At 39.8% G+C, this 57671-nt stretch carries 55 protein-coding genes (2 of these 55 running past the window's edge); 22 read left to right on the forward strand and 33 right to left on the reverse strand.

Annotated features, from left to right (window positions below; all coding sequences use genetic code 11):
• The 10 genes from SYJ56_RS02615 to SYJ56_RS02660 form a co-directional block, all read right to left on the reverse strand.
• Window positions 1–1035, reverse strand: partial view of a methyltransferase gene (locus SYJ56_RS02615; RefSeq protein ID WP_323832076.1) — the 5' portion only. The gene continues 6 nt to the left of window position 1, outside the view; the window shows 1035 of its 1041 coding nt (coding positions 1–1035); it begins with the start codon at window positions 1033–1035; the stop codon falls past the left edge of the window.
• A 130-nt stretch (window positions 1036–1165) separates the two neighbouring features.
• Window positions 1166–2026, reverse strand: a complete 861-nt coding sequence (locus SYJ56_RS02620; protein ID WP_323832077.1) for an SDR family oxidoreductase — start codon at window positions 2024–2026, stop codon at window positions 1166–1168.
• 843 nt (window positions 2027–2869) lie between these two features.
• Window positions 2870–3586: a hypothetical protein gene (locus tag SYJ56_RS02625; protein ID WP_323832078.1), complete on the reverse strand. Its 717-nt coding sequence runs from the start codon at window positions 3584–3586 to the stop codon at window positions 2870–2872.
• A gap of 35 nt (window positions 3587–3621) precedes the next feature.
• The gene (locus SYJ56_RS02630) at window positions 3622–3948 is read right to left on the reverse strand and encodes a hypothetical protein (RefSeq protein WP_323832079.1); all 327 of its coding nucleotides are present in this window, start codon (window positions 3946–3948) and stop codon (window positions 3622–3624) included.
• A 108-nt stretch (window positions 3949–4056) separates the two neighbouring features.
• On the reverse strand, window positions 4057–4518 hold the full coding sequence (gene tnpA / locus SYJ56_RS02635) for an IS200/IS605 family transposase (RefSeq protein ID WP_323832080.1): 462 nt from the start codon (window positions 4516–4518) through the stop codon (window positions 4057–4059).
• 226 nt (window positions 4519–4744) lie between these two features.
• Complete coding sequence (locus tag SYJ56_RS02640) at window positions 4745–5974, reverse strand: alpha/beta hydrolase-fold protein (protein ID WP_323832081.1); 1230 nt, start codon at window positions 5972–5974, stop codon at window positions 4745–4747.
• Window positions 5975–6044: 70 nt separating this feature from the next.
• Window positions 6045–6809: a hypothetical protein gene (locus tag SYJ56_RS02645; RefSeq protein ID WP_323832082.1), complete on the reverse strand. Its 765-nt coding sequence runs from the start codon at window positions 6807–6809 to the stop codon at window positions 6045–6047.
• A 2-nt stretch (window positions 6810–6811) separates the two neighbouring features.
• Window positions 6812–7135 carry a hypothetical protein gene (locus SYJ56_RS02650; protein ID WP_323832083.1) on the reverse strand — a complete coding sequence of 108 codons (324 nt, stop codon included), beginning with the start codon at window positions 7133–7135 and terminating at the stop codon, window positions 6812–6814.
• 227 nt (window positions 7136–7362) lie between these two features.
• Window positions 7363–8253, reverse strand: a complete 891-nt coding sequence (locus SYJ56_RS02655) for a dioxygenase family protein (protein WP_323832084.1) — start codon at window positions 8251–8253, stop codon at window positions 7363–7365.
• 648 nt (window positions 8254–8901) lie between these two features.
• On the reverse strand, window positions 8902–9489 hold the full coding sequence (locus SYJ56_RS02660) for a hypothetical protein (protein WP_323832085.1): 588 nt from the start codon (window positions 9487–9489) through the stop codon (window positions 8902–8904).
• A 156-nt stretch (window positions 9490–9645) separates the two neighbouring features.
• Between SYJ56_RS02660 and SYJ56_RS02665 the strand changes: the two genes are divergently transcribed.
• Window positions 9646–9852, forward strand: a complete 207-nt coding sequence (locus tag SYJ56_RS02665; RefSeq protein WP_323832086.1) for a hypothetical protein — start codon at window positions 9646–9648, stop codon at window positions 9850–9852.
• Between the two features lie 143 nt (window positions 9853–9995).
• Here the strand turns inward: SYJ56_RS02665 and SYJ56_RS02670 are convergent, their stop codons facing one another.
• The 3 genes from SYJ56_RS02670 to SYJ56_RS02680 form a co-directional block, all read right to left on the reverse strand.
• Entirely contained in the window at window positions 9996–10520 is a 525-nt protein-coding gene (locus SYJ56_RS02670; protein WP_323832087.1) for a nuclear transport factor 2 family protein, read from the reverse strand.
• Window positions 10521–10548: 28 nt separating this feature from the next.
• Window positions 10549–11475, reverse strand: coding sequence for an amidohydrolase family protein (locus SYJ56_RS02675; RefSeq protein ID WP_323832088.1), 927 nt, complete (start codon window positions 11473–11475; stop codon window positions 10549–10551).
• A 242-nt stretch (window positions 11476–11717) separates the two neighbouring features.
• Complete coding sequence (locus SYJ56_RS02680) at window positions 11718–12893, reverse strand: DmpA family aminopeptidase (RefSeq protein ID WP_323832089.1); 1176 nt, start codon at window positions 12891–12893, stop codon at window positions 11718–11720.
• A gap of 130 nt (window positions 12894–13023) precedes the next feature.
• Here SYJ56_RS02680 and SYJ56_RS02685 point away from each other — a divergent pair, with 130 nt between their 5' ends.
• Window positions 13024–13860 (forward strand): 3-keto-disaccharide hydrolase, encoded by an 837-nt coding sequence (locus tag SYJ56_RS02685; RefSeq protein WP_323832090.1) that lies wholly within the window; start codon window positions 13024–13026, stop codon window positions 13858–13860.
• Window positions 13861–13895: 35 nt separating this feature from the next.
• Here the strand turns inward: SYJ56_RS02685 and SYJ56_RS02690 are convergent, their stop codons facing one another.
• From SYJ56_RS02690 to SYJ56_RS02760, 15 genes are all read right to left on the reverse strand, one after another.
• Window positions 13896–14543 carry a hypothetical protein gene (locus SYJ56_RS02690; protein ID WP_323832091.1) on the reverse strand — a complete coding sequence of 216 codons (648 nt, stop codon included), beginning with the start codon at window positions 14541–14543 and terminating at the stop codon, window positions 13896–13898.
• Window positions 14544–14600: 57 nt separating this feature from the next.
• Window positions 14601–15329: a hypothetical protein gene (locus tag SYJ56_RS02695; RefSeq protein WP_323832092.1), complete on the reverse strand. Its 729-nt coding sequence runs from the start codon at window positions 15327–15329 to the stop codon at window positions 14601–14603.
• Window positions 15330–15346: 17 nt separating this feature from the next.
• Window positions 15347–16138 carry a hypothetical protein gene (locus SYJ56_RS02700; RefSeq protein WP_323832093.1) on the reverse strand — a complete coding sequence of 264 codons (792 nt, stop codon included), beginning with the start codon at window positions 16136–16138 and terminating at the stop codon, window positions 15347–15349.
• A gap of 44 nt (window positions 16139–16182) precedes the next feature.
• On the reverse strand, window positions 16183–17562 hold the full coding sequence (locus tag SYJ56_RS02705) for an APC family permease (protein WP_323832094.1): 1380 nt from the start codon (window positions 17560–17562) through the stop codon (window positions 16183–16185).
• Window positions 17562–18524, reverse strand: a complete 963-nt coding sequence (locus SYJ56_RS02710; protein ID WP_323832095.1) for a hypothetical protein — start codon at window positions 18522–18524, stop codon at window positions 17562–17564. The genes SYJ56_RS02705 and SYJ56_RS02710 overlap by 1 nt, the downstream gene beginning before the upstream one ends.
• Window positions 18525–18554: 30 nt before the next feature.
• Window positions 18555–19292, reverse strand: a complete 738-nt coding sequence (locus SYJ56_RS02715) for a DUF6090 family protein (RefSeq protein WP_323832096.1) — start codon at window positions 19290–19292, stop codon at window positions 18555–18557.
• Window positions 19293–19318: 26 nt separating this feature from the next.
• A complete protein-coding gene (locus tag SYJ56_RS02720) occupies window positions 19319–20044 on the reverse strand; it encodes a DUF6090 family protein (RefSeq protein ID WP_323832097.1) in 726 nt (241 codons plus the stop codon).
• 217 nt (window positions 20045–20261) lie between these two features.
• On the reverse strand, window positions 20262–20771 hold the full coding sequence (locus tag SYJ56_RS02725) for a YybH family protein (protein WP_323832098.1): 510 nt from the start codon (window positions 20769–20771) through the stop codon (window positions 20262–20264).
• 72 nt (window positions 20772–20843) lie between these two features.
• Window positions 20844–22298: an amidohydrolase family protein gene (locus SYJ56_RS02730; RefSeq protein WP_323832099.1), complete on the reverse strand. Its 1455-nt coding sequence runs from the start codon at window positions 22296–22298 to the stop codon at window positions 20844–20846.
• Window positions 22299–22670: 372 nt separating this feature from the next.
• On the reverse strand, window positions 22671–25514 hold the full coding sequence (locus SYJ56_RS02735) for a M16 family metallopeptidase (RefSeq protein WP_323832100.1): 2844 nt from the start codon (window positions 25512–25514) through the stop codon (window positions 22671–22673).
• A 122-nt stretch (window positions 25515–25636) separates the two neighbouring features.
• Complete coding sequence (locus tag SYJ56_RS02740; protein ID WP_323832101.1) at window positions 25637–25897, reverse strand: hypothetical protein; 261 nt, start codon at window positions 25895–25897, stop codon at window positions 25637–25639.
• Window positions 25898–25994: 97 nt separating this feature from the next.
• Window positions 25995–26333 carry a type II toxin-antitoxin system PemK/MazF family toxin gene (locus tag SYJ56_RS02745; protein WP_323832102.1) on the reverse strand — a complete coding sequence of 113 codons (339 nt, stop codon included), beginning with the start codon at window positions 26331–26333 and terminating at the stop codon, window positions 25995–25997.
• The gene (locus SYJ56_RS02750; RefSeq protein WP_323832103.1) at window positions 26330–26623 is read right to left on the reverse strand and encodes an AbrB/MazE/SpoVT family DNA-binding domain-containing protein; all 294 of its coding nucleotides are present in this window, start codon (window positions 26621–26623) and stop codon (window positions 26330–26332) included. The genes SYJ56_RS02745 and SYJ56_RS02750 overlap by 4 nt, the downstream gene beginning before the upstream one ends.
• A 99-nt stretch (window positions 26624–26722) precedes the next feature.
• Window positions 26723–27733 carry a phosphotriesterase family protein gene (locus tag SYJ56_RS02755; RefSeq protein WP_323832104.1) on the reverse strand — a complete coding sequence of 337 codons (1011 nt, stop codon included), beginning with the start codon at window positions 27731–27733 and terminating at the stop codon, window positions 26723–26725.
• Between the two features lie 9 nt (window positions 27734–27742).
• Window positions 27743–29767, reverse strand: a complete 2025-nt coding sequence (locus SYJ56_RS02760) for a M13 family metallopeptidase (protein ID WP_323832105.1) — start codon at window positions 29765–29767, stop codon at window positions 27743–27745.
• Window positions 29768–29955: 188 nt separating this feature from the next.
• Here SYJ56_RS02760 and SYJ56_RS02765 point away from each other — a divergent pair, with 188 nt between their 5' ends.
• Window positions 29956–30867, forward strand: a complete 912-nt coding sequence (locus tag SYJ56_RS02765; protein WP_323832106.1) for an oxidoreductase — start codon at window positions 29956–29958, stop codon at window positions 30865–30867.
• Between the two features lie 5 nt (window positions 30868–30872).
• Here the strand turns inward: SYJ56_RS02765 and SYJ56_RS02770 are convergent, their stop codons facing one another.
• From SYJ56_RS02770 to SYJ56_RS02780, 3 genes are all read right to left on the reverse strand, one after another.
• Window positions 30873–31730, reverse strand: a complete 858-nt coding sequence (locus tag SYJ56_RS02770; RefSeq protein ID WP_323832107.1) for a sugar phosphate isomerase/epimerase family protein — start codon at window positions 31728–31730, stop codon at window positions 30873–30875.
• A gap of 120 nt (window positions 31731–31850) precedes the next feature.
• Window positions 31851–33050, reverse strand: coding sequence for a ChbG/HpnK family deacetylase (locus SYJ56_RS02775; protein WP_323832108.1), 1200 nt, complete (start codon window positions 33048–33050; stop codon window positions 31851–31853).
• Complete coding sequence (locus SYJ56_RS02780; protein WP_323832109.1) at window positions 33050–34210, reverse strand: hypothetical protein; 1161 nt, start codon at window positions 34208–34210, stop codon at window positions 33050–33052. The genes SYJ56_RS02775 and SYJ56_RS02780 overlap by 1 nt, the downstream gene beginning before the upstream one ends.
• Before the next feature lie 284 nt (window positions 34211–34494).
• Between SYJ56_RS02780 and SYJ56_RS02785 the strand changes: the two genes are divergently transcribed.
• Window positions 34495–35619 carry a hypothetical protein gene (locus SYJ56_RS02785; RefSeq protein WP_323832110.1) on the forward strand — a complete coding sequence of 375 codons (1125 nt, stop codon included), beginning with the start codon at window positions 34495–34497 and terminating at the stop codon, window positions 35617–35619.
• On the forward strand, window positions 35619–36719 hold the full coding sequence (locus tag SYJ56_RS02790; protein ID WP_323832111.1) for an Ig-like domain-containing domain: 1101 nt from the start codon (window positions 35619–35621) through the stop codon (window positions 36717–36719). Before SYJ56_RS02785 ends, SYJ56_RS02790 begins: the two co-directional genes overlap by 1 nt.
• Before the next feature lie 106 nt (window positions 36720–36825).
• On the opposite strand, the gene SYJ56_RS02795 is transcribed toward SYJ56_RS02790, so the two are convergent.
• Window positions 36826–37302: a hypothetical protein gene (locus tag SYJ56_RS02795; protein ID WP_323832112.1), complete on the reverse strand. Its 477-nt coding sequence runs from the start codon at window positions 37300–37302 to the stop codon at window positions 36826–36828.
• Between the two features lie 161 nt (window positions 37303–37463).
• On the opposite strand from SYJ56_RS02795, the gene SYJ56_RS02800 reads away from it, so the two are divergent.
• From SYJ56_RS02800 to SYJ56_RS02850, 11 genes are all read left to right on the forward strand, one after another.
• Window positions 37464–38168, forward strand: coding sequence for a dioxygenase family protein (locus SYJ56_RS02800; protein WP_323832113.1), 705 nt, complete (start codon window positions 37464–37466; stop codon window positions 38166–38168).
• Between the two features lie 12 nt (window positions 38169–38180).
• Window positions 38181–38828, forward strand: coding sequence for a pirin family protein (locus SYJ56_RS02805; RefSeq protein ID WP_323832114.1), 648 nt, complete (start codon window positions 38181–38183; stop codon window positions 38826–38828).
• A gap of 38 nt (window positions 38829–38866) precedes the next feature.
• A complete protein-coding gene (locus SYJ56_RS02810; RefSeq protein WP_323832115.1) occupies window positions 38867–39910 on the forward strand; it encodes a sensor histidine kinase in 1044 nt (347 codons plus the stop codon).
• On the forward strand, window positions 39907–40593 hold the full coding sequence (locus SYJ56_RS02815) for a LytR/AlgR family response regulator transcription factor (protein WP_323832116.1): 687 nt from the start codon (window positions 39907–39909) through the stop codon (window positions 40591–40593). Before SYJ56_RS02810 ends, SYJ56_RS02815 begins: the two co-directional genes overlap by 4 nt.
• Before the next feature lie 103 nt (window positions 40594–40696).
• Window positions 40697–41815: an XdhC family protein gene (locus tag SYJ56_RS02820; RefSeq protein WP_323832117.1), complete on the forward strand. Its 1119-nt coding sequence runs from the start codon at window positions 40697–40699 to the stop codon at window positions 41813–41815.
• A complete protein-coding gene (locus tag SYJ56_RS02825) occupies window positions 41812–42393 on the forward strand; it encodes a nucleotidyltransferase family protein (protein WP_323832118.1) in 582 nt (193 codons plus the stop codon). Before SYJ56_RS02820 ends, SYJ56_RS02825 begins: the two co-directional genes overlap by 4 nt.
• 351 nt (window positions 42394–42744) lie before the next feature.
• On the forward strand, window positions 42745–43275 hold the full coding sequence (locus SYJ56_RS02830) for a PRC-barrel domain-containing protein (RefSeq protein ID WP_323832119.1): 531 nt from the start codon (window positions 42745–42747) through the stop codon (window positions 43273–43275).
• A gap of 534 nt (window positions 43276–43809) precedes the next feature.
• Window positions 43810–45213 (forward strand): sensor histidine kinase, encoded by a 1404-nt coding sequence (locus SYJ56_RS02835; RefSeq protein WP_323832120.1) that lies wholly within the window; start codon window positions 43810–43812, stop codon window positions 45211–45213.
• Between the two features lie 43 nt (window positions 45214–45256).
• Window positions 45257–46123 (forward strand): trypsin-like serine protease, encoded by an 867-nt coding sequence (locus tag SYJ56_RS02840; RefSeq protein WP_323832121.1) that lies wholly within the window; start codon window positions 45257–45259, stop codon window positions 46121–46123.
• Window positions 46124–46282: 159 nt separating this feature from the next.
• Complete coding sequence (locus tag SYJ56_RS02845) at window positions 46283–47425, forward strand: 6-bladed beta-propeller (RefSeq protein WP_323832122.1); 1143 nt, start codon at window positions 46283–46285, stop codon at window positions 47423–47425.
• A 3-nt stretch (window positions 47426–47428) separates the two neighbouring features.
• Window positions 47429–48109 carry a LytR/AlgR family response regulator transcription factor gene (locus tag SYJ56_RS02850; RefSeq protein WP_323832123.1) on the forward strand — a complete coding sequence of 227 codons (681 nt, stop codon included), beginning with the start codon at window positions 47429–47431 and terminating at the stop codon, window positions 48107–48109.
• 46 nt (window positions 48110–48155) lie between these two features.
• Here the strand turns inward: SYJ56_RS02850 and SYJ56_RS02855 are convergent, their stop codons facing one another.
• Window positions 48156–49028: an AraC family transcriptional regulator gene (locus tag SYJ56_RS02855; protein ID WP_323832124.1), complete on the reverse strand. Its 873-nt coding sequence runs from the start codon at window positions 49026–49028 to the stop codon at window positions 48156–48158.
• Between the two features lie 142 nt (window positions 49029–49170).
• Between SYJ56_RS02855 and SYJ56_RS02860 the strand changes: the two genes are divergently transcribed.
• The 6 genes from SYJ56_RS02860 to SYJ56_RS02885 form a co-directional block, all read left to right on the forward strand.
• Entirely contained in the window at window positions 49171–52683 is a 3513-nt protein-coding gene (locus tag SYJ56_RS02860) for a PVC-type heme-binding CxxCH protein (RefSeq protein WP_323832125.1), read from the forward strand.
• A 2-nt stretch (window positions 52684–52685) separates the two neighbouring features.
• Window positions 52686–53546, forward strand: a complete 861-nt coding sequence (locus SYJ56_RS02865; RefSeq protein WP_323832126.1) for a sugar phosphate isomerase/epimerase family protein — start codon at window positions 52686–52688, stop codon at window positions 53544–53546.
• A 45-nt stretch (window positions 53547–53591) separates the two neighbouring features.
• Window positions 53592–54707 carry a Gfo/Idh/MocA family protein gene (locus SYJ56_RS02870; protein WP_323832127.1) on the forward strand — a complete coding sequence of 372 codons (1116 nt, stop codon included), beginning with the start codon at window positions 53592–53594 and terminating at the stop codon, window positions 54705–54707.
• A gap of 133 nt (window positions 54708–54840) precedes the next feature.
• The gene (locus SYJ56_RS02875; protein WP_323832128.1) at window positions 54841–55314 is read left to right on the forward strand and encodes a c-type cytochrome; all 474 of its coding nucleotides are present in this window, start codon (window positions 54841–54843) and stop codon (window positions 55312–55314) included.
• A gap of 388 nt (window positions 55315–55702) precedes the next feature.
• A complete protein-coding gene (locus SYJ56_RS02880) occupies window positions 55703–56596 on the forward strand; it encodes a helix-turn-helix domain-containing protein (protein ID WP_323832129.1) in 894 nt (297 codons plus the stop codon).
• Window positions 56597–56609: 13 nt separating this feature from the next.
• A protein-coding gene (locus SYJ56_RS02885) for a gluconokinase (RefSeq protein WP_323832130.1) crosses the window boundary here: on the forward strand, window positions 56610–57671 show its 5' portion. It continues 459 nt past the right edge of the window; 1062 of the gene's 1521 nt are visible here — the first part of the coding sequence; it begins with the start codon at window positions 56610–56612; its stop codon lies beyond the right edge, outside the window.

A 57671-nucleotide genomic window follows, 5' to 3' on the forward strand; every position in this document is an offset into this window, starting at 1 on the left:
ATAAGCAATTGCAGCACTTGTAGGTCCTACCAAGGGAAGCAGATTTGTTGAATTGAATCCTGTCATTTTTGCCCATTTATTAAAATCAGAGAATGTATAATCGAAGCCTGTTCCTGTTTCAATCAGCATATTCAAACTCATCATCATCCCAAAAACATTTTGCTTTCTCTCATCATCAATAATGTTTTCAATGACCACAAATGCACCTCCTGCAGGAAGAGCATCATAAGCTTTTTTAATCAGGGCTATTTTGGATTGTTCATCCCAGTCGTGCAGTATGTTTCCCATGACCACAATGTCTGCAGGAGGCAGTGAGCTTGTGAAAAAATCTCCGCTTGCTGTTTTCACCCTGTCAGTCAACTGAAACTTTTGGATGGTCTCATTGGCGATAGCCTCAATGGGAGGTAAATCAAAAGTGAGACAGTTTATATGAGGGTGATGTTTTGCCACCATAATGGACAGCATTCCGGCAGAACCACCTGCATCGGTCAAGGTTTTGTGGGATGAAAAATCAAACTTTTCCGCAAATGCGATAAACGCTCCCATCTGAACACCTGTCATTCCGTGCACAAAAACTTTCAGTTTATCTGGATCTCGATAAATAGCCTCAAAAATATTCTCTCCTTTTTTTATTTCATTTTGAGGTAGTCCTGTCAAAAATCCTTCCTCAAGATTATCCCAAAATCCATACAATCTATTGTTCATCATTTCGAGAATTCCGCCCATGTAGGAAGGTTTGTTTTTGTCTAAAAACACATCCGAATCTGTGCCATTAGAATATCGGGCATTGTCAAGAATTCCCGCTCTGTTTAAAAATCCAAATCCAGTTAACGTATCCAAAAAGTCATATACGTGTCTATCCGAGCACTTTAGCCCTAATTCACTTTTTAGTTCAGGGCCAGACATGGATTTATTCTTGGCAAACTTTGTAAAGACCTCAAAGTGCACTGCTGTCAACAAAATTTTTGAAGCCCAAAAACCAGATCCAATTTTCATGATGGTTTCCGGTGAGGGGTTAACGTTTTGATTTTCCATTTATCTAAATTTTTGAGCTTACCCTGGTCAGTTTTCTGCTTCCCAGATATTTTTTAAGGTTTTTCTATAAACGAGAAATGCAAATAGTTCTACTCAGGTATATTTTCAGGAACAGGAATCCATTCATAAATCAATCACGCCTAGCCATCAATCCAAAGGTTTCCTCTACAGCAGTGTACCATTCTTCATCGCTGACAGAATTCCAATTAATCCATTCCTCATCGGTCATGGAATTGCGCCATTGAATGAATGGTAAAGCATCAGGCCCAACAGCACGCCGAAGGACCCAAGAATCTCCAGACACAAAGTCCACCGCTTGATCAGCGACCAAAGAGGCAGGGGTTGGATTCTTCAAGGAAGCGAAGAAAAGATCCGCCATTCGTTTGGAGCTTGGATAGATAGAGGCGTGTTCTTCCTCTATCTCATGGGCCATATCGGTATCAATGATACCTGGCTCGATTATTCCTACTCGGATATTGAAGGGCTTGACTTCTTGGGCTAATGCCTCACTCATTGCTTCCAGCGCAAACTTACTTGCCGAATAGCATCCTAGGGGTGAAGAAGTCAATCGACCGGAGATGGAAGAAATATTAATTATGCAGCCGCTTTTTTGTGATCTCATTGAAGGACTGATTGCTTGTAAACATCGGACTGCTCCAAAAAAATTGGTCTCCATCACTGCCTTAAAATCCGAAATAGACATTTCTTCAATAGATCCATTTAGGCCAATCCCTGCATTATTGACGAGAACATCCACTGCTCCATAGTCTTGGATAATCTGCATGATGCAGGATTTGACAGACTCGTCAGAGTTGACATCCATCGCATGAATAGAGATCGGCAAGGCTTCTTCCTGGATTTTTTGCTTTAGCTCAAAAGCAGCATCAGGATTCCTGAGGGTTGCAAAAACCTGATATCCTGCTCTTCCAAATGCTAAAGCAGTTTCAAGTCCAATTCCTCTACTGCTTCCGCTAATCAGTACCTTTTTCATTTTTTGGGTTTTAAAAATGAATGCCCCTAGTCTCTAAAAATCGGGCAGACAAAAGATTTGCATACAAGCTATTCGGATTAGCTTTAATTTGGAATCTTACTAGGACGAAAAGCTGGTTCTACTGTCCGAAGTCTAGGAATTATTTTCCGAGAGAAGCTGATACTACCAGCTATCATGGTTTTTCGGATATTTTGGAGTAGTCCTATCACATTAAAAAGGATTTTCAGCGTACAGTTTTCACCTTAGTGGTTTTGTAAAATTTCATAAATATCAACTAATGTGGTTTTTATTTTTAATGTTAGACCAACTATCTTGTAGTACTGTTCTGTTTAGAAGAATTTTTTTTAGAAGCGTTAATTATTGGTTTAGCTTTTTGGTAACGATTTTTTCAGCTTAAACAAACTGATTGATGTTTTTTTCATTTTGAATAAGATAATCCCAATTCGTGACGAAATAGCTTAGCTTATGTGAAGCATCATAATCTGCTTTTGTCAACTTATTATTCGCAATGAGTTTTGCAATGGAATATTGAAAAATATGAAATCCTTAAACTGAATTAGCAGCTCTATAATTAAACAGTAAATCTTCCTCAATGTCAACCAACAATAGATCAATATCCCTTTGCTTGTTTTTTCTTCATATAGATTGTTGAAATAAAGGGCAATCAGAATCCCAATTACAACCAACATAATTTCGCCAATAGCATACGAGATATCTTGTTATTCGATTTTGGGAGAGGAATTTTTGGCGAATTTGAAGGAAGAGGGAGATCATTTAGATAGCTTTTATTTTTTGCACATTTACTTTTCTTTGTTTGGGTCGCTTTCCTGCAAAGTATATATTTTATGGACTTAGCCTGTTTATTTCGATGTCTAAGTCACGAATCATAGATTCTACCGAGTTTTTCAGGGTTTCATAAAAGTAACTTTGATAGGATCGGGTTCTATTTTGTTGGGTTTTGATGAAGTAAAGGTATTCTTGGTCTTTTTTGAGGGATTCAAAATCTAGGGGTACCATCTTTCCTGCAAAGGATCCATCATAATTAAACCCTGATTCAAACCGACCCGGAAGAATATGTCTCATCCCATATTGTACTTCGGCCAATTCCTCTGCCTCTGCCTGGAGGAATAAATCATACTGAGAATCATACAGTGAAATTATCTTGGTACGAAGATCCGCATTGGAAATTAGATCCAATCCTTTGGATTTGAGGGTTTCGAAAGAACTGGTTGAGTGCACAAAATGCATGGGAAGCAAGGTGTAATTGAAATGCGAGCTCAGGGAATCATGGTAAGGCCCGTCATTTTCCAATACTTCGAGGATCAGGTCAAATGCGAACTGGCTTTTTCTCAAATCCTCCATATTTATGTTAATATCCTTCAGATCGGCACTCAGTTCGGTTTTGCCCCCTTTCAGTATTTCGAGTTCCGTCCTTTTTCGGGCTCTATATTCCCCATAATTCGACAGCTCAAAGGCACCATAGATACCGATGATCAGCACGAGGATTTCGAGGAAGTATTCCGGCCATTTTTCTTTTAGGGTGGAGAGGATTCTTTTCATAGGGATTTTGTTAAGAATTTGGTTGTGGTAAAAAATTATTGATTTCCTCTTTCATATCCCATTTGGACAAAATAGCGATAGAAAAAAATGTCAAAAATTTGACGCGCGTGCCGTAGGCCTGCCTGTCGATAGGCAAGCACGGTAGGGTTTCCGACATATCCCGTACCTAAAGGCACGGAGGGGGTTTGGCTAATTGTTTGTTCTACCCATATCAAGCCCCTAAAGGGGCTATTACTCCCAAAAACTACCAGTAAGATTTCACCAATGGCGTATTTGAGGTAACTGCCTATCTTATTCCCTTGAAGGAGTTTTTGGCGGATTTCAGCCTGTCCGGCAGGCAGGTTGCGGAGGAGTGAGATCATTTGTTTGAAGGCAATTATTGTTTATGTGGTAATTGTCCCGTAGGGACAAAACATGGGTAGAAAAGATTGTCAGCAATTTGGGCGGCGTGCCGTAGGTACGCGATATGTCTATTCAATTAGCTTAAAGATGTACCGTTGCTCATACTCGATTTCATGAATCCTAAGAAGCTTTTCGTATTCTTCCAGAAAAGATCTTTTTGAATGATGTATTTCCTGATCCTGAATATATTTTATGACTCTTGGTAAATGATTTTTGGAATAGGAAAAAGCCCCATAGCCAGATTGCCAGGAAAACTTGCCTTTGACAAAATTCTTTGCATTTATCCATTTGGATGAATCTTCCTTAACCATTTGCATCAAATCAGACAACGCTTGAGTAGGCCGAAAGCCAATTAGTAAGTGAACATGATCAGGCATTCCGTTGATTTGCAAAACCTTGTGATCATGGTTTTGCACTACTCCGGTGATGTATTTATAGAGCTCATCTTTCCAACTATTTTGGATCAGAGAGTTTCGATTTTGAACTGCAAAAACAGCTTGGATATGAATTTGGGTATAGGTGTTTGCCATGGTTTTAAAATTTATCCCGTACCTAAAGGCACGGAGGTTCCTTTATATTTTTGATTTTCTACCCAGATTAGGTCGCTAACGGGACTAATCAAAATAATGAATATTGCCAAAATTTCATTCTCAGTTTAAGCTATGTATTGTGGTACCCGATTCTGTCGGAGGAGCTTATGACGGATTCCTGCCTTGCCGGCAGTCAGGTTGCGGAAGAATTTTAGCATAGAAATCCTTATTTAATGATTATCGGCTTTGCGGTGTAAGCGGCACTTAGAAATTTCCAGGTTCCGTTTTCTTTCAGTAAAGTGAAATAATCCATATTGTGCGATTGGGCTTTTCCTTCCCGGTACAGAATGGCATCTGCTTTCACAAAGGCCAATTGACCCTCACTGATATGGATGGTGTAATTGGATACCGGTTCGGTATAGGGAACATGTTTATCCTTTTTACTTGCCAAATAGTCTTCAATAGTGGTGGTAAACGTGTTCCATTTTCCATCCCTAAAGCTTGATCCACCAATAGTCGCCCTTGGTAAAAACATGGGTTCAATGTCATCCAAATCCCCATTTCCAATTGCTGTTAAAAAACTTTCCACCAATTTCTTGACGGCTGTCTCGTCAGTATCTTCTGCAAGTCTTGTTTCCTCAGGTTCAAAAATGAATTTGATCGCATCGTAAAACCCCGGAAATGGCACATGTGTATAATCGGCATAGGTGACATACTTGTAGGAAATCCTTTCACCCAATCGGTTTTTGATTAATTCCGAAAAGTCAGCCAATTGCTTATGGATAACCCGATCAGGGTCATAGGGGTCGTTCAGGGAATTGGCCATAAAGATTTTCCGTCCATCGAAATCGGCTGCTTTTTGAAATGCCTTTTTGCTCAAATCCATGAAATAATCATTGCTTTCTTCAAACCACCCTGCACTGTGTCCGATATAAGCATCAAACAGTCTTGGCTTGGTAAGCAAGGCATACAGTGTAAAAAGGCCGCTCAGAGATTGACCTTTCAGGATTCGTTGTCCGTCGGTACGGTAGGTTTCTTCGATAGAAGGAATCAGTTCCTTTTCGATAAAGGATAGAAAATCTTCTGCCCTAGGTGGTCCGGGATACCCTTCAGCAATGACCGGCATCATATCTCTGTTGCGGTCAGTATTTTCAATGGCTATGATGATCATTTCCGGGGCGAGGTCTCGCCCCTGCAACCTTCTGAGATCTGAGAGGGTGTTGAAAAGCCCATAATCCGAACCATCGAGCAGGTACAAAACCGGATAGGATGATGCGGAAGTTTGATAGCTATCCGGTAGATAAATCAAGAAGGATCTATTTTCAAGAAGTATCTCTGATGGGATGCTTTTATGGACTCCGATTTGGATGGAAACATCCTGCGCAAGGATGGCACCTGACCTACTCAAACCTAACAGGATCAATAGGGAAATTAAATTTCTATAAGTCTTTTTCATTACAAGTAATGTTGCTTTTATACATATTATTAAATTTTCTATCTACCCTTTTCCAAATAGCTTGTGATGCTTAATTCAATCTGTATTTACCTCCTATCTCTTTGATCAGGTCTTCGCCTAGTAGCAGTTGCGCCTTATACTCCTGAAGCGAACGCCCCATCATCGTGCGGACAGTCACCACCTTATTGATAAATAAGTCCAAGGTATCTTGGTCCCGGATTTTGATGTACGTCTCTTTGGTAATGGGCTTATTGAATCGCAACTCACCTGTCACCTCAAAATTGATCAATGAGGCTGCAATCGGTACCAGTTCCCATTCTCCCTTTTCTACAAGTTCATCTCGGAATACTGTTTTCTTCAATTGGTTGTCGTAGGCATTCATTTTGTTGACCAGCCCTTGATCAAAATACCGGAGCGTACCCGAGGATTTCATTTGGGAATACGTGCCGTCTGTGGGAGAAAAAGGAAAAGTGGAGAAAACCGTCGTCATGCTTTTGTAAAAAGCAACCGTATCCCATGTAGCACCGGGAGAATGAAGCATGTTAAGGAAATCACCCATGTTTTGTTCTTTCTCCTCCATAAATCGGAGCCCTTCATTCAAGGCTTTTCTATCCTGTTCCAAATCTTCCAACATGGATTTCGCAAGGACTTCAGCGCTTTTGTTTTCGACGTAGGCCTCCCGCTGATTTTCTACAAAAAATCCAAGGACAACTGCCAAAAACAGCATCAGGAATTCTTTGAAATAGGATGTCCAGTTTCTCTTTTTAGAGACAATTGGCCCATTTGGATTGTGTTCTTCAAAAGTCTGATCTTGGTTTATCTGAGGTTTTTCCATGGTCAGTTCAGTTTATATTCTGAATGAATCAGGTCCAATAAGCGAGCTACATCAGATTTTAAGGATTCTGCTCGGAGGCTATTGCCTTTGGTCATTTTGGATAGGTAGTGGATCTGAAATTCTATCTCATTGATAACAGAAAAATCATCTGTGATCAATTGGGGATTGGTAGTTGGCATGATGAATTTCATTTCTGAATCCATTGTCGCATTCAGTTCGGAAGAATGAAAGAGCTTCCCTCCCATTTCCCGGAAGGTGGATTTGGTTCTGTTGTAGTTTTCATCCCATTCCTCTAATAGGCATTCTCCCAAACCAATACTTAGCAAAGAAAGCCTGAGAATCTGGTTTTTTCCTGAGCAAAGGCAAGGTGCCGGGAGAAAAAGATGAAAAATAAAAGTAGAAGGATTCTGGCTTTCATGTGTTTATAATTTGTTTTTTAAAGGCCACACCAGCCTTCCAGCAGGCAGGTGATATCTCGCATTACGGATAATCATCCCACTGTGTGACGCTTGAGTCATGCCTGCCTGCGGTAGGCAGGCTCGATTTCAGGCGATTAGATTTTTTTAATGTAAACGTGGGTTGCCTTGCCAAGATCCACATATTGAAAGGAATGGGTCAATCTGATTGAACCTGAAGGAATGATTTCAAATTCCAGTTTGTCAAAACTTCCTTCCGGGTTGTTGGGATATACAAATAGGTTATTGCCAGCGTATTCGTATCCTTCCCCAAACACCTCATTTTTCACCCAAAGAGCGTTTTTGTTTTTGAATAGTATAAGTGTTTTTTGAGGGTCATTTTCATCGATATAGGTCCCGATAAGCTTATCAATGGAGGCCGTTTCAATTGCCAAAGTTTGAGCCATTCCTACGTCAAAAATAACCTTGCTCGTTCCATTTGGATTGTCCTGAACTTCCAACACCCTCCCCTTGGCTTTTGATGCCCAAGGGTCTTTTTCAATGTTTTTGTCTCCTGAAAAATATAATTGGGTGACCAAAGGCTGATAGCCTTCTGCAGTTACCATCATGTGGAAGTGAGCAGGTCTGATCAATCCTCCTCCCGCATCATAGGGCACAGGAAGGATCGTTTCAATAGTATAATTTCCCTCAGCATCTGTTACGACAGTGCCACGATATCTGAATTCAGAGGTGGAATTATCATAAACTCCGGCTGCGTCACAATGCCAGAGTTCGATTTTTGCGTTTTGATAAGGGGTGGTACAGTCTTGATGAAGAATTTTACCGCTGAGTTCTACGTTCTTACCTTTATCACCAGGTCGTCGGAAGTTATTTCTAAGCGGACTATTTGGACGATAAAAAGGACCCAAAATATCGGAGGTAGTAGCACAATCTCCAACATACTTTTCACCATCGAATCGGATAAATCCGAAAGCACTTACCGCAGTCACGCTGAGTAAGGAGGTTTTAACAAAGTCTCTTCTTTTCATGTGTTTATAATTGTTTATCAATGGTCATTACCTGTCCCGAAAATCGGGATGGAATCTCGCTTGGAGGATAATCATCCCTCTGTGTGTCGCTTGCGTCATGCCTGCCTGCGGTAGGCAGGCTCGATTTCAGGCGATTATAATTTTCTTTCAAAGGCAATCCCTCTGAGCAGATGTCATTCACCAGTGTAGAATATCAGCTTGAAGAGAACGCTGTTGGCAAGAATTTAAATAAAACTATAATTGGTAATCAATAAGTTACCACTAAATCCGAATTTTACAAAAAAGGTAGAGAGTCATAAATTTATTGGCAGTTAACCTTTCCTGAATTCTCCTTTTATTTTAAATTTCAAATAAACCTTTAGTCTATATCGATAGCAATGAATGGAATAACTATTCAGGTAATAGGATTTTTTTTGAAGGTCTGACTTTAATTCAAACAGCCATGATTCAGCTTTTTCTAATTGAGTCCATTTTATGAAGTATTTGACTATTTCGCTCTAATATTGACTGACACAAAAGCTAGTGTGAGAATAGGCCGAAGTGACCGTGTGCAAACTACCATGTCTACTTCACCAAATGCTACAAGGAAGCCCAGCAACTAATATGGCGCAGAACTTCCTCATATGGTCGACGGTTCGGCTAGCCGGGTTACTTGCAGTGGTAATGGTTAGGGTCACCGAAGCCATTTCCTGGGTAGCAGTCATAAATGACCTCTACATTCCAGGCTCCTGAGTTGTCTCCGAAGAAGCTGTCGTTGACGTATAGGATCAATTCACCACTGCCTGTCACCTGTGTGGGTCCTGTGCCTATTAATTGGAGCTCCCCACCTCCAACGCGAGCTACCAATGAAACAATTGGAAAGCCGTTTATCGAACCCAGTTCAGGACGTCCGTTCGGTGTGGCAGGATCAGAAAGCCCGGCGAAATAGAAACCAACCTCGCCCGAAGCTGTGAGGATGACAGGAACACCTTCTTTGAGCACGAAACCGGTCATGAGTCCATCCGCCATCGTGCCAAAAAGTAAGTACTGGTCCGTGACCTGCCATCTCGCCCCGTTCTTTATAACTGAAGTAGACGCGGTCGTTTCCTCTCGGACAGCAAAGCCATTTTCGATTACTTCTTTGCTAAGGAGGATATTTTCATTGATCTCCTGGTTTGGTTGCATGTCGGTCATGCTTTCTGTTCCACAGGACGCTAGGAATAAAACGGAGAGTAATGGTATTATGGACTTTTTCATTTGTTCTGAATTTTTAGGTTATGAAATAATGGGATTGTTTGCTCATTGTAATTGTTCAAGTAATTCTGAAAAAGATATAAAAATCAGTAGTTCCAAATCGCCTACTTAGGACTAATAGCATAGATTTCTTCCCAAATAAAAAATATTTCTTTCCGGGTGGAGAGTTTACGATTCGCTTTTTCCATCGATCTGAGCACTGGAGCTTTGACAATGGTAGCTAATGAGCTCGAATTCAGCAAAGACGCTGTGGGCCTAGAGACTACGCCTACACATTTTTTTGATGGTGTGGCCATCGGTAGATCCGGGGATATTTATGTTTGGAGTGGAGGTAAGAATGTTATATACCGCATCTCGAAATATTGAGGTTCTATTCGAGTAAAAATTACTTCTAAAAAATGATTCTCAATTTTAAGCTATTGTAAGTGACCAACTCCTCCTTTTCCTTTTGGATAAGGGGGAGTTTTTTGTGAAAGGATTCACCATTTTTTTCCACCAAATTTGGTTTTTTAATCGTTCAATACATCTTGATTTTTCATTGCGGCCATGCCGCCAAGAATCACCCATTTACCATCCACTTTTTTCCAAGTATGGGTAAACTTGTAAGTCTCTTTTCTGACTACTTTGTTGTCTTTGTCTGTCCAGAAATAATCCGTGTCATAGAAGACGATCACCACACCTTCGATTGCGTTTGATGCCTTTTTGTAAAGGGTATAGCTGTATTTCAAATCTGGGTCTTTGTGCAATTCAGGTATCCAAATTGCGATCTTACTTTTGTCCGAAACTCCATCCCCAAAACTCGGATATCCTATAAAATTGGCGTGCCAAAGGGTTTTATATGAAACAGTATCACTTTTCTGAACATACTCCCAATACAATTCTTCCATGTGCCAGGCTTCATTTTCGAGCTCAGTTTTGCTGAGGGTAGTTAATAAAGTTTCGAACTTTGAATGATCTTTGCTGTTCTCTCTACAACTGCTTAAGGTGAGGGAAGCAAGTATTGCAAAGACAATAAACATTGTAAAAATTTTCATGTTGTTTCTCTTTAAAGAGTTGCAAAGACTATTCTTTTAACTTTAAAAATCTTGCAGCATTGCCATAGAATATTCCTTCTTTATCTTTTTCGGTCAGGAAGTCAAGGCTATTCAAAAAATCAATTGATTTTTCAATCGCATAAGGCCAGATCATTTGGTCAGATCCAAACATGACACGGTCCAGATAGCCTGCATGCTTAATATTTCGAAGAAAATCTGTGACATAGCGTTGGGTATTGGGTTCTACCCAAAGCAACACTGCGACATCGGTGTAGAGTTGGGGATAGTAGGCCATCAATCGAATGGCATGCTCCGGCCAATCCTCTCCTCCGGCATGCATCATATAGAGCCGGAGTTTTGGATACTTCACCAAGACATCCTCAATGAGATATGGGTCTCCCAGAGTTAGCCGTGCTTTGGGTGCCCATGAATTATTTCCCAGTGGATCACCTCCTCCCGTGTGCACTGCTACAGGAATATCATATTGTTCACAGATTTTCAGATAGGGCTGCCAAATGGAATCACTTAAAGTAGTCCCGCTGTAGTAAGGGCCTAATTCTCCAAAAATTTCAATTTCACCAGCTTTGACCATTTGCTCGAACTTGACAATATCCATCCCATGATCGTTAGGCAAAAAATTCAAAATACCCCGGATCACCCTGTTGTCTTTATCCTTTTCCTTCCAATTTTTCACACTTTCGGGATTTCCGCTGACCATGGCTTTCACAATATTGAATTGTTCAAATGCCGCAAAAGTCTCTATGCGATGTTGTTCGGCATTGACAGAACCTTTCACACCATAGTGGTCGGTGGGTGCTTCGCGTTCACCAAAGTCACTTTCCGTATAAGAATGAATGTGCATGTCAATTATTCTGGTTTGCGATTGTCCCACCAAGGGAGACAGAACAGCTAATGAGAGGAGTATTAGGATTTTTTGCATTGTGTCTAATTTCATATGATTATAATTTGTCTTTTAAAGGCCACATAGCCTGTCCCGAACTTGATTCGGGAGAATCTCGCAGGATTTATAATCATCCCTCTGTGTGACGTTCTTCGTCATGCTCGATTTCATGTGTTAATAATTTGTTTTTTAAAGGCCACCCCGATTGGTCGGGGCAGGCTATGGAATCTCGCATGGTCAATAATTATCTCTCCGTTTGACACTTGAGTCATGCCTGGCCTCAGGCAGGCTCGATTTCATTTATTCAGCCGATTGTAATTTTTGAGCACTTCCACCAACAATCCATGAGGCAATGCATAGGATTTATTTCCATTGATTCCTTCCATGGTTTCTGCTGCTATCATGGCGTTGATGATGGCTTCCTCAACTGATTGAACAGTTGCTTCTAATAGTGGATCGATCAAATCATTAGGCAGCATATCAACTTCTGAGAAATCATACCGCTGAAAAGCTTCGGGGTTTGCAGTAGAAAAAGCTATAAAAATATCCCCTGAACCATTGGTTCCAAAGCCTCCGGTTTTCCCGATTCCCAAAGGTACTCGATTTGCAATTCGCTTTAATTGATGCGGAAGCAAAGGTGCGTCTGTCGCAACGACCACAATTATGGAACCGTCTCCTTCTTTTCGATAAGATTGTGGAGGCAATTTCAATTCATTATTTAAGGTGTCCATCAACTCCCTTCCAACCGGAACTCCGGCGATGGTTAAGGAAGGTTTTCTACCAAAGTTTGCTTGTACCAAAACCCCAACCGTGTAAGTGGAATCCATAATCTTTATCATTCTTGAGGATGTCCCGGTTCCACCTTTGAAACCCAAACACATCATACCGGTACCTCCCCCCACATTTCCTTCTGCTATTTTACCCGATGCCGCATTGGTAATTGCTTCAAGCACATGCTCTTCTTTGACATGAAATCCATAGATGTCATTCAAAAATCCATCGTAAGTCTCAGCTACCACAGGATAGGTGTACCACCACTCTTCACCCTGATACCAATCGGAATCCACGTACCATTTCAAGACAGCATCCCGGACTACGCCCACGCTGTTGGTATTGGTAATCATAATCGGTGTTTCCAGGAAGCCGGATTCCGCGACCCATGTGGTCCCAGTCATTTCGCCGTTTCCATTTAAGCTGTACCAATTGCCAAATACCGGGCTGAATTTTTTGGCTTTGCCCCGAGGAAAAATGGCAGTGACCCCAGTTCTGACAGGTCCCTTGCTCACAATGTTTTCACCGCTTCCGGAGATGATTGTGCTGTAACCCACTTCTACTCCTTTTACATCTGTGATGGAATTAAATTGACCTGTAATACCATTAAATGGAATTCCTAAATCTCTTGCTCGTGGCTTTTGGGCGTAGGCAATAGATAGGTTGAGAATTAGTAGGATAAAAATAATTGACCTCCTCATTTTCATTGTTTTAATCAATTAAAAACCTTGACCTTTCAATCTAATCATTTTCAAATTCTTTCTGGTTTGTGCTTTGTCCACTCCCTTTTTTTTTTTGAAGAATGACTACCTTTAACCAAACCCAGAATAAATGTTCAAAGCCAATATCTTCCTTTTCGCCTTATCACTCCTAGCATCACTATCCTGTAAGCCTGAAAAGCAATGGGAAGCACTTTTCAATGAAAAAGACCTCACTGGCTGGGACACTTACCTCGGGCCAGAATGGGCGGCCACTTCCGACTCTACTGTTAAAAAGTCTGATATTCCCACCGGCCTGAACATCGATCCGCAAAGTGTATTCAGTGTGGTGGAAGTGGATGGAAGGCCCGCTATCCGCATTTCCGGTGAGCAATGGGGTGGCTTGTCAACTATGCAGGATTACAGCAATTACCACCTCAGCCTTCAATTTAAATGGGGCGAAGCGAAACACAAACCGCGAGACAAAAATAAAAGGGATAGCGGAATACTCTATCATGCTGGAGGGCCGCATGGGGCAGACGGTGGTTTTTGGATGCGCTCACAGGAGTTACAAGTCCAAGAAGGTGATTGTGGCGATTATTGGGGGGTGGCTGGAGGCATCATGGATATAGAGGCAAAGAAGATAGATGAGTTCTATGTCTATGATCCTGAATCTGAAAAATTGACGTTCAGTGATTCGAGCCCTATAGGAAGGCGATGTGTAAAATACCCCGATACAGAAAACCCGACGGGTGAATGGAACACCCTAGAACTTTTTTGCTACGGCGATACAGCTGTGCACCTGGTGAACAGCAAAGTGGTGATGGTACTCTACAACTCTCGATACATGTCTGAAACAGGCGAGTTGCCACTGAAAAGTGGTAAAATCCAAATACAATCCGAAGGAGCTGAGATTTTCTACAGGGACATCAAAGTCAAAAAGATATTCGAGTTGCCATTTGATCTTTAAAATATTGAGATTCAGTAGTTAAAACCCGACTTTAATTATTCCAATTTATCCATGGGTGGATTTGTCAATAAGATCTTTTGGGTATCATGAAGGATGGAAGGATCTAATGGTTCGGTGGTTCTTTTATACTCAGCTTCAAAATCTTTTCCCCAATAATCGAAGGCGTCTTCAATGATTTTCCAATAACTGAGTTCGATGGAATTATGGGTGTAATCATTATTTGGCTCTAGCTCAAAATCAGAATGTGCCTGGTAGGCGAAAACCGGACCTCCCTCAATGGTATATCCTTGGATTAAATCTGTGACTTCAAACCGCTCATAACCCAACTCCCACGCATCATAATTGGGTTGCACAATATACAATACCCCATTGATGACCGTATTCGGGTCTTCGCGGATGTTGAGGCAATGCAGGTATTTGGGATATACCGTATCTCTTTCTATCAAAATATAATCCTTGGTAAAAGTACTATCCACATTGTTTAGCGGAAGGTCCGTTGGCCATGCAAATGTCCATGACCGCTTGTAACCCTTAAGGTGGGCAGGTAAAAATGGGCCATCATAGGCCTTATCCAATAGTCCCGTTTCGATCAGGGTCTTGGACATCAATGAACCATAGCCAAACATGGCCACGTGGCCTTCGGGGATTTTAAATATTTTTACTTTCTCCTGACAACTTCCCATCAAAAGCAAAAGAGCAGAAGAAAGTATAAGTCATGTAATTTTTGTTTCATAAAATTTTTATTGTGAATTAGATTTTTTCAGTTCATTCTGGATTAACTGTAATACGTTTTCACATTCTTTAATCAATATTTGATCGGTTTTGATTAAAGATTTCCTTCCCTGATTATATGCTTTGACCCAAGAAACATAATAATGATCTGCAAACAGGGATTCGTAATCATTGGGTGTAAGCCCCACCCCTTCCACAAAATCGAAATTCTGTACGATATAATTGTCCCATTCGGCATCAACCTCATTGACCAAATCGTTGGTGGATAAAATAGACGGAATGGTGAATTCATAGAGTTTGATGATTTCTGCAGACAAATTCTTATTCGTAATTAAATCCAATCCATAGTCCTTATAAGCCTGAAATCCAATATTTGAAACAAACAGCTTTTGCTTTGTTATCCTCGCCAGATGAAAATGATTCCTTAAGGTATCTGAGTAGACTGTTTTATTTCCCAAGGCAAGAATAATTATTTCACTTGAACGACCCCATTCTTCAAGCAAGTTGATGTCATTCTGGAAAGTCTGTATGTTGATTTCGATATTCTTCGCCAAATCATGGAGGATGTTATCTTCTTTGATCCTATCCTTCCTCCATTCGTTCCAGGTGTTGATCTGCAAGGCAATCAAGATCCCAATGACAACAAGAATGATTTCACCGATGGCATATAGCAGATACTTGCTGAATTTGTTGTCATGAAGCAAGCTTTGGCGAATTTTTCTGAAGAATTTGATCATCGAATTTTAGCTCTTTACTATTTGGGGATATATGGCTTGGCTTGGATGAAGCGATATTTAGCCAAAATCAGGGAGTCTATTTGGTTAATATTTTCTTCAAGTCTTCGGTTAACATTGATCAGTTTGTTTGAAGCATCTATAAGATCTATCAGCAGATTAGCAAATTCCCTACTTTGAACCAGGTCATCAAATGAAGATCTAAAAGGAGATGGATGATGAGTGATAATCCATTGACCTTTCACACGGTTACCACGTGTAGCCGACCGATCCACGAAGCGATTCAGGAACGGTCGTAACTCCTGATCTGCGAAGCGGACATATGACTCCTCAGACTTTTTCAAATGCTCCATCTGATATTTAAACTCCGCAAGAGAGTTTCGAAGCAATTCGGAAGAAATTATTTCAAGATCACCAGAACTACCCAACACATCATAGACGGTAGTAGAAGTGCCTGACATCCAATTCAAAGTCAATTGATGGATATATATCGCCAATTTTTCATCAGCAGGAAGAATTGCTGGATTATTGATGATCATTAACAAACTATCCGCGCTCCCAATCACTGTCTCCCAGGTTCCAATGCCATTTTTAAAAAGAAATCTGTAAAGTTGAAATTCATCGGTAATGTCCTGATAAATGCGTCGTTCTTCTTTGGCGTTGAGTCTGTTTTGATTCCAATTATTAATCTGAAGTGCCAAAAGTATCCCAATTACCACCAGCAAAATTTCTCCAAAAGCATAAAGCAGGTACCGCTTTAGATTACCTTCAATTATCAACTTCTGCCGTATTTTTCTAAAGAATTTGATCATTCATTCATATATTAAATTTTAGATTAGCTTGGAAAGGCTTTAGCCTATTCGGAAAGTACATTCTCGATCGGCTCCGGTTCAAATAGCTTCTTCTTCATTTTATACTTAACCCACCACCAAGCGAATGCACCTGCGATAAATAGAATAATTCCTGCATTGAGGTAAACTTGTTTTGTCATGTCAGGAGAAGGAGAATTATTGAGAATCATATACACCATGCCGATGATACCTAGTATTTGTGGAAATGGATACCAGGGCGATTGGAACGGCCGTGAGATAGTTGGGTATTTTTTTCTAAGGACCATTAAATCAATATGAGCAATAATATAGGCAATTAGCCAAATAGTGCCTGCAGAAATCATTAAAGTTAAAATGATGTCTTGTTTACCGCTTAGCAGAAGAGTGGGAATTAAAATGATCGATGCCACAAATATAATCCCTACCCAAGGCGCTTGGGTTTTGGGGTGAATCTTCATAAAGATTTTAGGCATTTGATTATTATGCGCCATTCCAAACAACATCCTTGGCAGGGTTGCGATTACGGTATTGATGGTGCTGCAGGTGGCAGTGATTGCAAGCACGGCCATTATCAATTTACCTTTCTCACCAAACAACTCCAATACGAGAAGCCAATGTGGAATGTCGGATCCTGTCAACTCACCGGCAGGCACTGTCCTGTACCCTGCAAGTGCAATCAGAAAATAAATAACCATCAGGAATACTGCTGCCCATATCATCGAGCGAGGGATATTTTTCTTCGGATTTTTAGTTTCCTCTATCAAAGGACAAACGAATTCAAGCGCAAAAAAAGACCATAAAGCCAACATTGTAAGATTAAAGACATGAAAATCAAGATGACTAATTCCCTCAACAATTGAACTAATGGGAAGACCTCTTGGGTCGGAATGAGTCAGTCCAACAACTCCTATCACGACCATACTTGTCAACATCAAGTAAGACAATAAACTCTGCACTTTAGAAAATAAATCTACACCAATCAAATTGAGAATGGTAAACATTACCAAAACAATCACACCTGTAAAAACAAAACTGCCGGGATACAATACATCGAGAATTTGCTCCAACAAAAACAGCTCTGCAGGCAAGCCAAAAATAGCGGGTGCGAGGTATCCTGCTATACTAGCCACTATGGCCGGGAAATGGCCAATGGCGACCTCTGTGTAGGAGCTGATGCTGCCTGCCTTGGGCAGCAAGAGGGCTAATTCTGAATAGGTGAAAACGTAACAAAGCGTCAGCACAAAAGCGATGAGCATTGCCACAAAAAAGCTCGCCCCACCTATCCCAACACCCTGCAAAATGGAAACAAAAACAACCTGAGATACCACTACCCCGACAGCCACCGCAAATAATGAAGGCAAGCCTAAGGTTCTATTCAATTCTCCAGTATAAGTGGATTGACCCATCAATTTAGCCTAATGACATAAAACATGGCTCCACTATCTTTTGCTGAAATATATCCATCAATCGAATAGGGTTCTGTTGAGGTGGCGTCCTTTATTAAAGGGACTCTCTTTTTACTCCGATATGGGGAATAATGTACTCTTGTGCCATTTAATGCTTCACAAGCTGCTCCTGTCCACTGATTAGTCGCAGCAACAAGCATATATTGGCAGCCATGATGACGAAATGTCTCAGCTGATGCAGCTACCAATTCAAAAGTGTCCTCTTTGGGAAGGGCCGGTGACCGGGCAATTAAAAAATGTAAACCTACCTTTTGGTTTTCAAGAGCCATCCTAAACTCTTGATATTTCTCTTTTAAAGCTTCAACCGCCTCATGTTCCTGTGTAAAAATCAAATCAAAATTTGGGGTATAAACTTGGATTATTGCATCAATAAACGGATCTCCGTCTCTAAATGGCGCATCCTCGGATTTCATCACAGAATTGAATGCCCCTCCGATTAAGTTTTTATTCTCATCAAGAATTGCTAACGAAAAATCAACAGAATCAGCATTGATTTTAATGTTTTCAATTGGGTCGGATGGGTTGGTAAGCGTAAACAAACGGATAAACCAATAAAAGATATTCTCAGAAGTCCATTCCCCAAATCCTTCATTACCGAATGGGTCATGATGGAAGCTGTTCAGCAATTGTTCAGACATTAATGACGGAAGCTGTACATGCCTCACCATGGGTTCATTTTGGGCAAAAGACCTGGCTGTTATGCTTGCCAATTCCAATATCTGTTTATTCGTCAGCTTTGTTAGTTCTTCTGTTTTAAACTTATTGCTTCTATACTTCTTTATTTCTGTCCAATCTACAAGGGTTAAAAATAACGGAAGTTCGCACAGACCGTGGCTTTCTATATCATTTGCTTTTGGATAATGGCACCAGGGTAATTGTTGGGGAGAAAGGTTTCGATTCATAAATTAATTTAAAATTTTTCTTAGGTCTAACTATTTCAACTCTTCCGTTATCATTGCCATCAACTTATTGTTCTGCTCTATGGCAGTCATTCTCACTTCAATGGAAACGACCCTTGAATGTCGCCACCAGCTTAGAAAACCACGATAGTTTTGGGCATTTACAAGCTCATTGTAATCAAATGGAATTATTTTAAGGCTTTCAAATGCTTGATGTGGTACAGAAGGCATTGTTTCAAAAAGTGCTGTAACCATGGGCCACATGGTGTTGGCTACGTTGCCCTCTGAAATTCGTCCCGTTTCAGCAATCTCCTGATAATTGCCTTCATACAAATCGATGATTGCTTTTCTCAGTGCGGTAGATTTGATGATATCCAGTCCCTGCGACTTGAGTGATTCATATCCTGAGGATTTCTTGAGTGAACCAGGCCAATAGGCAACATTTAAAAAGTGAAAATCTAAACTGTCGTGATAGCCTTTTTTCATTTTTAGGTTTTCTAACACAATATCAATAGACTTAACTACAGCTTCTTCTTCTTTGATTTCTTGTAGGAACTGCGCATTGTTGTACTCTAGGTTTTCTGCTATTTCCCGCAATATCTCGTGGCTTTTTGCCAATTCTTTTCTGCCTTCGTTCCAATTATTGATTTGAAGCGCAATCAGAATTCCGATAACCACAAGCAGGATTTCTCCAAATGCATAAATGAGATATCTTTTCAGATTTCCCTCCTCTAATAGTTTCTGCCTAATTATTCTAAAGAATTTGATCATCAATTCTTGGTTTAAATTGAAACTAACTATTTCCTTTTTTTCAATTCATTTTCAATCAAAGCCATTGTAGATTCGGTTTGACCTAAAGCCTCAGATTTTAATTGGTAAGCTAGTTCCCTAAAGTGTTTTCTGTGCAAAAGCATGTTTTTATAACTTTCATCATTGAGCAAAGCTTCATATTCAACCGGCTTGAACCTTTTATCATCCAAAACCCTAAAATGCTTGTGCAATAAAGGAATCACTGCCGATGGCCAAAATTGATCCTCTATTCTTATGGTTTGAGATAACATGAAGGCGTAGGTAACGTCAAACAATTCTAAAATGGACTTTCTGATTTCATCATTTTCTACAATTCCAAATCCTTTGGATTTTATGGATTCAAACCCCGAAGTAGCTAAAACTATATCAGGAGAGTAAAAAGCAGCTCTAAAATAAGTGTCCAAAAAATCATCATAGGGTCGCCGATTGTCGAGGTGATCAACCACAAAATCTATTGATTCTATTGATTTGAGTTCCTTTTGCATATCACTTTTGAGACGGACAGCGTTGATTTCCAAGTTTTCGTTAACCTCAGTCAAGAGTTTGTGTTCGACAAATCGGTCTTTTTTTAACTCGTTCCAATTATTGACTTGAAGCGCAATTAAAATCCCAATGACCACGAGAACAATTTCACCAAAGGCATAGAGCAGGTATCTGCTGAGTTTGTTTTCAATAAGTAGACTTTGGCGAATTTTCCTGAAAAATTTTATCATTTGAAGTTGCTTATGTCTGACTAACTCTTTGAATTATGGATAGACCAAGTGTGCCTGTTGTAGTGACCGCAGCAGATCTCATGAAATCTCTACGGGCGATGGGGTTGGTATCTTTCATATATGTTATTGGTTTAAAAAACTCTCTAAGTTCTTAAGAACAAAAACTACTCGATTGTCGGGAATTAGCTATTCAGCCAAAATTTGCCAAAAGAATATACTATTGAGGGGGTGTATTTGAGTTGGATATATCCCGAAACAATTTCCATTTACCATCTTCTTTTTTCCAAAGGACAATGAACTTTTCTTCTGCTACAACCATGTCCCCTACATACACAATCACTTCACCTTCTTCTGCCAATAAATCTTCTGTACCAAAAACTTCTTTCGTTTTGAGGTCAACTTTTGTTACTCCTGAATTTAAAATTTGTGAAAAAGCGGTTTGGATATTTGTTCTGCCCACATCAGCAGGTTTTCCAGCAAACATTAATTTTGCATCTGTCGTGTACAAATTCGCTATCCCAACGGAATCACCTGCGGCTACCAATGCCATAAAATTCTTGTTAGCTTCTTCAATTTCAGCCTTAGCTTCCGCTAAATCAAATTCTGCTTCAGCCACAGGTTCTATCTTAGTTTCTGCTTTTTCAGTACAGCTCTGAAATCCAAGCGTCAAACCGCAAAGTGTGAGTACCACAATCATTTGATTCGATAGAATTGATAAATTTTTCATAAGTCTTTAATTTGTTTTGATGCTTACTACGGTCGGTTTTCGGCTTTCCCGTTTGTTATTTTAAATTTCTGGTCACTTTTTATATTTCCCATATACTCCTTGTCCTGGAAATACATTTGAAACGGTCTCGCCATTTTTCATCACAAAAATCCCATTGACCAACACATATTCAATCCCGGTTGAAAACTCCAAACCGCCTTCAAAGGTCGCTTTGTCTATGATGGTATTAGGATCAAAAACGGTGATGTCCGCATCGGCGCCAACTTGTATTCTCCCTTTGAACCGCATCATTGGAGCAATTCCTTCCAGTCGCTTTGCCGGAAGTAGGGTCATTTTTTCAATGGCTGTGTTTAAGTCGAGTACCTGATCTTCTCTGACATATTTGCCCAACACTCTTGAAAAAGTGCCTGCAGTGCGGGGATGCGCAAGTTTACTGTAGGGCATGCCATCCGATCCAATCAGCACTCCTGGTGCCGCAATTCCTTTTTGAATCCATTCGGGCTTCATCATGTGCATGATGAGAACACCGCCTTCATTTCGATATTTTTGGAAAGTTTCTTCGGTAAGTCTTTCTCCCGTGTCCACCCATTGTAAGTCACCATAGCTTATCCCCAATCTGTCTTGCCATCCAGCAGCAAACATCGCACTTTGAATAGTGGTAGATGCAGCTGTGTACGGATACAGTTCAGTGGTTATATCCATCCCTCTTTTCTGTGCATCACTCACCATATCTAGGCTTACTTGAATATTTCCAAGGGACATGCTATTAATATGGACAATGTGCAGGGATGCATTTGTCAGCGCTGCATTAGCTATCACTTCCTGTATCGAAATGATATTTGGTTCTCGGACATGTGAAAACAGCGGAGTTTTGAGTTCACTGGCCAGCCGAAATACCTGGTATAATTCATTAGGATTTGATTTTGGCAGATACCCAATGGGTGCTCCAATGCCAATGCCACCTTCTTCTAAAGCAGCTTTAATATTGTCAAGTGTTTTAGTAAGTTCTTCAGCGGTAAGTTGGTCGTTAGCGGCCGGAAGTATTGTGTTTGTAAGCTGCTCTATCGTGGATTCTCCACGGACACTTATTTGATATAGCTTGTCAACATTGGTTTGGTACTTTGATATGGATTTAAACCGCGCGTACGGCCAACAAACACTGGCTCCATAATTAATCAGTGCTTTTGATTTCCGTGTATAATACCACTCTTTCAGGTTTTCAATTCCCCATTCCAGCTCTAGAGCTGTAGTGACCCCATCGTGCAATTGGTATTCCTGTTCCACATTACTCCTACCGTGCACATGCAAATCAATAAACCCAGGGGCTACCACCATTCCACTGACATTGACGATTTCCTCTCCCTTCAAAGGCTCCGAACTGATTTGCGCAATGCGGTTGTTAATTATTCCTACATTTCTGATGGCATCGAGTTTTGTCTCAGGATCGATCACCCGGCCTCCTTGCAAGACAATTTCGTATAGGATGGCTGATTGGGCTGTTGATTCAAGCCAAAAGTTTAGGCTCAAAAAAAGGCAGAATAAGAGTTTAAGTGATTTGGAACTCATCATTGATTTCATTGAAAAGGATGCTTTTGAATAATTTCAAGCAACTGTACAATTGATTTTAAACTTTGAAGTTTTTGATAAAAAATTAACCTAAGTTTTGATTCTATTAATATAAAAAAATCGTTGCTGTAGCTGCACTTTTCTTAGACGAAACCCATGCATTTCTTTCCCAATGCACGGGTTTTCTTTTCGGAAGTAGATTTACAGTGAAGGAATGTAATTCCTGTGATTGGGTTCCTAGCCAATTATTGCCTGTTCTATTTTGTCAAAAAGTTTTTCTTCCGTTTCACATTCCAATAGATCTCATTTCTAGAGCTAGAAGTTACCACTTACTTACCGGTCAACCTCCATTGAAACCTTCGGCTCGTTGATTAGAATCGGTTTTCCAAATCCAAGCTTTTCAAGCCCTTCCAATTGTGTTTTGGCATCCCCTACTATCAACCAGACCATCTTATCTGGATTCAGGTAGTTACCTGCTAATTCTTGAATTCTTTCCACCGTCATCTCATTTACGATCATCTCCCTATCCTTGATATAATCAGCATCCCAACCATATTCGCTGATGTTTTCCAGCATATTGAGCTTGGCCCCTGCTGTTTCAAAGGCCCTCGCATTACTCTTGATCATAAAGCTCTGAGTGGTTGCCAGATCTTCGGGCGTATAGGTTTCCGAATAGTCGGAAAGAATATCCTTAACTAATTGGGCTGATTCATAAGTAACATTGCTGCGTACGCCACTACTGATACTAAAAGGCCCAGCTACTTTTCCTCCTGAGAAAAATGAGCTGATCCCATAAGTATATCCTTTGCCTTCCCGCAATTCCTGAGTAAGTCGGGAAGCAAAACCTCCCCCTCCCAATATGTAATTCATCACTACCGCAGGATAATAGTTAGGATCTGTGGAAGTCATTGCGGGATAGCCAAATTGTAGAATGGACTGTTTCGAATCAGGAATATCATAAAAATACACTGTTGCTGATTCAGGTCTTGCCGGTGGTTCATACGCAGGAATAGTCACCTCCTTACTTTCCCAAGCGTCAGTCAAGTCTTTTATTGATGCAAGAATGTCCGCTTTTCCTAAATCTCCTACCACATGCATTCGGGTGACAGATGGGGAAATATAGTTGTCATAGTAAGTCTTCAGATCCTCCATAGTAATTTCTTCCACAGAGGCAATACTGCCCAATATATTTTGAGCACGGATATTACCTTCTCCGTAGATCAGCTTGTTAAATTCATTTTGAGCCACCCTATTAGGGCTAGCTTCTAATTGAAGGATACGACTGATAGTAGCTTGTTTTGCTAAGTCAAACTCAACGGAGTCCCAGCGCGGTTCCAGGATGATTTCTTCGACCAAATCCATAACCGCATCGTAGTTTCTGCTCAAGGTGTTGACCGTAATGTTTGTGCTTTCAGTGCTGGCATATACATAGATAGAAGCCCCCAGTTGCTCTATTGCATCTTCGAGTTCGGCGGTAGTTTTGTTTTTAGTGCCTTTAGTAAGTAGCTGCGCCAAAAGATTAGCTACACCGACTTTTTTTGGTTCATCCAGCAGTTGCCCACCATCGATTACCATATTAAATTGAACTAGAGGCACTTCATCATTTTCTATTCCATATAGCTTCATTCCATTGGCAACTGATTCCTCCCACACTTCAGGGATTTTCACTTCAGGTGATTTTCCATACGGAGGTTCAACTGACCTGTCAAAGCTTGAAGGGGCTTTTTCATAACTGGCCTGAATCGAAGCATCAAAACTTTTTTCAGCACCTTGTACGATATGCTCTTCTACTACCTCGGCTTTCTCAGATCCTTTAAAGGCGGCAGTCAGATTTCCTTTGGGCACAAAGCTGGTAGCAATGTAATTTTTGCCTTTGAGGTATTGATTGTAAACTCGCATTACATCTTCGGTACTAACTGCCAAAACGTTTTGGATATCTTCATTGATAAAACCAGGGTCATGGGCAAATATATTGTACTGCGTCAGCTGAATGCCTTTTCCCAATACGCTGGAAAGTGCATTATAAAAACTTGTTTCTTGCCCAGCTTTAATTCGGGCCAGATCTTTTTCGGAAATACCTTCTTGTTCAAATTTCGCAAATGCTTCTTCGATTGCAGTTGCTACCTCATCTAAGTCTTTGTCTGCAAATGCACGAACAGACAATTCTAGTTGTCCTGCCAATTCAGACGTACTATTATACATGCTTATATTAGAAGTCAGCTTCTTACCATCAATCAACACCACATTAAGCGGAGCCTCTTTTCCGCTGGAAAGGTACGTTGCGAGCACATCCAGTGCATAGGAATCGCTGTGATACTGTTCTACCGTAGGCCAAGTCATCGTAAGCTCTGGAAGCCGTGCAAAGTTATCTTCATGATATAACTTCTTGATAGTATCAACTTTACCTGGTCTTGGTGTGAGTGGTGCTATAGGATCTCCGGCGGGAATTTCATCAAAATACTTGTTCACCCAGGCCTTAGCTTGTTCTGGATCGAAATCACCGGCAATGGTAAGTGTGACATTGTTGGGGACATACCAGCGTCTGAAAAACTCCTTCACATCTTCAAGCGTGGCGTTTTGGAGATCATCCAATGAACCGATCACTTGCCAATTGTAGGGGTGATCTTCAGGGTACAGATTTTTGTCAATCACATAGGAAGTATGCCCATACGGCTGGTTGTCTACTCCCTGTCGCTTTTCATTTTTTACCACCTGCTTTTCTTTGGCCAATACAGGATCGGTCACCGTATTGATAAACCAACCCAGCTTGTCAGCTTCTGCCCAAATCATTTTTTCCAAAGCATCATTGGGAACAGTTTGAAGGTAATTTGTCCGGTCACGACTGGTGGAACCATTGGCACCAGAACCTCCTATGCGAGCAGTCATTTTATCCAGACCACCTCTACCAAGGTTCTCAGATTCAAGAAATAAAAGGTGTTCGAAAAGATGTGCAAAGCCAGTTCGCCCCTCTTTTTCACGTGCCGAACCAACATGTGCTGTAAGTGATACTGCGACCACAGGATCCGACCGATCAATGTGAAAAATAACTTCTAATCCATTGTCTAATTTGAATTTTTCGAAGTCCACATTAAACTCCTGTGAAGTAGTTTCAACGGTATTATTGCAGCCCGCAGCTAGCATTACGAAGAGTATTAGGGAGGCAATTCTTTTAAACATTGGCGTATAGATTTCAGCCATCTAAATAAATGAATTATCTGTATGAAGCAATCAATCATTGATAGGAAGGCACAATCTTATTAGAGTGGAATTGGCTAATCAGATTGTTAACATCTTCTCCCTCAAACACCCAAGCTAACCCTACTCTCTGAATACAAATCGTATACGGCAATTAGCGCTTCGGAACCTTTGGCATCCGGATACAACTCATAATTTCCTATTTCCTCACGGCTTTCCACAAATACAGGAGTATACTTTTCGTCATACACATTCCAGACAATCAGTAAAAAATGATACCTGATTTTACTTGATCTGCCCTCTTCCAACCAGGATTCAAAAATTTCTTCGTTGATAGATTTGGGATAATCAGGTCCTTCAAACATGGGGGTATGTACTTAATTTGCTCAGGGAAATATATGGCTAAATTCAAAAAACCAAAAATGGGCTTTTGCAGACTTGAATCCCATTTTATTCTGATGTTTATGCTATCAGATCTAAAACTTTCATCAAGCCAAGTTTTACTTGGTCGAGTTCATTCTGAGAAAGTATACCCAGCTTTTTTACAAATCGTTCCTTTGATATGGATTTTACCTGAAAACAATCTGCCAAGCTAACTTTTGTCAAGCCATTACTGTCCGTTGGCGAAAGTTTAATGTGCCAGTCTTTAATCACTTTGCCTGCGTCCGTGATGGGAACAACTACTTTCAACTGAAGAATCCCCATACTATCATGATTCACAATTAATGCAGGTCTTTTTTTATCAATTTCCTGCCCGATTTTGGGTGCGAAATCAACCAACCATACCTCACCCTGCCTCATTCTTCGATTATATCTAAGTCAATATCAGAAAAATCATTTTCAGCTTTTTTGTAATAAGCAATGGTATCTGGTTCGTTAGCTTGAGATTCTATTCTCTTGTAGATCTCAGATTTATATTGACGTAACTCATCAACTGATTTCTGGAAGCTAGTTACTTTTTGAGCTGACCTAATCAATATTCCTTCTTCCTTTTCCTCTAAAATCACTTCGTTTAAATCGTATTTTTTAATTAATTCTGCAGGAATAATCAGCGCCTTACTATTACCAAGTTTAGTGAGTGTCTTTACCATGACCAAATATATCAGAATGTACTAACAATGTTATGACAAATTAGAAATTTTATTTGTATTTTAAGATATTTATCAATTCTATAACTCCTCCTATTAAGATTACCTTTTTCTAACCCTAATAGTGAAAGCATTACTAGGGTTCATTACCAGAAGTTGATTGATTTCACTTTCAGTAAAACCATTCTCTAGTAAAGCAGGAATAAGAGAATTAGGTATTGCATCAAAGGGTCTAATCTCACCTCCTCTTGGAAAACCATTTCCATCATGAGACAGTAATACTTTTTCTAAAAGCTTTTGGGATTTGAAGCTTTTCAACATTTCTAAATAAGATGAAATATTACTTTTATTGACATCATCTAATGATATCCATGCCCCTTGAGTAGCAATCTCTACTAAGTAAGCTACATCGGAGGATTGACTTGCATGCACCCATATCCAGGCAGAAAGATCTACATTATGTTTATGCAATAAATTAAGTTGAGCTTCTACGGCTTTCGGGTTATCACCAGTATGAACAGCTATCGTTAATCCCGTGGCTAGATGAGTAAGAATTCCTGCTTCAAAAAGCTTTAAATCTACTTCACTTGGTTCCCCTACATCAAATGCTAATTTGATGAATCCCGGTTTAATTCCGGATCCACTTATTCCATCTTCATATTCATTGATCCATAGCTGGGCCAGCTCAGTTAAGCTAGCTGAATATGCAAATTCTGGTACATATTTATCTGCCGCAGCGCCATAGAATCCTGTATTAGTTATGATTTTAATACCTGAAGCCTCCGAGATGGTTTTCAACAAATCCACTCGTCTTCCGAAATGTGCAGTAGTACAATCAACTATTGTCTCTACTCCACTTTCTTTGAGATTTTTTAGATAAGGAATGATTTGTTGGAATAGTTTGTCTTCGTCGTAAGATTCAGCATCACTAGGTTCTGCACCGAAATTTGACATGATGTGCTCATGAATGAGTGTAAACCCAAGATCTTCAGGTGATATAGCTCCAGAAACAGTTTCTATTTTTGGCTGAATTGACTGACCATGACTTTTTAATACTACCAGCGAGCTTAGAAGTACCAAAACAAATATGATCTGAAATGTTAACCTTGCCATACCTTAAATCTACCAAATCTTAATTCTTTCCTCCTCGGTTTTGAAATTTTGATCACCGGGCTGAATATTAAAGGCTGTATAAAATGGTTCAAAATTCATTAGTGGACCATTGACACGCCAAACGGCTGGAGAATGCGAATTGGTGTTGACATAAGTTCGCAAAAACTCATCACGGGTTTTTACTCTCCAAATTCTGGCTATGGATAAGCAAAAACGCTGATCTGGAGTGAAACCGTCAATTTTGGTTGTATCCTGACCTTGTTCAGTCATCTTGAAGGCATCGTAGGCTATATAAATCCCTCCGTTATCAGCGGTGTTTTCACCAATGGTCATGGCACCTTTCACATGCACCGAATCCAATATGGTGAAGCTGTCATAGCGATCAATCAACTGCTGAGTTTTACCCTTAAATTTCTCATAATCAGCATCTGTCCACCAGTTTTTTACATTTCCATCTTTGTCATACTGGGCTCCCTGATCATCAAAAGCATGAGTCAACTCATGTCCGATCACCATGCCGATTCCTCCGTAATTAATTGCATCATCAGCATAGAGATCAAAATAAGGATATTGCAAGATACCTGCTGGGAATACGATTTCATTGAGCGATGGATTGTAGTAGGCTGTGACCGTAGAGGGCGTTGTCCCCCACTCTAGTTTGTTTGGTTCCTTGCCAAACTTGTCCAATTGATACCTGCTTTGATCTTGCCGTAATGCCAGCATATTTTCAAAGTACTTGCTTCTTTCAATAGTGACGTCATATTCTCTCCATTCATCCGGATAGCCTATTTTCTTGGTGATTGCATAGAGCTTTTCCTTCGCCTGAGTCTTGGTACTGTCACTCATCCAGTCCAAGTTATTGATGCGGTTTTCAAAAGCTTTTTGAAGGTTATTCACCAGATCAAGTACTCGCTTCTTTGCATCTTCGTTGAAGTATCGCTTTACATACAACTGTCCAAGAGCAAAGCCCAGTTGCCTATCGACTTTCTGCACCATCTGCTGCGCTCTGGTCAATTGGATAGCTTGTCCTGAAATCACCTTTTCATAGGCAAATGAAGCATCCTCAAAAGGCTTGCTCAGCACCTCCGCATAGGACGAAAGTGTGTGGGCTTTGACATAAGTTTTCCAGTCTGAAAGGGGAACTGTTGTAAGCAATTTATTCAATGCTTCGTAGTATGCAGGCTGTCGGATATCGACAGAATCGGCATCTAGACCTAACTGGCTCAGAACAACTGACAAGCTAATACTGGGCTCGCTTTGATCCAACTCCGCCAATGCAATTTTATGGTAGTTTTCCTTTACTATTCTTCGCTCTATGCGTGTTTTATGAAATTCTGCAAGCTTTTTTTCAATGTCATAAACAGTCTCAGCATCTTTTTTTGCAGTTGCGGATTCAGTTCCTGTCAATTCAAAAAGGGTCTCCAAGTAATCCAAATAAGCTTGCTGAATAGCCAATGTGGATGAATCTGTTTTGAAGTAGTAATCCCGGTCTGGCAATCCCAATCCTGTCTGGCTAAAGTGAGCAATGTTGATCTTGCTGTTTTCCGCATCAGGTGAGATACTCAGGCCCAAAATGGTTTGGTTGTCTGACTTGATTTCATCAGTAACGAAATTCATCATAGAAGGAATATCCTTGATCGCCTCAATCCTTGCTAGGATAGGTTTGATAGGATCAAATCCACGTTGGTTGATAGCTACTGTATCCATACCTGAGGCATAGAAATCCCCCACCTTTTGATCTATACTTCCTGAGATGTGCTCACCTGCTGAGACCTCATCTAAAATATTTTGAAGCAGCATTTTTTGAGGAATGTTCAAAAATGAATACGATCCCACACCTGATTGATCATCAGCGATCTTTGCCGTATCATACCAAATCCCATTGACGTACCTAAAAAAATTGTCTCCTGGCTTAATGGCGGTATCTATTTCCTTTAATTCAACAAATTTGCGTTGAGGATTTACCTTTTCCGTATTGTCTTGATGCCTGCAAGAAACCGAAAGAATTAAAAGAGCGAAAAGTATATTTTTCATGTCTTCTGTACAATTTCTTAAAAAGGTAAAAGAATTTTATAAGTACCAAAACACCATTCATAAAAGCATGAAAAATTCTATTGAATACATATGCTTTATACTGGGTTAGTTTTTAGTAAATTACTGATTCCCAGTTAAAATTATTTTACTTCTCCATTATTTCCCATTTTTAAAGTTAGACCAACTATATGAAAATTTTCACATTGGAATCCGCTCCTTCTCAAAAAGGAAAAATTGCAATTGTCACAGGAGCAAATAGCGGATTAGGCTATGAAACTGCTTTAGGCTTAGCCAAAAAAGAAGCTAAAGTAATTCTAGCTTCCAGAAATCTATCGAAAGCCCAGCGGGCAATGGATCAGATTCTCAAACAAGTGCCTAGTGCAGATTTAGAAATTATATTGATTGATCTTACCAGTCTCAAATCTGTAGAGAAATTTGTCGGAGAATTTTCCGCAAAATATGATCGTTTGGATTTGCTAATTGAGAATGCGGGAATTATGATTCCTCCATTAACCATAACACAAGAGGGCTTTGAAAGTCAATTCGGTGTGAATTACTTGGCTCATTTTCATCTGACCAACCTGCTTTTCCCAATTATCAAAAAAACCAAGTCTGCACGAATTGTAACCTTGGGAAGCATGACACATAAGAATGGCGAAATAGATTTTGGTAATCTCAGTGCAGAAAAGAGTTACTCCAAGTGGAATTTCTATGCTCAAAGCAAATTGGCATGCATGATGTTTGCTTACGAACTGCAAAGACGTATCGACTCAGCAGGAATCCCAGCCATGGCACTATCTGCGCATCCTGGTTTATCAAATACAAATTTGGGTTTTTTTTTACCGACTATCGGTAGGGCATTGCTTTCTCCTATAACCTACTTGTTCGGTCAGGATTCTAAACATGGTGCAATGCCGATTTTAAGAGCAGCATTGGATCCTGAGGCAAAAGGAGGAGAATATTATGGCCCATCAGGTTTCAGTGAAATAAAAGGCCCTCCCGTGATAGTAAAATCTAGCAGTAGGTCTCATGATTTACTTGTATCCACAAAACTGTGGTCAGTCTCTGAAAAAATGACTAGCCGGGATTTTAAGCTGTAAATTCTTTATTTTTTCAAACTATTGAGATACGCAATGCTTTTTGGAATTTGCTGATAATAAATAGGGCTTTCGTCTTCTAAATAAAAGTGTTGCACACCAGCTTTTTTTGCAGCTTTAATTATAGCCGGTAGATCAAGTTGGCCAGTACCTAAAGTTACGTCGTTTTCTGTTGGTGTTCCTCCAGACATATTTCCGACTACACCTTTTTTTAGATCTTTCATATGCATGAGCTTGAATCGATCTCCATATTTTGTGAGTAAAGCAACAGGATCGGCTCCTGGAAAGAATGTCCATAGAATATCCATCTCAAAGCTTACGTATTCAGGATTAGTCTCTTGTATGATCAAATCGAAAAGCGTACCATCTCCATGTGGCTCAAATTCATATCCGTGATTATGATAGCAAAAAGTTAAACCATAATCTTCTTTTAAAACCTTTCCCACAGCATTGAAATCTGATATAGTTTGTTCCGCATCTGCCAAGGTAAATGCACCATCATGAGGAATCCAAGCCACTCTAACGAACTCTGCTCCCAATGTTTTGGCATTCTCGCCGACTGTTACAGTTTTCTCCATCAGATCCTTGTATCCTACCCCAAAGGACGAACAATGCATGCCGCGCTTATCCAATTCATTTTTGATTTCTGATGCAGTATGACCAAACAAGCTTGAAAACTCCATATCTGTTATTCCCATAGCCTGCAAGGTGTCTAGCGTAGCTGGAAGATCCTTGGAAAGGCTATTTCGATAAGTATAAGAAACCATCCCGGGCATCTCTGGGAAAAGTGCATTTTGGGTTTGGGAGAAAAGATGTGAGGAAAGCATCAGAAAAAAAACAATGAGTACTGGCAATGATCGTTTCATCGGTTTTTTGGGATAAAGTTGAGTTATTGGATTATAGAGAAATCAAGTTTTAAAGTACATTCATTTGATTGAAATGCATCTTACCAAATCAATATTTACTAAGCTATTTTTGGAATAATTTCAACGTCTAGCGAGTAAATCCAACCAAGGATCGGAATTCCAAAAACAGTTTCTTTGCAGAGAAAGGTATTCAGCTACTCTGCCATCAAAGTATTTGATCTCAATTCCCGGATAGGAATCTTTTAATGACTTATATGCTTTCACAAAATCAGGTTGGCTGCGAAATCCTGATTTAATCAAGTGAATCACAATTTCTCTTCGTGAATCCTTACTGATCAAAAAGTCCCTCATCCAATTGTCCAACGAGTTTTGCTTTTTTGACACAACCTCCTCGTAGCAGGTTATTCCAAAGGGTGGAATTGGCCCATAATGATCCACGATAGTGTGTTGAGAACCTTCGGCAGTAAAAGGGCCAAAGCTACTTTCCCAGCTGTTCATCTTATTGATAGAAGGCAGATCAACATTCATCAGTGCAAGGGTATCATACCAGAATCGCTTAGATTTTGGCAAAAAACGATGGTTTCGAAGTGGTATCCCTTTTTCTCGGGACCACTTTTGCATAAAACTAAATAGTGGGTGGTTGAAAGTAAGTACATCGTGGTGCGAAGTCAGATGGTCTGGCTCACGTTCGAAAACACGTTTAAACTTTTCATATTGAGCCAAGAATTCAGTCTTTACTTGCTCTACATAATCTGGTTTCTCAAAATTCCTGTTGAACTTACGGAAGTCCAAAAACTTTTTGTCATTACCTATCAGAAGGCTCACTTTTGTGAAATCAGAGACAGGTTCACCAGAGGTAATAGTAAAATGAAGTCCTATGTGAGTTGTTTTATACAGTGAATGATCTGGGTCTCCGGCGGGGTAATTTTTCAGCGCTTGACAAAAAGCCTTTAAATAGTTGTCATCATGATCATTAGGGCGATTGACAAGAACTGCAATTGAATTGATCCAACCTTCACGAAGAGCCATTTGGGCACCCACATCAATCTCACCGACGATGCCAATGTCATCGGCAGTGACTATAATTTTCTTTTCAATTTGAGGTACCTCCGATGTGGTATAGATAGACTTGCTCCATACAAAGCTATGATTGGTCAGAACATACCAAATATTAGAGCCCAGGTAATCTTCTCCGACGATAGCATGAGAGATTTCAACCTCAGTACCAGGTGCTAGCACTTTTGATTTAGGAGCATTGACCGAAGGCTTATACAGCCTTACGTTTACATACAGATTGGCGATACCTTTGAACGTTTCCATCAACCGATTGCTTTTGTATTATTAACAGCATGTGTAGAAGCATTTGATGGGTTGGGCCCAGAAATAGGAGTCTTCACAGAGTTGCGCACCTGCATCATTTTGTTTAATAAATCAAACCAAAAGGGAGCACCAAGGGAAATGGCAAAAGCGGTAATTAACCATCCAAAAAGGGTCCAAACAGTAAATTTAGCCTCTTTACTGACACCCAAAACATAATTATATTCACTCATTGCTGTATTTACTGAATCAATGTATTGCCTTTGCTCTGTGAATGAGCCAGTATTTACTCCATCAGGATTATTTGCGATATAAGTTTTCGCTCCTTCAACAAGCATAGCTCTCATTTCCTCATTCTTCACAAGCGCTGTGGTAAGCCCTATGGAGTCAACATTAAAGAGTCCTGCTATGATGAAACCAATAATAAAAGTCAAAAAAGTCAATTTCCTTTTATACCAACCTGCAATTCTATCCATCTGATCTTCATACCAATTTTCTATCAATGCCTTGAATTTCTCTTTGTCATTGGCTGCTTCTTGCCAAAGGTTTTTCAGTTGGTATTTTGTTTCAGTTCCTATGGATAGCCCTTCAATCTCCCATGGATTTTCTTTATTGGTTCTTTGAAACAATTCCTGCTTTAGATAATCCAGCTTTTCTTTTATAAAATCTGTCTGGTTTTTATCAGAGCTAGAAGATTGTGAAGTATCAGATAATTCTTGTTCAAGAGATCTGATTTCAGAGGCTAATTTGCTTGAGTCATATTCAGGAATAATCCCAAGTGTGGCTGAGATATTATGGATATCATCCAGATAAGCTCCTTTTCGCAATAAATCAATTAATGTACTGCCAAATCTATCCTTAGCTATGTAGGAAGGTTTTGAATTAATTCCTTTTTGCCCAAGATATTTGATGGCAGGATGTTTATAAAAAGCCTTAGTAAGTGGATTGGTAGTTTTCACCCAGAACAGATTCAGAAAGCTATGATTAATTCCATTTGACTGCTGGTCATCTGCCAATAGGCGGTCAATTCCAGTAATCAAATTTTTTGATCTGGAACTGAAAGAGGAAGTGATAGCCTCAATAATAGTCATCGCAAAAAGACTATAGAGTAGATAAAGGAAAACTAGACTGATAAAAACGTCTAAAACAGCTAAGCCGGTCATAAGAAATAGTGTTTAAAAATTTTAAGAAAAAGTATTAAAAACGTATCAGTTACAAATTAATTCTTTTCAGAAGAAAAGCTATATAACTACTTACTTTTCAATACAGATAGAGGGATTTTATTCTAGTATATAAGTAATTGAGCTTTGCCTTTACCCATTGAAAAATTGATGTTTATTTTAAAACAAATACTAAAGGGCTAAAAAGCAAAAAAGTGTTTGAATCAATCTTAAAATTATATAACTTCCTAATTAACAATAAGATAAAACCATAATCCCTACATGTTATGAAAAAGTCAGTTCTACTAGTATTTGGTATAAGCCTATTGATGGTATTAGTTGCCGCCTGGACTTTCAGAAGTGAGGAATCCCCTTATAATCTAGAAGTTGGAACCCCTGAGATCAAATCAATTACTTCTTTGGCTTTTGGTCCTGAAGGAATTTTATTTATCGGAGACTCTAAAAGTGCTAAGGTATACGCTGTGAATACAAAGGATGCAAATAACACGAGTGAAGTATCATCAATCGATGTGCAGGGAATTGATGAGAAATTAGCTGTTTTGCTTGGTACTACGGTCGATAATATATCCATTTTGGATATTGCCGTGAATCCAATTTCTAAGAAACTCTATTTAGCAATTCAATCCTCAGATGGTACACCGATTTTAATGACTCTTGAAGATGAAGATTTTGAGCCTGTATCTCTTCAAAATGTTGAATTTGCCGAAGTTGAACTTAATAATTCTCCTGCGGAGGATGCTAAAGACGGAAGAGGAAGGTCACTTCGAATTTCTGCCATTTCTGATATAGGGTATTCAGACGGTAAATTAATGGTTAGCGGGCTATCCAATAAGGAATTTAGCTCCACCTTCAGAAGCATACCTTTTCCGTTTACAGATGAGCAGGATTACGCTTCCTTAGAAATCTATCACGCAGCTCATGGTAAATATGAAACTACCTCACCGATTAAGACATTTACCACCGCAAAGGTGAATGGAAAGGATTTTTTGATCGCTAGCTATACTTGCACTCCTTTGGTATTATTTCCACTTGATGAATTGAAAGCCGGAACTCATGTAAAAGGCAGAACTATTGCAGAAATGGGAAGTGGTAATCAGCCTTTAGATATAGTAAATATGGAAAAAGATGGTAAATCTTATCTGGTGATGGCGAATTCAAACCGTCCAGTTTTCCGCATTGATTTTAAGGATATTGAAAGTTTTGAGGGTTCATTGACCGAACCGGTTACAGATAATTTCGCGACTGATGGAGTTGATTTTGTATCTATGCCTCTCACTAATGTGCAACAATTGGATAAAATGGACGATGGGACGATGGTGTTATTACAACGAAAATCAAACGGCTCCCTTGATTTATGGTCAACAGATAAAGCTGAATATTTATTGAAATAATGAAGTTTACTATTTTTCAAATCAGGTTATGCGGAATACATAGCCTGATTTTTTTTAGTGCGCTTTGCATATTTTCCTGCTCCAATAAAACTGAAGAAGATATTTCTATAGTTTGGGACAATGAGAGAGCAATAGGTCTCAAAATCCCTTTATCATCAAATCACTATAAAATTTCTGAAATTGAAGTTCGGTTAGTCCAGGATGGAAATCGGGTACCTATTTTAGGGGAATTTAAAGAAGAGGAGAATCTGGCTGTTTTTTTACCGCTTATTCCATTTACCAGAGGACAGCGCTATGAAGTCTTTGGAGCTGAGCGCAAGTTGGGAGATGTATTGATTCCTGATCTAAATGCTAAAGAAGCTAATCTTTCATTGGTAGAGATATACCCAACCAAAGATACTGTTCCTGAAAACTTACTAAAGCTGTTTTTGAAATTTTCAAAGCCAATGCGTGAAGGGGAATCTTTGAGCTATTTAACCCTTATAAAAGGGACTAGCGATACACTTTCAGGAGTATTCTTGGATTTGCAACCCGAACTTTGGAATGAAGATCAAACCTTACTGACTGTATGGCTTGACCCAGGCAGGATCAAACGTGACTTGATTCCAAATCTTGAAATGGGAGCCCCACTGACCAATTCCGAAAAATATAAACTTATTGTATCAAGCGAGTGGAAAGGACTAAACGGAGGGATTTTAGATCAAACTTACACCAAGGACTTTTTTGTCACTGTCAGAGATAGCATCTCACCTGATCCTTCGGATTGGATTTTGGATATTCCAATTCCAGGTTCCAAATCAGCTCTTCATATTAATTTTAATCAATCACTGGATTATAGTTTACTCGGAGATGTTTTTAAGATCAAATACCTAGAAAGTGAAAAAATCTCAGGGATATGGCAAATAGGAATTGAGGAAAAAAGTATTGCCTTCACCCCAACTAATGAATGGCAAAAAGGAAATTATACGCTTGAAATTGAAAGCCGCTTGGAAGACTTGGCAGGCAATAATTTAAGCCGACTTTTTGAAACCGATCTTGAAAATCCTGTCACATCTAAAATAGAAAGCCGCCTTCATCAGATAATATTCGAAATTAAGTAAATATCCAATGTCATCTCAATGGTATATACTGGCAGACACCATTGTCCATTTTCACGAAACGGACGGTTATCTACATGCCCGAAGATTTTCTTGACTATTACGGGAATTAACCAGTCAGCTCCTCTACTCTACCCTCGTAATCAAACTGTAAGTCTTCGTGCAAGTCAGAAATCAATTTCACAGCTTTGCTGAGCTGCATCTGGTAAATATTATCCAAAACCGGATTTCTATGCCTGAGAAAACCATATTCCCGCAGCTTTTCACAGAAAAACAATAGCACTTCAATCTGATCAGTTTTGACTTTACTCAGCTTGAGTAGCTTGTTCATTTTACGTCGAAGCTTTTGCGCAGCTTTCTTGGCATAATAAGAATGATCTCCTCTCGCCGCAAGAAAATCCGTTTCCAGCTCCTCCTGAACCATTTCTAAATACAGACCAGGATTATCCTTCTCGCTTAGCTTGAAAAATAGATAGGATTTGTTGTCCCTGCTGAACTTGCTCAAATCCGTCAACAATTCAATCAATTCCTTCTCATTGAGATAGCTGAGTTCCTTTTTGAGTTGAGCGAGACTTGGGATTTTCATGGTAAAGCGTGGTAAATGACTACTTCAAATTTTAACAATTTTTACCGATCAAACTTCATTCTTCGCAAAAATCACTTCGTTCATCTCAAAAGCACTAGTGACAGTAGTCTCAGGTTTTCAGCATTCGTACTATCGTGAAGTAATTAACAAAAACAGAAATCATGGAAAAGCGAGAATTTTTAAAAAGAATTAGTTTGGGAACCTTCACACTGCCTCTACTCATGGGGTGTAATTCAACGGAAGAGCCAAATGGGAAAACTTCAGGTACGGATTCAAGTGATACCTCCGCCGAATGCCAGCTCACCAATACGGAAACGGCAGGGCCATATCCGACTAAATCTCCTTCAACGCTAGAAAGCATGGATATCACCGCAGGAAGGACAGGTGTTGCTTTGGATATTGAAATAACAGTTTTGAACCAAACCATGGGTTGTCTACCACTGGAAAACGCCAAAGTTGATATATGGCATTGTGATAAAGATGGGAATTATTCGGAATATGGAAATTATGCGTCTGTATCATTTCTCAGAGGACGTCAAGTGACCGATTCCAATGGAAAAGTAGCTTTCACCTCCATCTTTCCCGGATGGTACAACGGTCGCTCGACCCACATACATGTACACATTTATAATGAATCGGGCAATTCTCTTTTGGTAACTCAAATAGCATTTCCTGAAGGTTCCGATAGTGCTGTAAACTTAGTCAATGCCAGTACTGCCAACGGTTATACCAAAGGAATGAGCGGCTATACCACCAATGCCAGAGATAATGTCTTCTCAGACGGCGTGTCAAACGAACTAGCAAACATTTCCGGTTCTATAAGCTCAGGTTTTAACCTCACCCATTCCATTGTAGTAAAAGCCTAGGTCAAACCGAAGATGTCAAAAGCAACTACACAGATTTTCCTTCGCTCTCTGCGTGATTTTTTGCAAAGTGAACAAGTAGCAGCCTTAAGTCATACTATTCCTTCTCCGAACTCTGACCAGCCCGCTATCGATTTGTCAGAGGTGACGCTTAAAGCCAGGTTTTCGTATGAATATCAAATCAAATATGATTGTCTCATGATCCTTGTTCCGTTGGTTGGGAAAATCCATGTAGAGGAAACTATAGGAATAGATGTAGGCGACTGCTGGTCAAAATCGCTGAAAATTGGTGAGATTATACTGCTCAAAAATCCCTATGAAACTACAGAAAATCACTTTCTCAGAATTCAGATTCCATTTGTGGGGACAGTAAAATCTTCCCTTTCCAGCTTTTCCAACGATAAGCTAAAAAACAAAATCTATCAGATTTTCTCTCTCCATCAAGATCAAGAAATATTGAACATTGGAATGGGGAAATTTGATGGAAGAGCAGAAACTGAGTTTCAAGTCAAAAGAAGTGTTTTTGTATATTCTCTGGTAGGCGCATTTGAAGTACAAAATTGTCTTTTAGAAAAGGGGGATGCATTGAAAATCATAGGTAACGACACGATAGAGCTCGAAGCACTTTCCAATGATGCCGTGATCCTAACCTTGGAAATGTAAAATTTTGCATCTTTATTCCTGAGCAAACACTGCAAAGCATGGGTAAATCCCCTAACAACTATATATGGTGGCATGTGATCGGCGTTTTTGCCTTTCTCATGCTACCTATCGTGTTGTACCCTCATCCACCTGAAGTCAAAAACTTCATTTTCACAGCACCCACTGTCCGTGATTTCATCGCAAATCTCCTCATGGTGACATTTTTTTATATCAATTACTTCTATCTGATTCCCATATTTTTTGAGAAAAAGAAGTACTCTACCTATGTCTTGATCATCTTAGTTTCCTTTGGAATGATCATCATGCTTCCGTCCATGCTTACTGGTTATTTGCCTTGGATGGAGCAGGTCAGACCAATGCCCCGAGGGCTTGGCACGTCACCGGAAAGAAGGCCTGATTTCATGAATATCATCAATAATCATGTCCTGTTATATCTATCTGTAGTGCTACTATCCATACTACTTCGCATTCGCGAGCAGCTTTTTGTAGCCGAAAACACCAAATCCAAGGCAGAGCTAAATTCTCTTAAGAGTCAGGTAAATCCTCATTTCCTATTTAACACACTCAATAGCATTTACGGGATGGCCGTACGGGAACAGTCCATAAAAACCGCTGAAAGCATCATCAAACTCTCAGGGTTGATGCGCTATGTAGTCACTGAGGCAGATTCAGAGTTTGTATTGCTTGAGAAAGAATTGGACTACGTTGAAAACTACATCGAATTGCAACGACTCAGGCTGGATTCTGAAGTAAAATTGGTAGTGGAAATTGCCACCACAAGTGAAGGACAGATGATTGCACCTCTGATATTGATTCCTTTTATAGAAAATGCGTTTAAGCATGGAGTCAATCCAGATGAGAAATCACAAATTAGGATACAAATAAAGATTGTAGACCATACTTTGACAATGGACGTGGACAACCTAAAAGTGAAAAACCGGTTGGAACATTATGAGAAAAGCGGACATGGAATAGAAAACGTAAAATCTCGATTAGTTCACCTGTATTCTGGAAAACACCAATTGGATATTTATGAAAATTCAGAAAGTTATCATGTTAAATTAAGTCTGCAACTCTCATGATCAGAGCTATTGCGATAGACGATGAGCCACTTCCATTAGAAATTATAACTAATTTCTGTGGGCAGCTTCCTGAGATAGATTTGTTAGGTACATTTTCCAAAATTCAGGATGCCAAAGTGATTTTACTGTGCGAAAAAATTGACCTGATCTTTCTGGATATTCAGATGCCCAGTATTTCAGGATTGGAGTTTTATAAAAATTATGGAGATGATAGGATGGTGATATTTACCACTGCTTTTACACACTATGCGGTAGAGGGCTTTAACTTGAGCGCGATTGATTACCTATTAAAACCATACGACTTCCAGCGATTTCAAGCAGCTGTAAAAAAGGCTATTGACTATCATCAGTTCAAGCAATTTTCAAATCAGGACTCTGAATATATTTTTCTAAAAGCAGACTATAAAATCCAAAAAATAGCCATCACTGACATACAATACATCGAAGGACTTGCAGATTATCTTAGGATATTCTTGAAAGGGCAAAAACCACTCATCGTCAGACAAACCATGAAGTCGATGACTGAGATGTTGCCGGATACTTTTTGCCGTGTACATCGCTCTTTTATAGTTCCGCTCTCTGCCATTTCAGCCGTAAAAAACAGGACAATTTTCATTGAGAAAAAGGAGATTCCTATCGGTGCAACTTATTGGGAACAGTTTGAGCATATGTTTTTCAAATAGTTTCTTACGAAAATCAAATCATTGCCACCATTCGCATTTATTCTTTTGATATTGGAATTTCAGTAGCTTAACTTAAATCCCTAAAGCATTTAGATTTTCCCTTATGAAAGAATTTCAGTCCATTTTACAGGCTTACGAGCAATACAAAATGACAGGGAAGAAAACTGCCTTGGCTACGGTACTCCAAGTGGATGGCTCTGCCTATCGTCGTCCAGGCGCTAGAATGTTGGTTTCCGAAGACGGAGAACTGACCGGAGCGATCAGTGGAGGATGTCTTGAAGGTGATGCGCTACGCAAAGCTCAGACCGTTATCTTCCAGCAAAAATCAATGCTAGTGACCTATGATACTACAGATGAAGATGATCAGAAATTTGGAGTGGGATTGGGCTGCAATGGAATTATTCACGTATTGATAGAACCAATTGATTATCAAAACTCTATAAATCCTATTGAGTTGCTTAAAATAGCAATCCAAGACCGTGTTCTTTGCCAGTTGATCACGGTGTTTTCAGTGAAATATTCCAAGCAGGAACAGATCGGCACCAAAGTGCTATTGAAAGAGAATCAGGTTTTTGGGAATGTGGAATGTCTGGAAAATAAGCTTTGGCTCCAGGTGCAGCAAGAAGTGGATTCCACTGATTCAGCCTCTCATATTATCCGAAAATATACTGATCTCGATGACCTGCAAGTTTTCGTTGAAGCCATCAAGCCCAGAATAAGAATACTCCTCTTTGGAGCTGGGAATGATACTATTCCTTTGACAAAAATAGCCGAGGTATTGGGTTTGGAAGTCGTAGTCATCGATGGTAGGAAGAATCTTGCCAACACTCAGCGTTTTCCCATATCACATCGAATAGTTACCGGCGCCGGAGATGAGGTAGTGAGGCAACTGGAAACGGATAAGTACACGGCTGCTTTATTGATGACTCACAATTTTGAATATGAAGCACTGGTATTAAAAGACCTTTTGCCATTGGGCTTAACTTACATTGGAATTTTGGGACCAAAGAAAAAATCTGAGAAACTGATCGATCGTTTGGAAAATCAGGGAATCCCTGTAAATCAGAATTCTATCTTTTCTCCCATGGGTCTGGATATCGGGGCGGAGGGCTCAGAAGAGATCGCCTTGTCTATATTGGCGGAAGTGAAGGCGGTTTTGGCAAAAAAACAAGGTACCTTTCTGCGGGAAAAGAACGGTCCCATACACGAAGAAAATCGATGAAGACAGGAATTATCATACTTGCTGCAGGAGAATCAACCAGACTTGGCTACCCAAAGCAGATCGCGAAATACAAAGAAAAGACATTGCTTCAGCTGGCAATAGATGCTGCAAATGAATCTAAAGCAGACAAAAGAGTTTTAGTACTTGGTGCAAATAGGGATGAGATTAAGAAGACTTTTCCGGGTGCTAGCATACCGAATATTCCAAACCCACATTTCGAGAAAGGTATGTCATCCAGCATCAAAATAGGTCTGGAATACATGCTCAAATTCGATCAACCAGACCAGGTAATTATCATGCTGTGTGATCAGCCTTTTGTAGATGCCAAGATCCTTAATAAGCTTATCTCAACTCAAAAGAAAGAATCAAAAGGTATAGTTGCCTGTGAGTATTCCAAAACGGTTGGCGTGCCTATACTTTTCGGCAAAGCCTATTTTAAAGAATTAATGGAGCTTACCGGTGATGAAGGGGCAAAGAATATTGTCCTTGCCAATAAAGATGATATGGCGACGGTTTCCTTTCCAAAAGGCAAAGTGGATATTGATACAGAAGAGGATTTGAGGGATTTGAATTTGTAATTCTCAAGCCTGGCTTATTTCTTTATTGCGCGGAGGAGATACGACAACAAAGCAATCTGCTATTGCTTTCCAAATAAGATTTCTTCAGGTCACCATCATTTGACAAAAGTTAGATTCCGGGGTCCTTTGTAATGACGAAATTCGAAATACTATTTTTTTTTTGCTTCAACTTTCAAACCTGCTAATGTGCCCATTCGGTGGAATATAATTCCACGAAAAGGGAAAGCCATTCGCATCTAGAATTTATTTAAATGGCTTAAATGGATTCTAACCATGGAATTATCCAGTGGCATAGAATTGGGCTAAAGTGAATTATATAATTAATAATTAATTCACTAACCAACTATCAACATGAACATTTCAAATAATGCCCAAATCAGTTGTAAGGATGCAATCTCATGCAACGTAAAAACTGCGAGAGATGAATCTGTGGGATCCATCAAAGACATCATGATCAACACCTCATCAGGTCAGGTTGATTATGTCGTATTAAAGGTAGATGAAGGATTTCTGAATCTAGGTTCAAAACTTCTTGCTTTACCATTTGAATCCTTTGAATTCAATCCAGCGCAGGACGATGTAGTAATTGTCAAGGAAATCAAAGAAACATTGGAAGAGGCTCCAGGATTTGACAGTAATGAGTGGCCTTCTGGCCCACAGACCGAATTCATTCACAACATGCGTACCTATTATAGCGAGGAACCCCGCAGTCTTTATGGACGGTACGATGAGGAAAACAAATCCTTTTTCAATGATGAAGATCGACTTGATACCTCATCAGAACGGATTCGAGATCCAAAATTTGGAGATGGTTTTTTGGAAAAAGACCATCGCGGAGAGAGACAGTCAGAAAATCGAAGAGGCGGAGATCCCCTTTTATAATCACTGATACTGTCTAACCTAAGCAAGGCTAATCCATTTTGGATTAGCCTTTTGTCGTTAGAGGTCTAGTGATAAAAGACTAATTAGCATTAAAATTATCAATCCCAAAAATTAAGAATTAAAAAAAAAATGTATCGTTGAGAGAGTTAAATCACAAATCACAATCCATCACAAAATTACCCCATTTCGTCACATATTTTTGCTAAGCCTTTCGACTCCGACTAATCTTGAACTATCAATTAGGAAGAGAATCAATGAACACCAGGAAAGTCTTTTATTTGCTGATACTTTTAGGGCTTATTTACAATATCATGTTGATGTGTTCCGACAGCAGCGTGGAAATGAGAAATCCTGAAAAAATCACCTTGAGCATTGAAACAAATCTAATTGAGACAAAGTAATGCAACCAATTAATTTACAATAGTATATGAAATCGAGAATGACGAAAGCGTCGCACAGAGGGATGACTATCAGATATGCGAGATTCCTCCCGATAGCTATCGGGAGGACCATTAAAAAACAAAAAATAAACACATGAAATCAAACAGATTTGTTTTTCGGGATTTAGAATGGTGGATCACCACCTTAGTTTTTTTGATTATAGTGCTGACTAATATCATCATCAGCATGACTTCCAATCACTACCCGGTGGAGAAATTCTTTGGGATAGTCTTTCTGCCAATTGTCCTATATATAGGCTTTTATGTGATGCACTTGATCGTAATCCCAAAATACCTGAAGGATAAAAATGTACTTCATTTGGTATTATACAGCATTTTGACAGCTGTATTGACGGCGGCGCTTTCAGGTGCATGTGCCGGAGTCAACGGTGTAAATGCAGAGAAATTCTTTCGCTTTTACCTTAGTACCATAGCACTCTATTCAGGGTATTTGGTCACAGCTATTTTATTGCGCAAGATGTTTTTACCACCTGTGTTCAAGGACTTCCAACTTTACAACAGTATACGGTTATTCACGATTTTCCTCTTTGTGGGCATCTTCCTGTTTGCATCCCAACTCTTTGTAAACGAGGTGATTTTGGTTATTTTCTTGGCAATCATTCCTACCATAGTTTTCTTTGTTCTCTACAATTATTTTCTACTGTATAGAAATAAGCTGGAAGGCCATATCATAGCTTACCGTTGGTTTCTATGGGGATTGATCAGTATAATAGGCTTTATTTTCCTCGCTATCTCAATAGACCAAAACGTACCCGAAATTTTGCTCTTGGGCATTGGAATGATATTGATTCTGGTTTTTGTGATTTTTCCTCTTTCCAACCTGATATTCAGAAAATACGATGAATATGTTGGCAGAATTGATCACTTGTCTGTGCAGGTAAACCAAAGTTCTGCCAACCTCAGCTTCCTGAGATCCCAGATCAATCCACACTTTCTTTTCAATGCGCTGAACACACTCTATGGAGCTGCGCTGATGGAAAATGCCGAAAGGACTTCGGATGGCATTCAGAAGCTTGGCGACATGATGCGCTTTATGCTTCACGAAAATCAGATGGATAAAATCCCGCTTTCAAGAGAAATCGATTATCTGAGAAATTATCTGGATTTGCAGATGCTTCGCTTCAAAAATGAGTCAAATCTGGATGTGGAAATCAAATTGTCTGACGACATTTGTGAGGGTAATATTTCGCCTATGCTGTTGATTCCTTATGTGGAAAATGCGTTCAAACATGGAATCAGCACGAAAAGTAAATCTTGGATCAAGATCAATCTGAGATGTCTTCAAGGCTCAGTTCATCTGGATGTGGTAAATAGTATTCATCCAAAAAAGCAAACCGGAGATCCACGGGATGAATCAGGAATTGGTTTGGAAAATGTCAAAAGCAGACTGGCACATTTCTACCCACAAAAGCATAACCTGACCATCGTAGCAAACGACTCAGAGCATTTCGTTCATTTGTCTTTGCAGCTAGACTGATAAATTCCTCCCAATCAAGATATATACATCAACTGAAGATAGAATGGCAAATAGTAAGCAATTAAGATTAAGAAGTGTAGTTGGAAAGATAGGAGTAACAGCTGGAGTCCTATTATTTTGCACTGCTCATATTTTACCAATAGCCGAATTGAATGGTATCATCCGACATGATGTAGGAATCCAGAAGTATTTGGACCTAGGAAATCAACCTGAATTTGATTGCGTCGGTAGATATTCTGAAGCTATAGAAAGCACTGATTATGCAGTCGGTGTATTGATATCACCTCAATGGGTTTTGACTGCCTCACATTTCGTTCAAGATAGTTCTTTTTGGAAATTCGGAGATAGATTTTACAAGACCAAAAGAATAGTCAAGCATCCCAAACTAAAACCGGGTGACGAAGAAGTGCAGTGGAATGGCTGGGATATGGCCTTGATTGAATTGGAAGAAGCTGTGTTGGACATAGAGCCAGCTGAGCGTTACTATGGAGATAAAGAGCTTGGGCAGATTATAACTAAAGTGGGCTATGGCTATATAGGAAATGGAAAAGCCGGGATGGTAAGCCCAAGAAAACAAGAGAAACTAGCCGGACAAAATACGGTGGATGCCATCGGAGGAACATTTGAAAACAGAGATTTTCGTACTGATGTGATGGTTTGTGATTTTGATAGTCCGGAAAGTTCCGAGTATAATCATTTTGGGTCAGCTACTCCCCTTGCACTTGAAATTGGAGGTTCTAAAGGAGATAGCGGAGGTGGAGTATTTATGGAAATCAATGGACAAAGCTTGTTAGTAGGCATAGTTTCGGGGGCACTTAATCGTGAGATTAAATACGGAGCAGTACTGGCATTGGCAAGAGTTTCTACAGCAAACCAATGGATAGATTCTGTTATTTCTGAGACAGAATAATGTATTAATGGCTAGGAACAAAAAGATAAAAAAAGGCAGAGAATCTGGAATCAACTTTGAAAAAGTCCGTAATAGACTCGCCCATTTCTATTCTCAAAAGCATAACTTGACCATCGTAGCAAACGACTCAGAGCATTTCGTTCATCTTTCCGTACAACTATGAGAAATTCCAGTATCATTTTTTCATCTTTATTTCTTTTTAACATCCTTACTAGCTGTAGTAAAGCAACTAAAAAAGACGACACCTCCATATTAACAACAACACCTTTTGAGAATGCTGAAGAATTCCATCTTTCGGATTTTGTAGACGAGCAAAAATATATTTTGCTCAGTACAGATGAGGAGGCACTATTCAAACGGGTGGATAAGCTGATCGCTAAAAATGATCAATTTTACCTCTTTGATCACCTCTCCCAGTCAGGTGTGTTGGTATTTGACAGCGAAGGAAGATTTGTCCAAAAAATCGGAGAATTCGGCGAAGGCCCTCAGCAGCTAAAGGGAATCAGCGACTTTCAGGTTGACAATAATGGAGATGTTCAAGTATTGGATAGACTCAATAGATCAATTGTCATTTATTCTCCTCAGGGAATTTGGAAGGAGAAAGTAGCCCTGCCGGTAAATGCAGGTGGCTTTGCACAATTGGGAAATAACTGGTTTCTAGCTATCAATTACGACCACCAAAATGATGAACTGGTCAATAATCAGATGCTAGGCGTTTTCGATAGTACTATGGAAAAAGACAGTCTGTATTTTCAATATGCTGAAGGGGCAGTAAGCGCAAATGTTTATTATCATGCAGGACTGTTAAGTACCGGGAAGAACGCCCTGATTTATCACCGCCCGCCTAATGATACGATAAGTATCTTTTCCATTAATGGAAAGCTCACCGATCGTCTGATAATTGACTTTGGTGCAAACCGTTTGCCTGATGAAGTGGTGAATGATTTTCAAACCATGAGTGCTTATAAAGCTCAGGATGCTTCCTTCCGGTACATGCAAACACCAGCATTACTTGTTGGCAATCATATTTTTGGAATAATAGCGAGTGCAAAAAATGAAATCTGGACTTATGTTTATAAGCTGGATTCTAAAGAATTGTATTCTAATAAAGTAAATTTCAGTAATATCCATCTAAATGAGTTGATTCTTCCAACTGCAAATTTCAATGATGAGGTAGTGGTATCAATGATTGATCCCGTTACTTTTAGCCAAGATGCGAATCCAGAAGCATATCCTGACGAAGTTCGCAATCATTTAGAAAATGAGGGTTCAGTGCTTCTTTTACATTATCTAAAGCCTTAAATGATGATTAATTCTATTGCTATTGATGATGAGAATATGGCTTTGGAAGTCATCAAGGCTCATGCTGCCAAAGTACCTTTTTTGGAATTGAAAGCTACTTTTACAGATGCCGTGGAAGGATTGGAATACCTCAAAACCCATGCTGTAGAACTGGTGTTTTTGGATATTAATATGCCTGATATCTCGGGAGTGGAATTAGCAGCCCTTTTGCCAAAGGATACTCAGGTTATCTTTACTACGGCCTATTCTGATTATGCGGTTCAGGGGTTTGAGCTTAATGCTATCGATTATTTATTGAAGCCATTCAGCCTTGTTAGATTTCTTAAAGCCTGCCAAAAAGCCCAAGAATGGATACAACTTCAGCCGGGAAATAGGCAGCAAAATATTTACATCAAAACCTCAGAAGGCCAGATTAAAGTCAGATTCAAGGATCTCTTTTGCTGTGAAGCGACGGGCAATTATGTTACTTTTCACCTGAGAAATGAAAAGCTGCTAAGTAGAATTACATTGGCAGAAATAGAGAAAGAGCTTCCCTCCTCTTTTATCCGGACTCATCGCTCGTACATCGTCAATTCTGAATTGGTGGACAAAGCAGAACGGCACCAGTTGATCCTGGAAGGGCAGTCTTTTCCAATTAGCCTATCCTTTATGGATGAGGTGATGGGACATTTCGAAAATGGTTGAAAATAATATAGTGCGAGGAGTCCAGGATCGAGTGGTTTTTTCTCCCTTACAAAGGTTCAATAAAGTCCTTTTTATATGCCATAGGAGTTTTTCCGATTCGGTCTTTGAACTGCTTATTGAAATTGGAAAGTGTAGGAAAACCACTTTCGTAGCAAACCTGACTGATATTCAAATCCTCATCCTGAAGTAATTTACGCGCGTTGCTGATCCGTACATCCCCCAAAAAGTCAGAGAAGGATTTATTTACCCGAGTTTTGAAATATCGACTAAAAGCGCTTTCTGACATATTGGCTATAGAGGCTACATCCGTCAAAGTTATTTTTTCCTTAAAGTTTTTTAGGACATATTCCAGTATTTCTGAGATTTTATCTTTTTCATGAGCAGTATAACTACTCTTGTAATCTATATGGGTAATAGGTTCCAGCTCGGTGGAATGAGCCAAAACCTCAAGAATCTGCAATAGTCCGATAATACTCGCCCCACCTTTTCGATGAACTAATTCCTTCATCATTCTCACAACAGTTTTGTTGGTATGCCCTTTTATTTCCAAACCTCTGTCTGCTTTGGCAAGTAATTTTGCTATTTCCTCAAATTCCTCTTTTTGCAAAGCATCCTTACCTAGGAAAGTTTCAGGAAAATAGATTACAATGTCATGAGTACTCAATCCGTTCTCAGGATCAAAGTAAGCATTATCACTTCGCCAGACATGCGGAAGATTGGGACCAGTAAGCACCAAGTCACCTTCCTTGAAAGGCTTCATATGATCCCCGATATACCGGGTTCCTCTTCCCTTAAGTATTACATTCAATTGATATTCTTCATGAGAATGCCAGTATTTATCAAGATATGACTCCCTTAATTCTTTAATAACAAAAACCTTATTACTAGGAATTTTTGATTTTTGTAATGGCTTCTTCATTGGTTTTATCTGATTTATTCTACTATTTCTTGGCAATTAGTACGTAATTAATCATAATTCAGTCATTTTTCAAGCTAATACAGGAAGAAATGATGGGATTAATACATGAATTTAGTAAGCTAAAAAATACCTTAAACTTATTATGAATTTGAAAACCCCAAAATTACCAAAATCACCCTTCGCAAGTCTGGTGATCTTAATGCTTGCATTTCTCGCTGGATGCGGGGGCAAAGGCAATCAAAATTTTCTTTCATCCACAGAACCTAGGCGTGTAGAAATCCTGGTACTTGGCCATGAAAGCGAACATCACAATTCAGAAAAATTGATGATGTATTTGGAAACACCACTTTTTCAGCGAGGTATCAACCTTACTTACACTACTGATTTGGCTGACCTGAATTCCACTAAGCTGAATAACTACGATGGTTTAATGATCTATGCCAATCATGATCAGATCACTCCTGAGCAGGAAACTGCCCTAAAGGATTATGTTCAGAGTGGCAAAGCATTGATTCCTATTCATAGTGCTTCGTTCTGTTTCCAAAATTCACCTTGGTTCATAGAAACTGTTGGTGGACAATTTAAGTCACATGGTACCGGTGATTTCACAGCGAATATTGTAGATGCTGAACACCCTACTATGCAAGGTATCTCCGAGTTTGAAACTTGGGATGAAACCTATGTACATTCCCAGCTAAATCCAGACATGCACGTGCTGATGGAGCGAGTGGAAGGCGATCATAAGGAACCTTATACCTGGACACTTGAGGAAGGAAAGGGCCGTGTGTTTTATACTGCCTATGGTCATAATGAAAAAACCTGGGAGAAAAAAGATTTTCAGCAGTTAGTGGCAAATGGAATCCTTTGGGCCGTGGGCAATGATGTAAACAAGCTTTTAGCTGAATATAATATCCCTCAGCCTCAGTTTGAGGACGCGGAGATTCCGAATTATGAAAATAGAGATCCAGCTCCAAGATACCAGCTTCCTCTTTCTCCTGAGGAATCCATGAAGCTTGTGCAGATGCCGGTTGGTTTTGAGTTGGAGCTTTTCGCTTCCGAGCCGATGATAGTCAATCCTATAGCATTCACTTGGGATGAAAGAGGCAGATTATTTGTGATCGAGACGGTCGATTATCCTAATGAAGTCCGCAAGGAAAGTGGTGATGATGTGATCAAAATACTGGAAGATACAAATGGAGATGGCAAAGCTGATAAAGTCACTGTTTTTGCCGAAGGCTTGAATATCCCTACTTCTATAGTAGCTGTAAATGGAGGAATGCTAGTGTCTATGGCACCGGATTTTGTATTCTTTAAAGATACCGATGGAGACGATGTAGCAGATGTGCGTGAGACTATCATGACAGGATGGGGTAAATATGATACCCATGCAGGCCCATCAAACCTGAAGTATGGCTTTGACAACAAAGTGTGGGGCGTATTGGGATACTCTGGCTTTAATGGCACAGTAAGTGGCAAACAACACAACTTTAGTCAAGGTGTCTACAGATTCGATCCAGCTGGAGAAAATATGGAGTTTCTTGGCCGTACAAGTAACAATACATGGGGATTGGGATTTTCTGAAGATTTCGAAACATTTATCTCTACTGCAAACGGCCAGCACTCTGTGTACTTGGCTATGGATAATAAATATGTGAAGAGAACAGTGTACAAAGGGACACCAAATACTGCCACTGGCATTGATTCTCACTTTGATATGCCGCATATCACCCCTTTCCTAAGACAGGTTGATTGGCATGGAAGCTACACTGCAGCAGCAGGTCATAACTTATATACTGCAAGAAATTTCCCAGAGGAATATTGGAATAAGATGGCTTTTGTAGCTGAGCCTACAGGCCGAGTTCTTCACAATGCCAGACTGGTTGAAGAAGGATCTGGATATAAGGAGAAGAATGCATTTAACATCTTAGCTAGTTCTGACGAATGGTTCAGCCCGGTTCATGCGGAAGTTGGTCCTGATGGTTCACTTTGGGTGGCTGATTGGTACAATTTCATTATCCAGCATAACCCTACTCCTAGAGGATTTGATAATGGTGAAGGAAATGCTTACATCAATCCATTGCGTGACAGCAAGCATGGGAGAATCTACCGACTTACCTATAAAGGTGGTAAAGCTTCCAAAATGTTTGATCTGAAAGACGCTGACGGCGGCGATTTGATTAATGCAATGAAGAGTGATAATCTGTTTTGGAGACTTACCGCACAGAGGCTAATAGTAGAAAACCAGAATAAAGAAGTGGTTGATGGCTTATACGAACTGATCAACTCGCAGGAAGTAGATGGAGCAGGCATCAATGGCCCTGCAATCAATGCACTATGGACATTGAAAGGATTGGGAGAACTGGAAGGTAATAATTCAGATGCACAGGAAGTGGTAGAAAAAGCACTAAGCCATCCTTCTGCTGCAGTAAGAAAAAATGCTGCGAGGGTTATCCCTAAAAACCAAGCTGCTCTGGATGCAATCATGGCCGCCAACCTAATGGAAGACTCCAGTCTTCAAGTAAGAAAATTTGCCATACTGGCCGTTTCTGAAATGCCGGCATCAGAGGAAGTTTCCAACAAGCTGTTGGCCATTTCTGAAAATGCAGACAATGCAAAAGATGAGTATCTGCCACAGGCGATTTTTGCAGCAGCACTGACTCACTCTTCAGCTTTTGATAGTAGATCAGTTCCAGAAGCATCAGCGGCTGACTCGCTAATGGGAATTGCTGATAGAATTTCTAAAAGTCTGGTTTCTGAATTGTATTCTCTGAGTCCAAGAAATTCCCTCCTTTTCCCACCTGATCCATCCGGAAAAGAAATCACTATTGAAATGGAAGTGTCTCCAGGAAGAGAGGCTTTGGACGGAGTAATAGTAGCTCAGGGCAACAAGACAAATGGATATAGTTTGTACGTATATAAGGATGCTTTACATTTTGCTGTAGCTCAGGATGGTGATGTCAAAATCATCAGTTCACGCAAGAATCTACCTTCTGAGCAATTTGCAGTCACTGCTACACTACAGGAAGGTGGGAATATGAGTCTGAAAATCGATGATGAGGAAGTTGCTAAAGGCAAGACAAAAGGACTTTTCGCTTCTCCTTTATCTCCGGAGAATGTCCGTGTTGGACAGTTTGACTCAGAAAATAATACGGGTGACTACGAAGGCAACTGGAGATTCTCTGGCAGAATCGGTAATGATTCAAGCCTAGATTTGAAAAAGCCGGCTTCAGCAGAAGAAAATGAAAGTGTAGCATCTGTCGAAGAAGTAGAGATAGTTAAAAATGGGTTGATAACGCTTACTGCAATCCCCCATGAAATGAAATTTGATAAGTCTACTTTCGTAGTAAATGCCGGTAGCAAGTTGGTCGTAGATTTCAAGAATCCTGATTTTGTTCAGCATAATCTGATCATCGGAGCTATAGGCTCTTTTGAGAAAATCAGCGAAGCATCTATAAAAATGGCTCAGGACTTGACGGGAATGGACAAAAGCTTTGTGCCAAGTATTCCTGAAGTCTTGGCTGCGACCGGGTTGGTATTTCCAAATTCAGAAGATTCCATTATCATGACAGTTCCATCGGAAAAAGGCGATTATCCATTCGTCTGCACGCTTCCAAATCATTGGAAATCGATGAACGGAATCATGAAAGTGATATAAGTATGGCATTAGAGGTAAAATTCGGAGTAAGTACATGGCTGTGGACTTCTCCTTTTTCAAAAGAAACGCTAGGTCTATTTTCAAAAATAAAAGAATTCGGATATGATGTAGTAGAGATTCCAGTGGAAGACCCACAGCTAATAAATATTACTGAAGTGAAGCAAGCTCTTAATGATAACGGCCTGGAGGCCGTTATCTGCGGCGCTTTTGGAACAAGCAGGGATTTCACCAATGAGGATCCAAGCTTTCATAAAACCAGCTTTGACTACCTAAACCAGTGCTTTGAGATCGCAGCAGGACTGGGTTCTAAGTTTGTTGCAGGACCCATGTATTCAGCGGTTGGGAAGGCTAGGTTGGTTTCACTGGAGCAAAAGAAAATTGAGTGGGATCGTGCTGTCTCAAATCTTAGAATTGTCTGTGAGAATGCGCGAAAATTTGGTTTGGATATCGCCTTGGAAACATTGAACAGATTCGAAACTGATTTGATCAATACTTGTGAAGAGTTGATGCGTTTGATTTCTGATATCAATGAACCTGAAGCAAAAGTCATTTTGGATGGTTTTCACATGAATATTGAAGAGCCAAACCCAGAAGCAGCCATTCGAATGGCCGGAGATAAACTGATCCACTTCCAGGTTTCTGAGAACTATCGGGGAACTCCTGGTACTGGGATAACTCCTTGGGATGCATATAAGCGAGGCTTGGAGGCTATTAATTACCAAGGTGTGGTTTCTATAGAAAGCTTTACCCCCGACGTAAAGGAACTAGCAGGAGCTGTCTGCATTTGGAAGCCCCTAGTTCCTTCTCAAGATGGTTTTGCCAAAGAGGGACTTGAGTTTCTTAAAAAATGGGCAGCTGAATAACTTAAAGACAATTAACCCTTAACGATTTTTCATTAGCTAATTATTATGAGTAAAAAACAATTTAACATCGCAATTATAGGCCTTGGATTTGGAGCCGAATTTATTCCTATCTATCAAAAACATAAGTTGGCTAACATGTATGCCATCTGCCAAAGAAATAAGGAAAAGGCTGAAGAAATCGGAAAAGCTTTCGGCATAGAAAAAGTGTATACAGATTACGATGAATTGCTAAAAGATCCTGAAGTGGATGCTGTCCACATCAATACTCCTATTCAAAATCACGCAGAGCAATCGTTGAAAGCCCTTAGAGCAGGTAAGCACGTAGCATGTACCGTTCCGATGGCCACTTCCGTGGAAGACTGTAAGAAAATCGTAGAGGAAGTACAGCGAACGGGTTTGACTTATATGATGATGGAAACGGTGATTTATAGCCGGGAATTCCTTTTCGTAAAAGAGATGTATGAAAAAGGTGAATTGGGAAAAATTCAGTTTCTGAGAGCATCGCACCAGCAGGAAATGGCAGGCTGGCCTGGGTATTGGGAAGGCCTCCCTCCTATGCATTATGCGACACATTGCGTGGGACCTGTTTTGGCTTTGCCAAAAGCACAGGCTGAATACGTGTCCTGTTTAGGTTCAGGACGTATTGACGAAAACTTGATATCGAAGTATGGATCTCCTTTCGCTATCGAAACTTGCCATATTAAGTTCAAAGATTCTGATTTGGCAGCTGAGGTGACAAGATCCTTATTTAATACAGCTAGACAGTATAGAGAAAGTTTTGACGTATATGGCTCCAAAAAGTCTTTTGAATGGACATTGATTGAACATGAAGACTCTGTGATTCATACTGGAGAAAGTCCTGAAAAAGTGAAAATTCCAGATTATGGCCACTTACTTCCTGACGAGATTGCTTCTTTTACTACAGCTGGGGTATATGATGGTGATGACAATCAGCACTTATCCTTTATTCAGGGTTCCGGTCATGGCGGGTCGCACCCACATTTGGTTAATGAATTTCTGAATGCTCTTGCGGAAAAAAGAGCTCCATATCCAGATGCTCAACAATCTGCCAACATAACTTGTGTTGGTATCTTGGCTCATGAATCAGCAATGGATGGTGGAAAAATTATTCCATTGCCTGAATTCACACTTAAAAGTTGATACGAACTAGAGGGTTATTGGGAAAAACACCAATATCCCTTTTTCTAAAAACTTGTGAAAAATCAATAATTAATTCTCTAAATGCAACGAGTTTATTCAAATTTACGATTTGAATACTAATACAATAAACGGAATGAAAATTACAATTCTATCAAAGTCAGCCACGATTGTCCTCGCTGTCCTTTTGTTTGCCTGTGGAGGAGGAGAAAAAGCCGAAAACTCAGCAGACGAAGAAACCATTATGGCAACCACGCCCGCTGATATAGCTCCTCCAGTGGTCTCTGAACCAACTCAAGATACAGTTGGAGCTACGGAGGAAATAGAAGAAGCAGTAGAAAGTAGCACAAGCAACACAATATCAGGAAAAGACAAGGTGGGAAATTCTGATTGTCTATCCTGTCATTATGTAGACAGGCAAGTGATCGGTCCTTCATTTCTTGACATAGCTGCGGAATACTCAAATAATGAGGAAAATGTAGCAATGCTTGCGGATAAAGTAATAAAAGGGGGAACTGGTGTATGGGGAGAAGTACCTATGCCTCCGCATGCAACATTGAGTGAAGAAGATGCCAAAGATATGGTAAGATACATCTTAGGTTTAAATTAATAATCCAAAGACTTGGTTCACGCACAATGCAGCTTTTGAGTTAATTCTATTTGTATTTCTTCATTCTTAGGTAGAAATTTTAATTATAGAAAAATAGATTGGGTTACAAAACTAAAAAAGGTGGCAGAATGTTCTGTCACCTTTTTTTTGTAAGTATTCTTAATGAGAATATATTACCCCAAAAAGAAATTTGTATCCAAAAAACTTATTCACTACATTATATTGGAAATGAAAAACCATTAAGTAGAAATAGTTTAGACAAAGAGAACAAGACCGAATGGTAATCACTATTTAGGACGCGTAATCTATAGTATTTAAACTTATAATTGCAATTTCTTTTTATTGTATTCATTCAGATGAAATTGGTGTTAGTTCAGCAAACTTCAATATGCCCCATAGCCCTTTTACATTTTTAGCAAATAGCTCTGAGGAATTACAACAATTCCCCCAAATAAAGGAAATCGGTTTTAAAATAAATAATTCCATAAAGCTAAACTCATTCTCCTCCAACCGGGTAGATTATTTACGGATATATTTGATAGTGGATGGGAAATTTGAATGGTTAATCAATTCTAAACACGAGCTCCTATATCCAGGTGATGCTGCTATTATATTGCCTGGTCAAGAGATTGGAGGATTAAAGGAGTATATAGGAATCGGTGCATTTTATTGGTTACATCTAAAATTGGGAAAAACCTACCTAGATAGTAAAATTGATTTCGGTAAATGGAGTCGATTATCCAAAAGGGAAAGGCATATCATGTGGAAAATTCTGGTCATAAATGAATCTCCGGTCATAAACACCTCTGAACTCATACCCTATTTTCAAGAAATACAAAATGAAATCAGTGGACAGGAGTTGGGCTACACTACACGAGTCAACCACTTATTGGATTCGATGTTAATTCTCATCTGCAGATTGCTGACCAGACAGGCTGGCTCAAGAAGGGACTTTCCTCAGACATTCACCAATCTGGAAAAGAGCCTAAGGAAAAATCTTTCTCATAAGTGGACGGTGGAGGAAATGGCGGCTATGGTCGGTATGGGGTGCACAGCATTTACCGAGAAGGTAAAGTCTTATACCGGATTCCCACCCTTGCATTATTTAATTAACATCAGAATATCTGAGGCAATCAAACTTTTGAAGCTTCAAGAAGCAAATATTACCGACATTGCTCTGGAAACAGGCTTTTATTCTTCACAGCATTTCTCTACGACTTTTAAAAAGCTCACCGGACATACGCCAAATGAGTTCAGAAAACAAAATTCTCCCAAGGAATAAAACAATTCGAAACATGGAATGTATAATCACAATAGAAATAGGGACTAATGCCGTTAGAATAATGGCATTTGATCTGGCAGGAAATATAGTTGGTTCATCCAAGGGTTCTTACCCTACCTTCCATGTAGAGCCTGACTACAGCGAGCAGGATCCTGATCAGATGTTTATCACCATGCTTTATGTGATGAAAAACCTACTGAATGAGAAAATTCATCCTTTAAATTACCGCATCATCTCAATTTGTTTTAGCGCTTCAATGCATAGTGTTTTACCGATAGATAAGCATGGTGCTGCATTGGGAAACGCCATCACCTGGGCGGATAATCGGGGTAGAAAAGAGGCTGAAGATCTCAAAAGCTCATCGATAGGCAGTACAATATATAATTCTACCGGTACCCCGATACATCCCATGTCACCCTTGATTAAAATCGCTTGGCTCAACCGACAAGACCCGGAGCGATTCAGAAAAGCCTCCAAGTTCATCACCATCAAAACCTACATAATCCAACAGTTGACAAAAGAATATTATCTTGATTACAGTTTAGCATCTGCTACGGGGCTTCTGAATATTCATACCCGAAAATGGGAAGATACCGCCCTGGATTATGCCGGTATTACTACTGGTCGCCTACCGGAACTCGTACCTGTTTTTCATTCTCTAGGTACTATCCGGAAAGAATATCAAAAATCCCTGGGTTTGCCAAATGGAGTGAAAATAATTATTGGGTCAAGCGACGGTTGTCTTGCAACATTAGGCGGAGGTGTATGGGAGAAAGACAAGGCTACCATCACAATAGAAGACAGCGGGGCGGTACGAGTGGTGAGTGAGACCGTGCTGGAAGACAGCAAGCAGCGGCTTTTCAATTACCTATTGACGGATAAATATTATATCTCCGGAGGTCCAACAAATAACGGAGGAGTGGCTTTTGAATGGTTTGCTAAACAATTTGGAGACTTCAAAAACCTCTATGATGTTGAGAATGTCATGCAACACCTTGTTCATCAAGCAATGGATTCCCGACCTGGCTCAGATGGACTTTTGTTTCTACCCTATCTCTTAGGGGAAAGGGCTCCT

This window comes from Algoriphagus aurantiacus, from assembly GCF_035156405.1.
Lineage (GTDB): Bacteria > Bacteroidota > Bacteroidia > Cytophagales > Cyclobacteriaceae > Algoriphagus > Algoriphagus aurantiacus.

Bases quoted from the DNA above. Each gene is read 5' to 3' on its own strand.
- SYJ56_RS02695 (WP_323832092.1), bottom strand. From the start codon at position 15,329: ATGATCAAATTCTTCAGAAAAATTCGCCAAAGCTTGCTTCATGACAAC.
- SYJ56_RS02690 (WP_323832091.1), bottom strand. From the start codon at position 14,543: ATGGGAAGTTGTCAGGAGAAAGTAAAAATATTTAAAATCCCCGAAGGC.
- SYJ56_RS02865 (WP_323832126.1), top strand. From the start codon at position 52,686: ATGGCATTAGAGGTAAAATTCGGAGTAAGTACATGGCTGTGGACTTCT.
- SYJ56_RS02750 (WP_323832103.1), bottom strand. From the start codon at position 26,623: ATGGTAAAGACACTCACTAAACTTGGTAATAGTAAGGCGCTGATTATT.
- SYJ56_RS02815 (WP_323832116.1), top strand. From the start codon at position 39,907: ATGATCAGAGCTATTGCGATAGACGATGAGCCACTTCCATTAGAAATT.
- SYJ56_RS02720 (WP_323832097.1), bottom strand. From the start codon at position 20,044: ATGATAAAATTTTTCAGGAAAATTCGCCAAAGTCTACTTATTGAAAAC.
- SYJ56_RS02870 (WP_323832127.1), top strand. From the start codon at position 53,592: ATGAGTAAAAAACAATTTAACATCGCAATTATAGGCCTTGGATTTGGA.
- SYJ56_RS02825 (WP_323832118.1), top strand. From the start codon at position 41,812: ATGAAGACAGGAATTATCATACTTGCTGCAGGAGAATCAACCAGACTT.
- SYJ56_RS02810 (WP_323832115.1), top strand. From the start codon at position 38,867: ATGGGTAAATCCCCTAACAACTATATATGGTGGCATGTGATCGGCGTT.
- SYJ56_RS02620 (WP_323832077.1), bottom strand. From the start codon at position 2,026: ATGAAAAAGGTACTGATTAGCGGAAGCAGTAGAGGAATTGGACTTGAA.
- SYJ56_RS02875 (WP_323832128.1), top strand. From the start codon at position 54,841: ATGAAAATTACAATTCTATCAAAGTCAGCCACGATTGTCCTCGCTGTC.
- SYJ56_RS02710 (WP_323832095.1), bottom strand. From the start codon at position 18,524: ATGAATCGAAACCTTTCTCCCCAACAATTACCCTGGTGCCATTATCCA.
- SYJ56_RS02855 (WP_323832124.1), bottom strand. From the start codon at position 49,028: ATGAAGAAGCCATTACAAAAATCAAAAATTCCTAGTAATAAGGTTTTT.
- SYJ56_RS02685 (WP_323832090.1), top strand. From the start codon at position 13,024: ATGTTCAAAGCCAATATCTTCCTTTTCGCCTTATCACTCCTAGCATCA.
- SYJ56_RS02790 (WP_323832111.1), top strand. From the start codon at position 35,619: ATGAAGTTTACTATTTTTCAAATCAGGTTATGCGGAATACATAGCCTG.
- SYJ56_RS02775 (WP_323832108.1), bottom strand. From the start codon at position 33,050: ATGGAAACGTTCAAAGGTATCGCCAATCTGTATGTAAACGTAAGGCTG.
- SYJ56_RS02735 (WP_323832100.1), bottom strand. From the start codon at position 25,514: ATGTTTAAAAGAATTGCCTCCCTAATACTCTTCGTAATGCTAGCTGCG.
- SYJ56_RS02640 (WP_323832081.1), bottom strand. From the start codon at position 5,974: ATGAAAAAGACTTATAGAAATTTAATTTCCCTATTGATCCTGTTAGGT.
- SYJ56_RS02780 (WP_323832109.1), bottom strand. From the start codon at position 34,210: ATGACCGGCTTAGCTGTTTTAGACGTTTTTATCAGTCTAGTTTTCCTT.
- SYJ56_RS02830 (WP_323832119.1), top strand. From the start codon at position 42,745: ATGAACATTTCAAATAATGCCCAAATCAGTTGTAAGGATGCAATCTCA.
- SYJ56_RS02625 (WP_323832078.1), bottom strand. From the start codon at position 3,586: ATGAAAAGAATCCTCTCCACCCTAAAAGAAAAATGGCCGGAATACTTC.
- SYJ56_RS02785 (WP_323832110.1), top strand. From the start codon at position 34,495: ATGAAAAAGTCAGTTCTACTAGTATTTGGTATAAGCCTATTGATGGTA.
- tnpA (WP_323832080.1), bottom strand. From the start codon at position 4,518: ATGGCAAACACCTATACCCAAATTCATATCCAAGCTGTTTTTGCAGTT.
- SYJ56_RS02745 (WP_323832102.1), bottom strand. From the start codon at position 26,333: ATGAGGCAGGGTGAGGTATGGTTGGTTGATTTCGCACCCAAAATCGGG.
- SYJ56_RS02725 (WP_323832098.1), bottom strand. From the start codon at position 20,771: ATGAAAAATTTATCAATTCTATCGAATCAAATGATTGTGGTACTCACA.
- SYJ56_RS02755 (WP_323832104.1), bottom strand. From the start codon at position 27,733: ATGGCAAGGTTAACATTTCAGATCATATTTGTTTTGGTACTTCTAAGC.
- SYJ56_RS02645 (WP_323832082.1), bottom strand. From the start codon at position 6,809: ATGGAAAAACCTCAGATAAACCAAGATCAGACTTTTGAAGAACACAAT.
- SYJ56_RS02770 (WP_323832107.1), bottom strand. From the start codon at position 31,730: ATGAAACGATCATTGCCAGTACTCATTGTTTTTTTTCTGATGCTTTCC.
- SYJ56_RS02850 (WP_323832123.1), top strand. From the start codon at position 47,429: ATGATTAATTCTATTGCTATTGATGATGAGAATATGGCTTTGGAAGTC.
- SYJ56_RS02670 (WP_323832087.1), bottom strand. From the start codon at position 10,520: ATGAAAATTTTTACAATGTTTATTGTCTTTGCAATACTTGCTTCCCTC.
- SYJ56_RS02680 (WP_323832089.1), bottom strand. From the start codon at position 12,893: ATGAGGAGGTCAATTATTTTTATCCTACTAATTCTCAACCTATCTATT.
- SYJ56_RS02795 (WP_323832112.1), bottom strand. From the start codon at position 37,302: ATGAAAATCCCAAGTCTCGCTCAACTCAAAAAGGAACTCAGCTATCTC.
- SYJ56_RS02630 (WP_323832079.1), bottom strand. From the start codon at position 3,948: ATGATCTCACTCCTCCGCAACCTGCCTGCCGGACAGGCTGAAATCCGC.
- SYJ56_RS02845 (WP_323832122.1), top strand. From the start codon at position 46,283: ATGAGAAATTCCAGTATCATTTTTTCATCTTTATTTCTTTTTAACATC.
- SYJ56_RS02760 (WP_323832105.1), bottom strand. From the start codon at position 29,767: ATGAAAAATATACTTTTCGCTCTTTTAATTCTTTCGGTTTCTTGCAGG.
- SYJ56_RS02840 (WP_323832121.1), top strand. From the start codon at position 45,257: ATGGCAAATAGTAAGCAATTAAGATTAAGAAGTGTAGTTGGAAAGATA.
- SYJ56_RS02715 (WP_323832096.1), bottom strand. From the start codon at position 19,292: ATGATCAAATTCTTTAGAATAATTAGGCAGAAACTATTAGAGGAGGGA.
- SYJ56_RS02860 (WP_323832125.1), top strand. From the start codon at position 49,171: ATGAATTTGAAAACCCCAAAATTACCAAAATCACCCTTCGCAAGTCTG.
- SYJ56_RS02740 (WP_323832101.1), bottom strand. From the start codon at position 25,897: ATGTTTGAAGGACCTGATTATCCCAAATCTATCAACGAAGAAATTTTT.
- SYJ56_RS02820 (WP_323832117.1), top strand. From the start codon at position 40,697: ATGAAAGAATTTCAGTCCATTTTACAGGCTTACGAGCAATACAAAATG.
- SYJ56_RS02700 (WP_323832093.1), bottom strand. From the start codon at position 16,138: ATGATCAAATTCTTTAGAAAAATACGGCAGAAGTTGATAATTGAAGGT.
- SYJ56_RS02765 (WP_323832106.1), top strand. From the start codon at position 29,956: ATGAAAATTTTCACATTGGAATCCGCTCCTTCTCAAAAAGGAAAAATT.
- SYJ56_RS02655 (WP_323832084.1), bottom strand. From the start codon at position 8,253: ATGAAAAGAAGAGACTTTGTTAAAACCTCCTTACTCAGCGTGACTGCG.
- SYJ56_RS02800 (WP_323832113.1), top strand. From the start codon at position 37,464: ATGGAAAAGCGAGAATTTTTAAAAAGAATTAGTTTGGGAACCTTCACA.
- SYJ56_RS02880 (WP_323832129.1), top strand. From the start codon at position 55,703: ATGCCCCATAGCCCTTTTACATTTTTAGCAAATAGCTCTGAGGAATTA.
- SYJ56_RS02705 (WP_323832094.1), bottom strand. From the start codon at position 17,562: ATGGGTCAATCCACTTATACTGGAGAATTGAATAGAACCTTAGGCTTG.
- SYJ56_RS02835 (WP_323832120.1), top strand. From the start codon at position 43,810: ATGAAATCAAACAGATTTGTTTTTCGGGATTTAGAATGGTGGATCACC.
- SYJ56_RS02660 (WP_323832085.1), bottom strand. From the start codon at position 9,489: ATGAAAAAGTCCATAATACCATTACTCTCCGTTTTATTCCTAGCGTCC.
- SYJ56_RS02805 (WP_323832114.1), top strand. From the start codon at position 38,181: ATGTCAAAAGCAACTACACAGATTTTCCTTCGCTCTCTGCGTGATTTT.
- SYJ56_RS02675 (WP_323832088.1), bottom strand. From the start codon at position 11,475: ATGAAATTAGACACAATGCAAAAAATCCTAATACTCCTCTCATTAGCT.